The 55,515-nt window shown below is 68.8% G+C and carries 55 protein-coding genes (2 of these 55 running past the window's edge); 30 read left to right on the forward strand and 25 right to left on the reverse strand.

Annotation, left to right across the window (positions count from 1 at the left end; all coding sequences use genetic code 11):
- The 11 genes from HHL11_RS25380 to HHL11_RS25430 all read right to left on the reverse strand — a co-directional run.
- Nucleotides 1-1,043, reverse strand: partial view of an ATP-binding protein gene (locus tag HHL11_RS25380; protein WP_169421402.1) — the start only. Its footprint begins 1,111 nt before the window's first position; only the first 1,043 of its 2,154 coding nucleotides appear in the window; the start codon lies at nt 1,041-1,043; the stop codon falls past the left edge of the window.
- A gap of 99 nt (nt 1,044-1,142) precedes the next feature.
- The gene (locus tag HHL11_RS25385) at nt 1,143-2,096 is read right to left on the reverse strand and encodes a tripartite tricarboxylate transporter substrate binding protein (RefSeq protein ID WP_169421403.1); all 954 of its coding nucleotides are present in this window, start codon (nt 2,094-2,096) and stop codon (nt 1,143-1,145) included.
- Nucleotides 2,097-2,121: 25 nt separating this feature from the next.
- Nucleotides 2,122-3,597 (reverse strand): NAD-dependent succinate-semialdehyde dehydrogenase, encoded by a 1,476-nt coding sequence (locus HHL11_RS25390; protein ID WP_169421404.1) that lies wholly within the window; start codon nt 3,595-3,597, stop codon nt 2,122-2,124.
- Nucleotides 3,591-4,610: a dihydrodipicolinate synthase family protein gene (locus tag HHL11_RS25395; protein ID WP_169421405.1), complete on the reverse strand. Its 1,020-nt coding sequence runs from the start codon at nt 4,608-4,610 to the stop codon at nt 3,591-3,593. Before HHL11_RS25395 ends, HHL11_RS25390 begins: the two co-directional genes overlap by 7 nt.
- Nucleotides 4,611-4,627: 17 nt before the next feature.
- Nucleotides 4,628-5,635, reverse strand: a complete 1,008-nt coding sequence (locus tag HHL11_RS25400; RefSeq protein WP_205964647.1) for an ornithine cyclodeaminase family protein — start codon at nt 5,633-5,635, stop codon at nt 4,628-4,630.
- Nucleotides 5,636-5,849: 214 nt separating this feature from the next.
- A complete protein-coding gene (locus tag HHL11_RS25405; RefSeq protein ID WP_169421406.1) occupies nt 5,850-6,749 on the reverse strand; it encodes a LysR substrate-binding domain-containing protein in 900 nt (299 codons plus the stop codon).
- Between the two features lie 22 nt (nt 6,750-6,771).
- Entirely contained in the window at nt 6,772-7,545 is a 774-nt protein-coding gene (locus HHL11_RS25410) for an SDR family NAD(P)-dependent oxidoreductase (protein WP_169421407.1), read from the reverse strand.
- Between the two features lie 2 nt (nt 7,546-7,547).
- The gene (locus HHL11_RS25415) at nt 7,548-8,111 is read right to left on the reverse strand and encodes a cupin domain-containing protein (protein ID WP_169421408.1); all 564 of its coding nucleotides are present in this window, start codon (nt 8,109-8,111) and stop codon (nt 7,548-7,550) included.
- On the reverse strand, nt 8,108-9,034 hold the full coding sequence (locus HHL11_RS25420; RefSeq protein WP_169421409.1) for a LysR family transcriptional regulator: 927 nt from the start codon (nt 9,032-9,034) through the stop codon (nt 8,108-8,110). Before HHL11_RS25420 ends, HHL11_RS25415 begins: the two co-directional genes overlap by 4 nt.
- A gap of 2 nt (nt 9,035-9,036) precedes the next feature.
- Nucleotides 9,037-10,194 carry an alpha/beta hydrolase family protein gene (locus tag HHL11_RS25425; protein ID WP_169421410.1) on the reverse strand — a complete coding sequence of 386 codons (1,158 nt, stop codon included), beginning with the start codon at nt 10,192-10,194 and terminating at the stop codon, nt 9,037-9,039.
- A 7-nt stretch (nt 10,195-10,201) separates the two neighbouring features.
- The gene (locus tag HHL11_RS25430; RefSeq protein WP_169421411.1) at nt 10,202-11,161 is read right to left on the reverse strand and encodes an NAD-dependent epimerase/dehydratase family protein; all 960 of its coding nucleotides are present in this window, start codon (nt 11,159-11,161) and stop codon (nt 10,202-10,204) included.
- 168 nt (nt 11,162-11,329) lie between these two features.
- Here HHL11_RS25430 and HHL11_RS25435 point away from each other — a divergent pair, with 168 nt between their 5' ends.
- Genes HHL11_RS25435 through HHL11_RS25460 form a run of 6 tightly spaced genes read left to right on the forward strand, consistent with a single transcriptional unit; the run spans nt 11,330 to nt 17,739 of the window.
- Nucleotides 11,330-12,355, forward strand: coding sequence for an SMP-30/gluconolactonase/LRE family protein (locus HHL11_RS25435; RefSeq protein ID WP_169421412.1), 1,026 nt, complete (start codon nt 11,330-11,332; stop codon nt 12,353-12,355).
- Between the two features lie 35 nt (nt 12,356-12,390).
- The gene (gene hisD, locus HHL11_RS25440) at nt 12,391-13,671 is read left to right on the forward strand and encodes a histidinol dehydrogenase (protein ID WP_169421413.1); all 1,281 of its coding nucleotides are present in this window, start codon (nt 12,391-12,393) and stop codon (nt 13,669-13,671) included.
- The gene (locus HHL11_RS25445) at nt 13,668-14,426 is read left to right on the forward strand and encodes an SDR family NAD(P)-dependent oxidoreductase (protein ID WP_342593277.1); all 759 of its coding nucleotides are present in this window, start codon (nt 13,668-13,670) and stop codon (nt 14,424-14,426) included. Before hisD ends, HHL11_RS25445 begins: the two co-directional genes overlap by 4 nt.
- Before the next feature lie 20 nt (nt 14,427-14,446).
- Complete coding sequence (locus tag HHL11_RS25450; RefSeq protein ID WP_169421414.1) at nt 14,447-15,442, forward strand: fumarylacetoacetate hydrolase family protein; 996 nt, start codon at nt 14,447-14,449, stop codon at nt 15,440-15,442.
- A gap of 14 nt (nt 15,443-15,456) precedes the next feature.
- A complete protein-coding gene (locus HHL11_RS25455) occupies nt 15,457-16,425 on the forward strand; it encodes a tripartite tricarboxylate transporter substrate-binding protein (RefSeq protein ID WP_169421415.1) in 969 nt (322 codons plus the stop codon).
- A 15-nt stretch (nt 16,426-16,440) separates the two neighbouring features.
- Nucleotides 16,441-17,739: a M16 family metallopeptidase gene (locus HHL11_RS25460; RefSeq protein ID WP_169421416.1), complete on the forward strand. Its 1,299-nt coding sequence runs from the start codon at nt 16,441-16,443 to the stop codon at nt 17,737-17,739.
- Here HHL11_RS25460 and HHL11_RS25465 read toward each other — a convergent pair.
- Nucleotides 17,736-18,749, reverse strand: a complete 1,014-nt coding sequence (locus HHL11_RS25465) for a LysR family transcriptional regulator (protein WP_169421417.1) — start codon at nt 18,747-18,749, stop codon at nt 17,736-17,738. The genes HHL11_RS25460 and HHL11_RS25465 overlap by 4 nt on opposite strands.
- 74 nt (nt 18,750-18,823) lie before the next feature.
- Between HHL11_RS25465 and HHL11_RS25470 the strand changes: the two genes are divergently transcribed.
- The 4 genes from HHL11_RS25470 to HHL11_RS25485 are packed head-to-tail and all read left to right on the forward strand — an operon-like array spanning nt 18,824 to nt 24,227.
- A complete protein-coding gene (locus tag HHL11_RS25470) occupies nt 18,824-20,338 on the forward strand; it encodes a sulfatase (protein ID WP_169421418.1) in 1,515 nt (504 codons plus the stop codon).
- A 25-nt stretch (nt 20,339-20,363) separates the two neighbouring features.
- Nucleotides 20,364-21,332, forward strand: a complete 969-nt coding sequence (locus HHL11_RS25475; protein ID WP_169421419.1) for a Bug family tripartite tricarboxylate transporter substrate binding protein — start codon at nt 20,364-20,366, stop codon at nt 21,330-21,332.
- A 4-nt stretch (nt 21,333-21,336) separates the two neighbouring features.
- A complete protein-coding gene (locus HHL11_RS25480; RefSeq protein ID WP_169421420.1) occupies nt 21,337-22,194 on the forward strand; it encodes an aldose epimerase family protein in 858 nt (285 codons plus the stop codon).
- Nucleotides 22,191-24,227, forward strand: a complete 2,037-nt coding sequence (locus HHL11_RS25485) for a family 43 glycosylhydrolase (protein WP_169421421.1) — start codon at nt 22,191-22,193, stop codon at nt 24,225-24,227. Before HHL11_RS25480 ends, HHL11_RS25485 begins: the two co-directional genes overlap by 4 nt.
- 21 nt (nt 24,228-24,248) lie before the next feature.
- Here HHL11_RS25485 and HHL11_RS25490 read toward each other — a convergent pair whose 3' ends face one another.
- A complete protein-coding gene (locus tag HHL11_RS25490) occupies nt 24,249-25,163 on the reverse strand; it encodes a LysR family transcriptional regulator (protein WP_169421422.1) in 915 nt (304 codons plus the stop codon).
- Between the two features lie 80 nt (nt 25,164-25,243).
- Here HHL11_RS25490 and HHL11_RS25495 point away from each other — a divergent pair, with 80 nt between their 5' ends.
- The 12 genes from HHL11_RS25495 (at nt 25,244) to fghA (ending at nt 36,676) form a co-directional block, all read left to right on the forward strand.
- Nucleotides 25,244-26,455, forward strand: coding sequence for an NAD(P)/FAD-dependent oxidoreductase (locus HHL11_RS25495; RefSeq protein WP_169421423.1), 1,212 nt, complete (start codon nt 25,244-25,246; stop codon nt 26,453-26,455).
- Between the two features lie 94 nt (nt 26,456-26,549).
- Entirely contained in the window at nt 26,550-27,578 is a 1,029-nt protein-coding gene (locus tag HHL11_RS25500) for an SMP-30/gluconolactonase/LRE family protein (RefSeq protein ID WP_169421424.1), read from the forward strand.
- Nucleotides 27,575-28,558, forward strand: coding sequence for a fumarylacetoacetate hydrolase family protein (locus HHL11_RS25505; RefSeq protein WP_169421425.1), 984 nt, complete (start codon nt 27,575-27,577; stop codon nt 28,556-28,558). Before HHL11_RS25500 ends, HHL11_RS25505 begins: the two co-directional genes overlap by 4 nt.
- A 3-nt stretch (nt 28,559-28,561) precedes the next feature.
- Nucleotides 28,562-29,347, forward strand: a complete 786-nt coding sequence (locus HHL11_RS25510; RefSeq protein WP_169421426.1) for a cyclase family protein — start codon at nt 28,562-28,564, stop codon at nt 29,345-29,347.
- A gap of 105 nt (nt 29,348-29,452) precedes the next feature.
- A complete protein-coding gene (locus HHL11_RS25515; RefSeq protein WP_169421427.1) occupies nt 29,453-30,394 on the forward strand; it encodes an ABC transporter substrate-binding protein in 942 nt (313 codons plus the stop codon).
- Nucleotides 30,391-31,170: an ABC transporter ATP-binding protein gene (locus tag HHL11_RS25520; protein WP_342593278.1), complete on the forward strand. Its 780-nt coding sequence runs from the start codon at nt 30,391-30,393 to the stop codon at nt 31,168-31,170. Before HHL11_RS25515 ends, HHL11_RS25520 begins: the two co-directional genes overlap by 4 nt.
- Nucleotides 31,170-31,934: an ABC transporter permease gene (locus HHL11_RS25525; RefSeq protein ID WP_169421428.1), complete on the forward strand. Its 765-nt coding sequence runs from the start codon at nt 31,170-31,172 to the stop codon at nt 31,932-31,934. Before HHL11_RS25520 ends, HHL11_RS25525 begins: the two co-directional genes overlap by 1 nt.
- The gene (locus tag HHL11_RS25530; protein ID WP_169421429.1) at nt 31,931-32,686 is read left to right on the forward strand and encodes an ABC transporter permease; all 756 of its coding nucleotides are present in this window, start codon (nt 31,931-31,933) and stop codon (nt 32,684-32,686) included. Before HHL11_RS25525 ends, HHL11_RS25530 begins: the two co-directional genes overlap by 4 nt.
- A 229-nt stretch (nt 32,687-32,915) precedes the next feature.
- Complete coding sequence (locus tag HHL11_RS25535; protein WP_169421430.1) at nt 32,916-33,884, forward strand: Bug family tripartite tricarboxylate transporter substrate binding protein; 969 nt, start codon at nt 32,916-32,918, stop codon at nt 33,882-33,884.
- Between the two features lie 67 nt (nt 33,885-33,951).
- Nucleotides 33,952-34,668 carry an META domain-containing protein gene (locus HHL11_RS25540; protein WP_169421431.1) on the forward strand — a complete coding sequence of 239 codons (717 nt, stop codon included), beginning with the start codon at nt 33,952-33,954 and terminating at the stop codon, nt 34,666-34,668.
- Nucleotides 34,669-34,724: 56 nt separating this feature from the next.
- Complete coding sequence (locus HHL11_RS25545) at nt 34,725-35,831, forward strand: S-(hydroxymethyl)glutathione dehydrogenase/class III alcohol dehydrogenase (RefSeq protein ID WP_169421432.1); 1,107 nt, start codon at nt 34,725-34,727, stop codon at nt 35,829-35,831.
- Nucleotides 35,831-36,676, forward strand: a complete 846-nt coding sequence (gene fghA, locus HHL11_RS25550; RefSeq protein ID WP_169421433.1) for an S-formylglutathione hydrolase — start codon at nt 35,831-35,833, stop codon at nt 36,674-36,676. The genes HHL11_RS25545 and fghA overlap by 1 nt, the downstream gene beginning before the upstream one ends.
- Before the next feature lie 3 nt (nt 36,677-36,679).
- On the opposite strand, the gene HHL11_RS25555 is transcribed toward fghA, so the two are convergent.
- Complete coding sequence (locus tag HHL11_RS25555; RefSeq protein ID WP_169421434.1) at nt 36,680-37,039, reverse strand: hypothetical protein; 360 nt, start codon at nt 37,037-37,039, stop codon at nt 36,680-36,682.
- A gap of 141 nt (nt 37,040-37,180) precedes the next feature.
- Between HHL11_RS25555 and HHL11_RS25560 the strand changes: the two genes are divergently transcribed.
- A complete protein-coding gene (locus HHL11_RS25560) occupies nt 37,181-38,581 on the forward strand; it encodes an MFS transporter (RefSeq protein WP_205964648.1) in 1,401 nt (466 codons plus the stop codon).
- Here the strand turns inward: HHL11_RS25560 and HHL11_RS25565 are convergent.
- Both HHL11_RS25565 and HHL11_RS25570 read right to left on the reverse strand, forming a co-directional pair.
- A complete protein-coding gene (locus tag HHL11_RS25565; RefSeq protein ID WP_169421435.1) occupies nt 38,578-39,417 on the reverse strand; it encodes an SDR family NAD(P)-dependent oxidoreductase in 840 nt (279 codons plus the stop codon). The two genes, HHL11_RS25560 and HHL11_RS25565, sit on opposite strands and share 4 nt — an antisense overlap.
- A gap of 71 nt (nt 39,418-39,488) precedes the next feature.
- On the reverse strand, nt 39,489-40,331 hold the full coding sequence (locus HHL11_RS25570; RefSeq protein WP_169421436.1) for a hypothetical protein: 843 nt from the start codon (nt 40,329-40,331) through the stop codon (nt 39,489-39,491).
- 202 nt (nt 40,332-40,533) lie between these two features.
- Here HHL11_RS25570 and ltnD point away from each other — a divergent pair, with 202 nt between their 5' ends.
- Complete coding sequence (gene ltnD / locus HHL11_RS25575) at nt 40,534-41,430, forward strand: L-threonate dehydrogenase (protein WP_425355225.1); 897 nt, start codon at nt 40,534-40,536, stop codon at nt 41,428-41,430.
- A gap of 44 nt (nt 41,431-41,474) precedes the next feature.
- On the opposite strand, the gene HHL11_RS25580 is transcribed toward ltnD, so the two are convergent.
- The 4 genes from HHL11_RS25580 to HHL11_RS25595 all read right to left on the reverse strand — a co-directional run bounded on the left by HHL11_RS25580 (nt 41,475) and on the right by HHL11_RS25595 (nt 44,585).
- On the reverse strand, nt 41,475-42,263 hold the full coding sequence (locus tag HHL11_RS25580; RefSeq protein ID WP_169421437.1) for a hypothetical protein: 789 nt from the start codon (nt 42,261-42,263) through the stop codon (nt 41,475-41,477).
- Nucleotides 42,264-42,396: 133 nt separating this feature from the next.
- Nucleotides 42,397-43,242: a restriction endonuclease gene (locus tag HHL11_RS25585; RefSeq protein ID WP_169421438.1), complete on the reverse strand. Its 846-nt coding sequence runs from the start codon at nt 43,240-43,242 to the stop codon at nt 42,397-42,399.
- Nucleotides 43,243-43,582: 340 nt separating this feature from the next.
- Complete coding sequence (locus HHL11_RS25590) at nt 43,583-44,134, reverse strand: hypothetical protein (RefSeq protein ID WP_169421439.1); 552 nt, start codon at nt 44,132-44,134, stop codon at nt 43,583-43,585.
- Between the two features lie 55 nt (nt 44,135-44,189).
- Complete coding sequence (locus HHL11_RS25595) at nt 44,190-44,585, reverse strand: tautomerase family protein (protein ID WP_169421440.1); 396 nt, start codon at nt 44,583-44,585, stop codon at nt 44,190-44,192.
- Nucleotides 44,586-44,729: 144 nt separating this feature from the next.
- Between HHL11_RS25595 and HHL11_RS25600 the strand changes: the two genes are divergently transcribed.
- A complete protein-coding gene (locus tag HHL11_RS25600; protein WP_169421441.1) occupies nt 44,730-45,479 on the forward strand; it encodes a hypothetical protein in 750 nt (249 codons plus the stop codon).
- A 16-nt stretch (nt 45,480-45,495) separates the two neighbouring features.
- On the opposite strand, the gene HHL11_RS25605 is transcribed toward HHL11_RS25600, so the two are convergent.
- The gene (locus HHL11_RS25605; protein ID WP_169421442.1) at nt 45,496-47,514 is read right to left on the reverse strand and encodes a hypothetical protein; all 2,019 of its coding nucleotides are present in this window, start codon (nt 47,512-47,514) and stop codon (nt 45,496-45,498) included.
- Between the two features lie 90 nt (nt 47,515-47,604).
- On the reverse strand, nt 47,605-48,282 hold the full coding sequence (locus tag HHL11_RS25610; protein ID WP_169421443.1) for a GntR family transcriptional regulator: 678 nt from the start codon (nt 48,280-48,282) through the stop codon (nt 47,605-47,607).
- 139 nt (nt 48,283-48,421) lie between these two features.
- Between HHL11_RS25610 and HHL11_RS25615 the strand changes: the two genes are divergently transcribed.
- The 3 genes from HHL11_RS25615 to HHL11_RS25625 are packed head-to-tail and all read left to right on the forward strand — an operon-like array spanning nt 48,422 to nt 51,165.
- Entirely contained in the window at nt 48,422-49,099 is a 678-nt protein-coding gene (locus tag HHL11_RS25615) for an RraA family protein (protein ID WP_169421444.1), read from the forward strand.
- 8 nt (nt 49,100-49,107) lie between these two features.
- A complete protein-coding gene (locus HHL11_RS25620; RefSeq protein WP_169422276.1) occupies nt 49,108-50,133 on the forward strand; it encodes a hydroxyacid dehydrogenase in 1,026 nt (341 codons plus the stop codon).
- Nucleotides 50,134-50,178: 45 nt separating this feature from the next.
- On the forward strand, nt 50,179-51,165 hold the full coding sequence (locus HHL11_RS25625; protein ID WP_205964649.1) for a tripartite tricarboxylate transporter substrate binding protein: 987 nt from the start codon (nt 50,179-50,181) through the stop codon (nt 51,163-51,165).
- A gap of 102 nt (nt 51,166-51,267) precedes the next feature.
- Here HHL11_RS25625 and HHL11_RS25630 read toward each other — a convergent pair whose 3' ends face one another.
- Nucleotides 51,268-51,507 (reverse strand): hypothetical protein, encoded by a 240-nt coding sequence (locus HHL11_RS25630; RefSeq protein ID WP_169421445.1) that lies wholly within the window; start codon nt 51,505-51,507, stop codon nt 51,268-51,270.
- Between the two features lie 80 nt (nt 51,508-51,587).
- Here HHL11_RS25630 and HHL11_RS25635 point away from each other — a divergent pair, with 80 nt between their 5' ends.
- Nucleotides 51,588-52,019 (forward strand): LysR substrate-binding domain-containing protein, encoded by a 432-nt coding sequence (locus HHL11_RS25635; protein ID WP_169421446.1) that lies wholly within the window; start codon nt 51,588-51,590, stop codon nt 52,017-52,019.
- Entirely contained in the window at nt 51,992-53,482 is a 1,491-nt protein-coding gene (locus tag HHL11_RS25640) for an amidohydrolase family protein (RefSeq protein ID WP_205964651.1), read from the forward strand. Before HHL11_RS25635 ends, HHL11_RS25640 begins: the two co-directional genes overlap by 28 nt.
- A gap of 42 nt (nt 53,483-53,524) precedes the next feature.
- Here the strand turns inward: HHL11_RS25640 and HHL11_RS25645 are convergent, their stop codons facing one another.
- Nucleotides 53,525-54,505: a tripartite tricarboxylate transporter substrate binding protein gene (locus HHL11_RS25645; protein WP_169421448.1), complete on the reverse strand. Its 981-nt coding sequence runs from the start codon at nt 54,503-54,505 to the stop codon at nt 53,525-53,527.
- A 46-nt stretch (nt 54,506-54,551) separates the two neighbouring features.
- Nucleotides 54,552-55,515, reverse strand: the 3' portion of a protein-coding gene (locus HHL11_RS25650) for a serine hydroxymethyltransferase (protein WP_169421449.1). Its footprint extends 278 nt past the window's final position; only the last 964 of its 1,242 coding nucleotides appear in the window; its start codon lies beyond the right edge, outside the window; it ends in the stop codon at nt 54,552-54,554.

Below are 55,515 nucleotides of genomic sequence, written 5' to 3' on the forward strand. Positions count from 1 at the left end.
ACCAGGCCTTCGGCGCGCAGGATGGCCATCAGCGGCTGCTGGTGGCGGGCGAGCACGTCGAGGGGGTCGCCGCCGGCCACCAGCAGGTCGCCCGCCAGTTCGCCGATGGCCCGCGTGCCTTCGGTGATCCTGGCCGCGGTCTCCTGGCCCTCGATGGCCTGGACCCCGGATGCGACCAGCTGGGCCAGGACGTCGCAGGCCTGCCGCACCTCGTAGGGGACGCGCAGCGGCTGGCCGTGGTGGCAGGCGAGCAGGCCCCACAGCTTGCCCGCGACGACGATGGAAACGCTCATCGACGCGCGGATGCCCATGTTGCGCAGGTATTCCACGTGGATCGGCGATACGCTGCGCAGCACCGAGAACGACAGGTCCACCGGCTGCGCATCGCGCTGGACGAGCGCAACCGGGGTGTATTCGACGTCCGGGATGAGGCGCAGCGTGTTCAGCGTGTACAGGCGGCGCGCCTGCGCGGGGATGTCCGATGCCGGATAGCGCATGCCGAGGAAGGACTCGATGTGCGGCGCGCGATCCTCCGCCACCACGTCCCCGCTGTCGTCGTGCCGGAACACGTAGGCCATGACGCGGTCGAAGCCCGTCCAGCGCCGCACCTCCTGCACGGCCAGCCCCAGCAGCTGCTCGCGCGTGCGCGCGCGCTTGACGCGCTCGTAGGCGCGGCTATGCAGCGCGATGGACGATCCGGCCGCCACGCGCGGCTCGAACTCCACGAACTCGCGCCCGCCGTGGCTGTGGGCCACCATTTCCAGCACCGTGCCGTTCCAGGGCAGTTGCAGCGAGACCGGGATGTCCGGCGACAGCCGCAGGTCGGCCAGGAGTTCGAGGCAGCCGGCCAGCACGGGCGGCGCGAGGCCACAGGCTTCCAGCGGCAAGCCCGCGCCGGGCGTGGCGGCGAGGAGCAGGCCCAGGTTCGCGCTCCAGCAGTCGAGCCGCCCTTCGCGCAGCGCGAGCAGGCAGCCATGGGGCTGCACCGCGCCGGGGATGTGGATCGGTTCGTTCGCGCAGTTGTCGAGGGTGACTTCGTTCAACAAGGTCGGTCCCGGGCCTGGTGGCCGCAAGCCTCCATTCTGGAGGATCGGCCGGCCAGCCGGACCGGAACGCGCCGCGCCGGCGGCACCAGGCGTGAATTAGTCGAACTGCAGCTTCGCCTGTTTCGCGATGTTGCGGTAAAGAAGCAGCTCGTTGCGGATCTCCGCGCCCATCGTGGCGGGCGTGCCGCTGGTTTGCGGCGTCATGCCCATGTCCAGCAGCTTCCTCTGCACCGCGGGGTCATTGGCCGCTGCAACCAGTGCCTTGTTCAGCTTGTCCAGCACCGGCACGGGCAGGCCGGCGGGCGCGAGGTAGCCGGCCCAGGACTGCTGCACGAAGCCCTTCAGGCCGGCTTCGACCGCCGTCGGCGTGTTGGGGAAACGCAGGTCGCGCTTCTCGCCGGTGGTTGCCAGCAGCTTGACGCGGCCCGCATCGATCAGCGGCTTGGCCGCGCCGTCGAAGGCCAGGTCCACCATGCCGCCGGCCACGTCGTTCAGCGCCGCGCTGGTCGACTTGTAGGGGATGTGCACGAGGTAGGTGCCGCTGAGCGCCTTGAAATATTCGCCGGCGAAGTTGGCGCCGCTGCCGATGCCCGCGCTGCCGTAGCTCAGCTTGCCCGGGTTCTTCTTCGCGTAGGCAATGAACTCGGGCAGCGTGTTGGCCGGGATGCCGGGGCGGGTGACGATCTGCAGGCTGTAATGCGCGGCGATCCCCACCGGCACCAGCGCCTTCAGGACGTCGAAGGGCAGCTTGGGCTCGATGACCGGCAGGATGGCGTAGCTGGAGTTCGTGAACAGCAGCGTCGTGCCGTCGGCCGGCGACTTCATCACCGCGTCGATGCCGATGCGGCCGCCCGCGCCGGGGCGGTTGTCGATGATGAAGGTCTGGCCCAGCAACTGCGACATCTTGTCGCTGAAGATGCGCGCGGCCTGGTCGGTGGCGCCGCCCGCGGGGAAGGGGACGACGACCTTGATCACGGCGGGTTGCGCCAGGGCCAGACCGCCGGCGGCGGCCAGGGCCAGCGCCAGGAAGGCGCGACAGTATTGCTTCATGCTTGTCTCCGTGTTCGATTGTTGCCTAGGCGAAAGCCGGCGCCAGGCCGTCCCAGCACAGGTACTTGGTTTCCAGGAATTCATCGATGCCGTAGTGCGAGCCTTCGCGGCCCAGGCCGCTTTGCTTGACCCCGCCGAAAGGCGCGACTTCGTTCGAGATCAGCCCGCAGTTGACGCCGACCATGCCCGACTCGATGTGCTCCGCGGTGCGCCAGATGCGCGCCGCGTCGCGGCTGAACAGGTAGGCGGCCAAGCCGAACTCGGTGTCGTTGGCCATCGCGATGACTTCGTCGTCGGTCTGGAAGCGCACCAGCGGCAGCACGGGGCCGAAGGTTTCCTCGCGCGCGATCGCCATGTCGCCGCGCACGCCGGCCAGCACGGTGGGCTCGAAGAACGAGCCGCCCAGCGCATGGCGCTTGCCACCGGCCAGCACCTTGGCGCCACCGGCAATCGCATCACGCAGGTGTTCTTCCACCTTGGCGACCGCGCCACTGTCGATCAGCGGGCCGATCTGCACGCCGGCTTCCAGGCCGTTGCCCACCTTCATCTGCGCGGTGCGCCGGGCCAGGCGTTCGGCCAGCGCGTCGTGGATGCCGTCCTGCACCAGCACGCGGTTGGCGGCGATGCAGGACTGGCCGGTGTTGCGGAACTTGGCGTTCAGCACGCCTTCGACGGCCAGCTCCAGGTCGGCGTCGTCGAACACGATGCAGGGCGCGTTGCCCCCGAGTTCCATCGAGCACTTCTTGATGGTCGCGGCCGACTGCTGCAGCAGCACGCGGCCGACTTCGGTGGAGCCCGTGAAGGTGACCTTGCGCACCAGGCGATGGCCGGTGAGCGTGCCGCCGATCGCGCGCGTGTCGTTGCCGGTGACCACGTTGAACACGCCGGCCGGCACGCCGGCGCGCTGCGCGAGTTCGGCCAGCGCCAGCGCCGTCAGCGGCGTCTGGCTTGCCGGTTTCACCACCATGCTGCAGCCGGCGGCCAACGCCGGGCCGGCCTTGCGGGTGATCATCGCCGCCGGGAAGTTCCACGGCGTGATGGCGGCGCAGACGCCAATGGGCTGCTTCAGCACGACGATGCGTGCGGTGTCGCGCGGCGCCGGAATGACGTCGCCGCGCACGCGCTTGGCTTCTTCCGAGAACCACTGCAGGAAGGAAGCGGCGTAGTCGATCTCGCCCTTGGCTTCAGCCAGCGGCTTGCCTTCTTCCAGCGTGATGAGCGTGGCGAGGTCGTCCTTGTGCTGCACCATCATCTCGTACCAGCGGCGCAGGATTTCGGAGCGGTACCTGGCCGTGGTCTTGCGCCAGCCGAGAAAGGCTTGGTGCGCCACTTCGACGGCGTGCGCCGTCTCGGCTTCGCGCAAGCGCGGCAGCTCCGCCAGCACGCTGTCGTCGGCGGGGTTGCGCAGCGCGTACGTGCCGTGCGAGGTGGCGTGGATCCACTCGCCGCCGACGAAGGCGGCGGGGCGCAGCAGCGTGGGGTCCTTGAGCTGCTTCAGCATGGGTGGCGTCCCACCATGAAGGCGCTGTCCGGGTCGGAGGTGACCGGCAGGCCGGAGGCCACCAGGCCCTGGCGCAGCGACTTCATGAAGCGATCGGGCACGCGCATCGCGGGCGCGCGCAGCGGGCCGCCGTTGAAGCCGGCCAGCCAGTCCTGGTACTTCCACATGGAGCGGTTCAGCACGCCGGTGCCGGGCGCATAGCTGCCGGCCGCGGCGCCGTTGGCGTTGCGCGCGGGGTTGACCTTCCAGTACAGCTCCATCGCGGCTTCCCACTCGCCCCTGCGCGCCAGGTCGAAGGCGCGCGGGTAGTAGTCGGACATCCACTGCGTGTTGCTGGTGCCGGAGAACTGCAGCTTCATCAGGCTCATGAGCGGGATGGCGTCGCCTTCGATCGGGCTGCTGATCACCACCTCGTCCCGGAAGTGGTGGTACATCTCGCACAGGCCTGCGGGCAGCGGGAAGCCCTGCTCGGACTTGATGGCCACGATGTTGGGGCAGTCCTGCAGCAGCTTGCGCACCAGTTGCACGGAGATGCCGGCCGGGTGCACGCGCTCGAAGCCCCACAGCGGGATCGGGAACAGCATCACGGCCAGGTTGGTCGCGTCGCAGAAGGACTTGGTGTAGTCGTAGATCTCCTGCTCGGTCGTGGGCCAGAACTGGGGCGGGTACGACAGCAGCACGATGTCGGCGCCGGCCTTCTCGGCCAGCTGTGCGGCTTCGATGTTCTCGGCCAGCGTGCCGAAGGCGGCGTGGAAGAACAGGCCGAACTGGCCGCCGGCGGTGTCGCGCGCCCAGGCGGTGAACTGCGCGTTCTCCTCGGGCGTGATCGCCACTTCCGAGCACAGAAGCGTGTAGGAGTAGCCGAGCTTCCGGGCCAGCGCGACGTCATGGCGGATTCCCTTCTCGTTCAGCCGCTTCTGGTCGGCGGAGTAGCTGGGGATGGTGACGGCGGAGCACCCGACAAGGTGTTCACGCGCCCAGGCGCGGGCGTCTTTCTTCTGGTAAGCGGGCATGGTGTTTCCTTGGAGAATTACTTGACGATCGGCTGGATCGAACAGGCCATTTCGGAGCCGAGGCCCTGGGCCCGCGCGCGGGCCAGCAGCATTTCGGCGGTGATCACGTCCTGCAGCGCGGAGCCGACGGACTTGTAGACGACGATCGCCTCGGGGTCGCGGCGAGCCTGGCCCGAGACCAGCGCGGGCAGGTCGACCAGCTTCTTGCTGAAGTCGACGCCGGCGCGCGTGGCGGCCAGCATGTCGCCGGTGTCGTGCGCCACTTCTTCCGGCATGTCGGTGACGACCAGCGCGGCGCGGGCGATGACGCCGGTGTCCACCTCGCGCTGCTCGGGCAGCGTGGAGCCGATGGAGGCCACGGTCATGCCGGGCTCCAGCCATTCACCCAGCAGCACCGGGCTTTCGTCGCGGCTGCGCGCAGCGCACAGCACCACGTCGCTGCCAGCCAAGGCCTGTTGCGCGCTGGCGGCGGCTTCGACCTGCATGCCTTGCTCGGCGAACGAGGCGGCAAACTTCTCGCGGCTGGCCAGCGTGGGGCTGAAGACCTTCACCGAGGCGATGGTGCGCACCGCGGCCAGCGCGGTGAGCAGGCCGTGCGCTTCGAAGCCGGAGCCGATGACGGCGACCTTCAGGGCGCGGCGCGGCGCGGCCGCATCGACAGCGACCGCGGCGGTTGCGGCGGTGCGGATGCCGGTGATGCGGTTGCCGTCGATCAGGGCGGCGAGGCCCATGGTGGCCAGGTCGAACAGCGAGACCAGGTAGCTGGCGCGCTTGCCCTTGATCGAGGCGGCGATCAGCTTGCAGCCCATGTGCTTGCCGCTCGGCGACACGGCGGTCATGCCGCGCAGCCAGAGGCCGTCGCCGCGGGCCATCGAGCGGGGCGGCACCATGGCGGGCGCGATCGGGGCGGAATAGGCCGTGCGCAGGGCGTCGATGGCGGCGCGCCAGTCGGCAAGCGCGGCGACGTCGGCGTCGGTGAGGAAAAGGGTGGGCGGCACCTGCAGCGCCGCGTCGGAATGGCCCAAGGCTGTCTCCTGTACTTTGCCAATGCATCGTAGGGAGAGGGGGCGGGTGGGACGACTGGGCTTGCTGGAAAGCAGCTTTGCTGCGGGAGGGAACCTCGCCCTCGTTGTCGATAGCCTTGTAGGGTGCGCAGCTTGCTGCGCACCGCACGAGGAAGACCGCGCGCGGTGCGCAGCAGAGCTGCGCACCCTACATCGACACCGCGAGCGGGGAAGATTACGACTTCAGCAAGGGCGTCGCGAGCGTCCGGATCAACTCCGCCACCGAACGTGTCGCCAGCGTGTGCGGCCGATGCGTGGTGGTGGCGAGCACGATCGTGCGATCGAGCGCCGGCTTGACGATGGGAATCGTCGCCAGCCGGCGGGTGTCGTGCGGCGCCAGCGAGCTGGCCGTGATGGCGAAGCCGCCGCGGCAGGCCACCATCTCGTGCTGCAGGCGGATTGAGTTGGCTTCGAGCGCCGCGACCAGCGACAGGCCGCGCTCGCGCGCCAATGCGGACAGGCGGGCGCGCAAGGGATGCGGTTCACTGGGCAGCACCAGTGACAGCGTCGCCACCTCGTCGAAGGGAATCGACTTGCGCTTCGCGAAGGCATGCGACGCCGGCACCACCAGGTACAGCGCGATGCGTTCCAGCACCACCTCACCGGGCTGCTCCGCGCCTTCGCGCAGCAGGATGGCCAGGTCCAGCCGCCCCTGCACCAGCCAGTCTTCCAGCTGCACGCTGGAGCCCTCCGTCAGGTGCAGCCGCACCTGCGGCCATTGCTTGCGCACTTCGGTGAACAGGCGGCCGGCGAGCACCGGCACCATCGAAGGCAGCATGCCGAAGCGCACGTCGCCCATGGGCAGGCCCTTGCGCGTGCGCATTTCGTCGGCCAGTTGCTCGGCGTCGCGCAGCAGAATGACGATACGCGGATAGACCTCCTGGCCGAACTCGGTCAGGACGACGCCGCGGCCGGTGCGGCGGAACAGGCGGGCGCCGGCTTCGCGTTCCAACTGCGCGATGTGGCGGCTGACGACCGACAGCGGCAGCTCCAGCGCCAGCGCCGCGGCGGAGACGCTGCCCAGGTCTGCCGCCTTGACGAAGACCTGCCACTTGGGGTCGAGGATGCTTTGCACGGCCCCATTGTGGCCCGGTGCTTCAGCTGCCGTCGCTGATGACGGTCCCGCCGTCCACCACCAGGGCCTGCCCCGTCAGGAAGCCGCCGGCGCGCCCGGCCAGCATCACGGCGACGCCGGCGATCTCCTCCGGCAGGCCGGGCCGGCGCAGCGGCGTGGCGGCCATGCGCTTTTCCATGAACTTCGCGTCGGCGATCAACTGCTCGGCGAAAGGCGTCTTCACCAGGCCGGGGCAGATCGCGTTCACGCGCACGCGGTCCGGGCCCCATTCGACCGCCAGGCTGCGCGCCAGCTGCACCAGGCCGGCCTTGCTGACGCCATAAGGCCCCAGCGCCTTGGTGCCGCGGAGGGCAGCGATGCTGGCGACCAGGATCACGCTGCCGCCGCCGGCCTTGGCCATCGCGGGAATCGCGCGCGAGGTCAGCCACACGGCGGCCAGCAGGTTGATGCCCAGCACGCGGTTCCAGTCGCGCGCGCTGCCGGTGCGCATCGGCCCGACCGGGCCCTCGATGCCGGCGTTGGACACCAGCGTGTCGAGGCGCCCGAAGCGCGCCAGCACCTGGTCCACCGCGGCTTCGCATTGCGCCTGGTCGGAAACGTCGAAGGGCAGGGCGCTGGCCTGCAGGCCGCGCGCCTGCAGCTCCTGCGCCGCGCCTTCGCACTTGGCGGCATCGATGTCCGCCAGAACGACCTGCGCGCCGTGCTGCGCCAACGCATCGGCAATGGCCAGGCCCAGCCCGCTGGCGGCGCCGGTGACGAGGGCCACCTGGCCTTTCAGGTCGAAGAGGGAAGTCATGCTCAACGTGCCGGCGTGACGCCGTCGTCGTACTGACCGTCGATCAGCACGAACATCATCCGGCACGTCTCGCCGCTGCGGTTCGCCCAGGCGTGGTTGGTGCCGCGCTGCACGACGACGTCGCCCTGCTGCAGTTCCACCACGCCGTCGTCCAGCACCAGCGTCATCGCGCCGGACAGCACCACGCCGTAATCGACTGATTCGGTGCGGTGCATCAGCGGATGCGGCGAGTCGGCACGGACGGTCGATGCAGATGAGTCGCCAATGCCAGCGAAGGCATCGTGCATGCGCTGAGCGCCATTGCGCAGGAAGTCCTCGGTGTCCGGCGGGATGTCGACGATGCGCACTCGCGTACCGCCCTTGGGCGGCGGCAGCAACAGTGGGCCTTCGGTCGGGTCCGGGCCGTTGCCTACCGTTGCAGGCGTGGACGCCGTCGACCAGATCTCGTGGAACACGGTTCCGGGAATCTGCGGCAGCGCGACGCTCTTGGCGGGCGGGCCGTTGTGCGTGACGATGGACAGGCCCGCCGGGCTGTGCCCGGTGACCACGCGGCGCATGGGTTTCATGGAAGATCCAGGGAAGAAAGGGAAGGCAATTGCGCCGCGGCATCGACGATCAGCTGCCGCAGCCATTGCGCGCCCGGGTCGAGGTCGCGCGCCTGGTGCCACTGCAGCACCTCGGTCAGCCGCGGCACGGCGAAGTCCAGCCGCACGCGGCGCAAAGGCAGGCTGGGGTCCAGCCGCGCGGCCGCCCGCGCGTGCAGCGTGGCGACGAGGCGCGTGCCCGCCACCAGCTGCGGCAGCAAGCTGTAAGTGGGCGTTACCACCTGCACCTGGCGGATCTCGCCGTGCGCGCGGTCGAACCAGGATTCGAAGAAGGGCTTGCCGAGGCTCTCGTAACACACGTGCCCCAGCTGGAGATATTGCGCCAGCCCGATGCTGTCGCCCACCTCGGGATGGTCGCGGTCCACCACCGCGCAATAGCCATCGTCGAACAGGTTGACGGCGGAGTGGCTGCCGGAAGCGAAGACCTCCGGCGTGACCAGCAGGTCGATCTCGCCCGCCTCCAGCTGCACGGCGCTTTCGCGGGCGGGCTGGCGCAGTTCGATGGTGATGCCGGGCGCCGCCTGGTGCACGCGCCGGAGCACGTCCACCAGCAGCACGTTGACCACGTAGTCGGAAGCGACCATGGTGAAGCGCCGCCGCGTGCTGGCCGGCTCGAACTCCGGCTTGATGCCCAAGGTGGCGTCGATGCGCACCAGCAGGTCGTTGATCGGGCCGACCAGGCTGCGCGCCAGCGGCGTCAGCTCCATCTTGCGGCCCACCTGGGTGATCAGCGGATCGCCGAAGTACTCGCGCAGTCGCGCCAGGATGCCGCTCATGGCCGGCTGCGTGATGTGCATGGCTTGCGCCGCGCGCGTCACGTTCTGCTCCGCCAGCAGCGCGCGCAGCGCGGTCAGCAGGTTCAGGTCCAGCCGCTGGTAGCGCATGGCTAGGCGGTGCGTCCGCCGAGTGTCTCCGCGACCCAGTCGGCGATGTAGTGGCCGGCGTTGATGCTGTTGTCGAAGCTGGAGTGCTGCTTGCCGCCTTCGCGGTCGGTGAAGACCTTCAGCTCGCGTTTGGGCGAGTTCACCAGCTGCTCGTACGTGCGGTGCGCCCACTGCAGCGGGATCTGCGAATCCTTCTCGCCGTGCGTGACAAGGAAGGGGACCTTGATGCGGTCCAGGATGCCGTCCAGGTGCACCTTCTCGGCGATCTGCATGAACTCCTCGTTGTCCTTGCCGCCCCACACCCAGCGCACGTGTTCCCAGTAGTGCGGCACCGGGAGGCTGCCTTCGCGCGCCAGGCGCTTCTTCTGCACGTCGCGCCAGTCGTGGTTGGCGCCCCAGACCACGCCCATGGCGAAGCGCGGCTCGAAGGCCACGGCACGCGGGCAGTAGTAGCCGCCCAGCGACACGCCTTCCAGGCCGATGCGCTTGGGGTCCACGTCGCCGCGCTGCTCCAGCCAGTCGACGATGCGGCTGGCCCAGTGCTCGCTGTCGTAGCGGGCCTGCAGGCCGTGCAGGCGCAGCGCCTCGCCAGTACCGGGCTGGTCCACCACCAGCGAAGCGACACCGCGCTTCGCCAGCCAGGCCGGCAGGCCGACGCGGTACTTCATTTCCTTGGTCGAGTCCAGGCCGTTGACCTGCACCAGGATGGGCGCACGGCCTTCCACGCCCTCGGCGCGCACGTACAGCGCCGACAGCACCTTGCCTTCGTAGGGGATCTCGACGCGCTCGCAGTTCTCGCGCGACAGCCTCAGGCTGCGCGCGAACACTTCCAGGAAGCGCTGGTACAGCGCCAGGCGGCCCGGCGCGCCGTGCGCCTGCAGGCGCTCCGCGGTGATCAGGTAGGTGGAGGCGCGGTTGTATTTCTCGCCGGCCGAGAGCAGGCGGCCGCGCGCCTCGTCTTCCTCGGCCAGCTCGCACAGCTTGTCGGCCATCTTCTGCCAGGTCTCGCGGAAGGCCTGCGTGCCGGCGGCGTCGGGCTGCTTCGCGGCGTCCTGCAGCGGCGCGCACATCTCCTCGATCTCGCCGATGCGCGCACCCATCTCGATGGCGAGGTCGACGGAGAGGTTCCAGACGTAGTTGGTGGGGAAGTAGCGGAACATGGAGTCCTTAACCGAATTGCGTGGCGCGGCGCACGAGGTTCTCGAGCGAGCCGTCGTTGCGGAAGCCGGCCGCGTCGGCGGCCGGTGTGACGATGGGCGGGAAGCTGCCGAACAGCGCCTCGATGCGCGCCTCGGGCTGCCAGGTGGCGAGCGCCGACACGTCTTCGCCGCGCACGGCGCCGATGGCGGCCACGAGTTGGGCGAAGCTGAAGTGCAGCGTCGGCAGGGTGAAGCTGCGGCGCGTGCCCAGGCGCTCGGCCGGCACGCTGGCCGCATGCAGCAGGTTGTCGACGATGCTGGGGAGCGACGAAGCCCAGGTGCTCGCCTCGGGCCGCACCGGCAGCGTGATCGGGCGGCCGGCGCCCAGCTCGCGAATCATGTCGCTCATGAAGGCCGACATCTGGCCGGTGCGCGCCGGCGGCCGGGCCAGCACGCCGGGCAGGCGCACCGAGCGGCCGTCCACCCAGCCGCGGCGGCTGAAGTCGCTGACCAGGATCTCGCCCACCAGCTTCTGCGCGCCGTAGCTCATGCCCGGGCCGGCCGGCGTGTCGTCGTCCACCTGCGCCGGCAGCGGCGAGGCGAAGATGCCGATGGTGCTGGCGAACACGAACACCGGCGCGCGGCCGCCGCGCAGCGCTTGCGCGCGGGCGGCTTCCAGCAGCAGCGTGGTTCCGCCCAGGTTGACGTCGCGGGCCAGCTCGTAGTTGTGTTCCGCCGTGCCGCCGGGAATGCTGGCCAGGTGGAAGACGACGTCCACCGGCGGCTCGAAGGCCGTGGCCACGCTGGCGGGGTTGGCGATGCTGCCGGCCAGCTGGCGCTCGAACTCCGCCGGCGCGGCGCCGGCAAAGGCGGTGTCCAGCGCAGTCAGCCGCGTGATGGGTTGGCCGGCGAGGCTGCGCGCCTCGCGCAGGCTGGCGACGAGGGCCTGGCCCACGAAGCCGTTGGCGCCGGTGACGACGATGTGCATGTGCTTTCCCGGTTTGGAGCGGGCGATCGTAGCGGCGGCCCGGGGGAAGCAGAAATCGTTTGCGGCGATGCTTTCCATCAGCCTGGGTGATGCCATAGGGCGGCGGCATGGGCTGCATCGCGAGATTCGATTTCCGCTCCTGGACAGCGCTGCCTAGCATCCGCCGCCATGAGTTCCCCACCCAATCCCCTGGCCGGCTGGCGCCTGGACCGGGCCGACATCCGCTACGTCGGCCACGACCTGCAGCGGCCGGAATGCATCCTGGCCGAGCCGGACGGCACGCTGTGGACGGCCGACGCGCGCGGCGGCGTCATGCGCATCGCGCCGGACGGCGGCCAGACCTTGATCGCGCAGCAAACGCCGGAAGCCCGCGACGACGCGCCCAAGTCGCCCGAGCGCCTGATCCTGGGCGGCACGCTGCCGAACGGCCTGGCCTTCGACCGCGACGGCAACATCCTGATCGCCAACTTCGGCACCGACGCCATCGAGCTGATGACGCGCGACGGCCGCTCGCGCACGCTGTACGACGCGATAGCCGGCGAGCCGCTGGGCAAGACCAACTTCGTGCTGAGCGACTCGCAGGGCCGCATCTGGTTCACGGTGACGACGAAGCTGTCGCCCTGGACCCGCTCCATCAACGAAAAGGCACCGGACGGCTACGTGGGCGTCATCGACGAACACGGCATCCGCGTCGTCGCCGACGGCTTCATCGGCACCAACGAGATCCGCTTCGACGCCAGGGAGGAGTGGCTCTACGTCGTGGAGTCCAATGCCCGCCGCATCTCGCGCGTGCGCATCGGCCCCGGCGCGACCGAGCTGGCGCGCGAGGTGTTCGGCCCGGCCGACCTGGGCGGCATCCCGGACGGCTTCGCCTTCGACGCTCACGGCAACCTGTGGATCACGCTGATCATGCACGAGCGCCTGGTGGCGCTGACGCCCGAGGGCGAGCTGCTGACGCTGTTCGACGACGGAGACCCGCAGCAGGTGGCGGCCTTCGACCAGCATTTCTTCGCCGGCACGATGACGCCGGAGGTAATGGCTAGCTGCAAGGGCACCGTCGCGCCCTGGATGGCCAGCGTGACCTTCGGCGGCCCGGACCTGCGCACCGTGTTCCTGGGCAGCCTGATGGGGAATCGGCTGCCTTGCTTCCGTTCTCCCGTTGCCGGTTTGCCGCTCCCGCATTGGCGCGCCTGAACGCCGTTTCCCCTTCCTTCTTCCACCCAACAACCATGACCGTCCAATACCTCAAGAAGGGCAAGGCGATCGAAGCGAAAGCCGAGATCAACACCCAGATCCGCGCCACCGTCGAAGGCATCCTGGCCGACATCGAGCAGCGCGGCGACGCCGCCGTGCGCGAGTACTCGCAGAAGTTCGACAAGTGGGCGCCGGCCTCCTTCCGCCTGACGCAGGAGCAGATAGCCGCCGCCATCGCCGCCCTGACGCCGCAGGCGCTGGAAGACATCCAGTTCGCGCAGGCGCAGATCCGCCGCTTCGCGCAGATCCAGAAGAGCTCCATGCACGACGTGGAGATCGAGACGCTGCCGGGCGTGGTGCTGGGCCACAGGAACATCCCGGTCAACTCGGTCGGCTGCTACATCCCGGGCGGCAAGTACCCGTTGATCGCCTCCGCGCACATGAGCGTGCTGACCGCCAAGGTGGCCGGCGTGAAGCGCGTCATCGCCTGCGCGCCGCCTTTCGACGGCCAGCCCAGCAACGAGATCGTCGCCGCCATGCACCTGGCCGGCGCCGACGAGATCTACTGCCTGGGCGGCGTGCAGGCCGTCGCTGCCATGGCGCTGGGCACCGAGTCCATCGCCGGCGTCGACATGCTGGTGGGGCCCGGCAACGCCTATGTGGCCGAGGCCAAGCGGCAGCTGTTCGGCCGCGTCGGCATCGACCTGTTCGCCGGCCCCACCGAGACGCTGGTGATCTGCGACGACACCGTCGACGCCGAACTGGTGGCCGTGGACCTGCTGGGCCAGGCCGAACACGGCCCGACCTCGCCCGCCTACTGCATCACCACCAGCAGGAAGATCGCCGCCGGACTGCCGGCCGCCATCGACAAGGTGCTGTCCCGCCTCGACACAGCGGCCATCGCCAGCGTCTCCTGGCGCGACTACGGCGAGATCATCCTGTGCGACAGCGACGAGGAAGCGCTGGTGGAAGCCGAGCGCCTGTGCTCCGAGCACGTGCAGGTGATGACGAAGGACCCGGACTGGTACCTGCAGCGCATGACCAGCTACGGCGCGCTGTTCCTGGGCGCGCGCACCAATGTTTCCTACGGCGACAAGGTGATCGGCACCAACCACACGCTGCCGACCATGGGCGCGGGCCGCTACACCGGCGGCCTGTGGGTGGGCAAGTTCATCAAGACGCACACCTACCAGCGCGTGCTGACGGACGAGGCTTCGGTTGCCATCGGCGAGGTCTGCTCGCGCCTGTGCGCGCTGGAGCACCTGGCCGGCCACAAGGAGCAGGCCGACATCCGCGTGCGGCGCCTGTCCAAGTGAGCTCGCTGCAAGGCAAGGTGGCCCTGGTCACCGGCGGCGCCGGCGGCCTGGGCCAGGCGATCTGCGCAGCGCTGGCCGGCGCCGGCGCTTCGGTGGTGGCGGGCTACAACCGCTCCGCCGCGGCGGCCGAGGCGCTGGCCTTGCGCCTGCCGCGGCCGGTCCCGGAGGCTATACATGCCGCGCTCGCCGCGCCGGTGACCGACAGCCAGGCGCTCGCCACGCTGGCGGAGGATATCGCGCGCCTGTACGCCCGCTGCGACATCCTGGTCAACTGCGCGGGCATCACGCGCTACGTGCCGCACGCGGACCTGGACGCGCTGGACGACGCGCTGGTCGACGACATCCTGGCCACCAACGTGCGCGGCGTGATCGCGACCGTGCGCGCGATGCGCGGCCTGCTGGAACGCAGCGGCAACGCGCTGGTGGTCAACATCTCGTCGATCGCCGGCCGCACCGCCATGGGCAGCAACATCGCCTATTGCGCGTCGAAGGCGGCGGTCGACAACCTGACCTTCTCGCTGGCCCGCGCGCTGGCGCCGGCGATCCGCGTCGTCTCCGTCTCGCCCGGCCTGGCCGATACGGACTTCGTGCAGCAGATGGACCGCGCCTGGCGCGACGAACAAGCCGGCCGCACGCCGCTGAAGCGCCTGGCCGCGCCCGAAGAAGTGGGCCTGGCTGTGCTCGCGGCCGCCACGCACCTCAGCTTCAGCACCGGCGTCGTCATCCCCGTGGATGGCGGCCGGCCCCTGCAATAAACCCCAAGGAGACAAGAAAGATGAAACTCGCCACCCTGAAGGACGGCACGCGCGACGGCCGCCTGGCCGTCGTCTCGCGCGACCTCGCGCGCGCCGTGGACGCCGGCGCCATCGCGCCCACGCTGCAACTGGCGCTGGAGAACTGGGACACCGCCGAACCGAAACTGCAGGCTCTGTATCGCCAGCTGAACGCCGGCGAAGCTGCGGGCGCTTTCGCTTTCGCTTTCGCTTTCGACCCGGCCCAGGCCATGGCGCCGCTGCCCCGCTGCCACCAGTTCGTCGATGCTTCCGCCTTCCTGAACCACGGCGACATCATGGAGCAGGCTTTCAAGCTCACCGTGAAGAAGACGCCGGGCATCCCCATCCTCGTGCAGCGGCAAAGCGATGCCTTCGTCGGCGGGCGCGACGACTATCCCTTCCCGACCGAAGCGGACAACGGCGACTTCGAAGGCGAGTACGCCGTGGTCCTGGACGACGTCCCGATGGGCGTGAACGCCGCCGAGGCGCACAAGCACATCCGCCTCGTCACCATCCTGAACGACGTGAGCATGCGGGCCCACCTGTTCCGCGAACTCGCCATGGGCTTCGGCTTCATCCAGGCCAAGCCGGCCACCGCCTTCGCGCCGGTGGCCGTGACGCCCGACGAACTGGGCGAGGCCTGGAAGGACGGCCGCGTGCACCTGGACCTGCGCGTCGCGCGCAATGGCGACTGGTTCGGCAACCCGAACGGCCGCGAGATGGACTGGAGCTTCGGCGAGCTGATCGCCCACCTGGCCTACAACCGCCGCCTCGGCGCCGGCACCATCCTCGGCTCCGGAACTGTGTCCAACAAGGGCTACCGCCAGGTCGGTTCCGCCTGCCTGGCCGAGCGCCGCGCCGTGGAAACCATGGACCACGGCGAGGCGTGCACGCCCTTCCTGAAGTTCGGCGACGTGCTGCGCTTCGAGGTGCTGGATGCGCAGGGCGCATCGGTGTTCGGTGCAATCGAGCACCGCATGGTGAAGGCAAGTCGGTAATGCGCTCGCCATCCATGCTCTCCCGCCGCAGCTTCGTCGCCGCCGGCGCGACCCTGCTGCCCTTCGCCTCCGCACGCGCGCAATCGCCTGCGATGGCGAAGATCCTCGTCGGCTTCCCGCCCGGCGGCGGCTCCGACGTGATCGCCCGCGCCGTGGCCGACCAGATCCGCGGCAACTACGCTGGCACCGTCCTCGTCGACAACAAGCCGGGCGCCGCCGCGCGCATCGCAGCGGAGGCCGTCAAGGCCGCCGCTCCGGACGGCCAGACCATGCTGCTCACGCCGGCCGCGGTGCTGACGTTGTACCCGCACGTCTACAAGGAGCTGCGCTACGACCCGTTCAAGGACTTCACGCCCGTGACGGCGGTCTCGAGCACGCAACTCGCCATGTTCGCGGGCCCCGCCGTGCCGCAGAAGGTCACCACCGTGCCGGAACTGGTGCAGTGGTTGAAGGCCAACCCGAAGCTGGGCACCTTCGGCTCGCCCGCCCTGGGTTCGGCGCCGCACCTCACCGGCCTGATGTTCGGCAAGCTCGCCGGCGTCGAGCTGCTGCCCGTGGCCTACCAGGGCGCCGCGCCGGCGACCCTGGCCTTGCTGGCGGGCGAGGTGGCCCTGAGCTTCGGCTCCATCTCCGATGGCATCGAGTACGTGCGCTCCGGCAAGCTGCGCCTGCTGGCGACGACGGGCGAGAAGCGCTCGCTGCACGTTCCGACGGCGCCCACCTTTGCCGAGACCGGCTTCCCCGACCTGGTGATCGAGGACTGGCATTCCATCCTGCTGCCGGCGAAGGCGCCCGCAGCCGTAGTGGCGCGCCTGCACGAGGCCGTGCGCAAGGCGGTGGCGACCCCGCCCGTGCAGTCCACCTTGAACCGCTTCGCCTTCGAGCCGCTGGCCAATTCGCCCGAAGACTTCGCGCGCATCCTGCGCACGGAGCACGAGCGCTGGGCGCGGATCGTCCGCACCCTGAAATTCAGCATGGAGTGACGTAGCATCGCGGGGATGTCCAGCCCACTCCCCGCTCCGGTCCTCCACACGCTTGCCAACGGCGTCCGCCTGCTGGCGGTTCCTTTCCCGCAGGGGCAGAGCGCCAGCGTGGGCGTGTTCCTGCGGGCCGGTTCGCGCGACGAGACGGCGGCCAGCAACGGCATCGGCCACGTCCTGGAGCACATGGCCTTCAAGGGCACGCAGACGCGCTCGGTGCAGGCGATCAACCTCGACGCCGAGCGCCTGGGCGCCGACGTCAACGCCTTCACCAGCAAGGACAGCACCGGTTATTTCATGACCGGGCTGGGCCGGCATGCGCCGCAGCTGCTGGAGATGACGGCGGACATCGTCCTGAACAGCACCTTCCCGGAACAGGAGCTCACGCGCGAGCTGGAGGTGATCCGGCAGGAAGCGATCGAGTACGAGGAAGACCCGGAAGACAAGTCGGGCGAACTGCTGGACAAGGCCATCTGGGGCGGCCATCCCCTGGGCATGCCGGTGATCGGCACGCTGGAGAACCTGGACGTCTTCACGCGGCAGCACGTCGTCGACCACGTGCAGGCGCACTACCTCGGCGGCAATGCCGTGGTCGCGGCGGCCGGCCACTTCGATGTGGACGCCTTCTTCGCGCTGGGCGAACGCCTGTTCACCGGCATGCCGGACGCGGCTTCGGCAGCGCGCGGGCCGGCGCGCTACGTGGGCGGCGCGCTGGGCCAGCGCTTCACCGGCGTGTCGCAGGTGTTCCTCAACATGGCCTGGCCGGTCACGCCGCCGGCCGGCCAGCAGGCGCAGGACCAGCGCTGGCGCGTGGCCGGTTCGCTGGCGGCGCTGCTGTTCGGCGGCGGCATGTCCGCGCCGTTTACGGATACGGTCCGCGAACGCCTCGGCCTGGCCTACACGGCGCATTCCTATGTGGAGAACGGCGACGGCTGGTTCAACTTCATCGTCCAGGCCGTGACGACGCCCGACAAGCTCGATGACCTGGTGGACGCCACCGGTCGGCTGCTGCGCGAGCAGGCCGCGCAGCTGGACCCGGTGCACGTCGAACGGGCCAGGAACCAGCTGGCCGTCTCGCGCGTGCGCGCCGCGGAGCGCAGCTACGCCGCGATGGAGCGCGCCGTCGACGACCTGTTCTTCCTCGGCGAGGCGACTGCGCTGCCGCAGACGCTGCAGCTGATCGAGGAGATCACGGCCGACGAAGTGCGGGCCGTGTTCGAGCGCATGCTGGCGCACCCGGTGGCGTTGGCGATCACCGGCAAGGCGGCGACGGCGAAGCGGGCGAAGGAGTTGGCGGGGCGGGTGGCTGCCCGCTAACGCGCGCGCCGGCTGCGCACCGCCTGCGCGCTGGGCGCGGCGGGCCGCGCCGCTAGGAATTTCTTCACCCGCTGCGCGCTGGCGGGCAGCAGCTCGCAGCCTTCGGGCAGTTGGTCGACATGGGCTTCCAGGTACTGCAGGGCGCCGTGCACGAAGGCCTGTACGGCGGGCATCGGCTCGCGGTCCGCAGGGAGCTCGAAGGCGATCAGGCGGAAGACTTCAGGCCGCGTGAGTGGCCGGCTGGTGACCGAACGCAGGGCCGGCGTCGGGCAGGACAGAGCCGGTAGCAGCGTGACGCCCAGGCCGCCTTCCACCATGCCGTTCAGGGTGCTCGCCTGGTCCACCTCGATGGGCGGATGGACCAGGGGCAGCCCGCTGATCGCCGCGTCCATGTAGGACCGGAACAGCGCGCCGCGCCGCAACAGGATCAGGCGCTCGTCGATCAGCTGCGCGGCGTCGATGCTTTCCTGCCGCGCGAGCGGGTGGTTGCTGGGCAGCACCACCCGGAAGCGATCGCGCAGGAAGGGCAGCAGCGCCTGCGGCGCCGCGCTGCTGCTCTGGGTGAGCATGGCCAGGTCGCCTTCGCCGCGGTCCAGGCGCTGGCGCAGCACCGGGTCTGCGTGGTCGTGCACTTCGACGCTCACCTCCGGGTGCTCCGCCGTGAACTCGCGCACCAGCGCCGGCAGCAGCCGGTGCGCAATGGACGGGACGGTGAAGAGGTCCACGCGACCGCGCCGCAACTGTGCCCATTCCGAGCCGCGCAGCATCATGCGTTCGTAGGCGTCCAGCACCCGCCTGGCCTCGACCAGGAACTCCTCGCCGGCCGGCGTGAGCCGCACCGAGCGCGTGGTGCGCTCGATGAGCCGCACGCCTACCACGTCTTCCAGCTTGGCGATGGCCTGGCTCAGCGCCGGCTGGCCCAGGTGCACGGCTTCGGCCGCAGCACCGAAGGAGCCGCTGTCCGCCAGGGCGGCGAAGGCGCGCAGGTGGCGCGGGTTGGGATAAATCATTTTTCGTGATGGCTAGTCAAGCAGAATCGATTTGTTGCAGGAATCGACGCGGCCTAGTATCGCCCCGTCCTGCCATGAAGACCATCTTTCTCCTCTTCGATTCGCTCAACCGGCGCAGCCTGCAGCCCTACGGCGGCACCGCGATCAAGACGCCGAACTTCCAGCGGCTGGCCGAGCGCTGCGTCACCTTCGACAACCACTACGTCGGCAGCCTGCCGTGCATGCCCGCGCGGCGCGACATGCACACCGGCCGCCTGAACTTCCTGCATCGGGGCTGGGGTCCGCTGGAGCCTTTCGACAATTCCTTCGCCGCGCTGATGCACAGAGCGGGCGTGTATTCGCACCTGGTGTCCGACCACTACCACTACTGGGGCGACGGCGGCGCGACCTACCACAACCGCTACGACACCTACGAGTTCATCCGCGGCCAGGAGCGCGACCCGTGGAAGGCGATGGTGCAGCCGCCGTGGGAGCGCTTCCGCGAGATGTACCACCCGAAGCAGTTCACGCAGGAGCGGCGGCACAAGCACTCCGCCCACATGATCAACCGCGAGGCTATCCGCGAGTACGGCGACTTCCCGTCGGTGCGCTGCTTCGACGCGGGCCTCGAGTTCCTGCAGGGCAACCGCGAGGCGCAGGACTGGCTTCTGCACCTGGAGACCTTCGATCCGCACGAACCCTTCCACGCGCCGGCGGAGTTCCGCAAGGACTACCCCACCAGCTACCAAGGCCCGATCTTCGACTTCCCGCCTTACAAGCGCGTCACCGAGACCATAGCGGAGTGCGACGAGCTGCGCGCCAACTACGCCGCGATCGTCGCCCTGTGCGACCACGAGCTGGGCCGGCTGCTCGACTACATGGATGAACACGCCATGTGGGACGACACCGCGCTGGTGGTGACCACCGACCACGGCTTCCTCCTTGGCGAGCACTCGTGGTGGTCCAAGAATGTGATGCCCTGCTACGACGAGGTGGCGCACATCCCGCTGTTCATCCATCACCCGGCCTTCCGCAAGCAGGCCGGCACGCGGCGCCAGGGCCTGACGCAGACCGGCGACCTGATGCCGACGCTGCTGCAGATGCATGGCATGGAGATCCCGGCGGAAGTCACCGGCGTGTCGCTGCTGCCTTTGCTGGAGAAGGAAACCACCGTGCGCGAGGCCGCGATCTACGGCGTGTTCGGCAGCGCGGTGAACGTCACCGACGGCCGCTACACGTTGTTCCTGTATCCGCCCGAGATGCACCGCGCGGGCCTGAACCAGTACACGCTGATGCCGATGCACATGAAGGAAATGTTCGCGGTGGAGGAACTGGCCGAGGCGCGGCTGGCGCCGCCGCTGCCCTTCACCAAGGGCGCGCCCGTGTTGCGCGTGCCGGCCACGCCGAAATCGCCGCAATACAAGCTGCACGGGCCGGGCGCGCAGAACGACACGGTCACCGTCATGTTCGACCTGGCCAGCGACCCCGGCCAGGAACACCCTATCAACGATGCGGCCGTGCACGCGCGCCTTTGCGGCGAGATCGCGCGGCTGATGAAGCAGAACGACGCGCCACCCGAGTATTTCGAGCGGCTCGGCCTGGCGGCCTGAACCTTCAAGAACAGCAGGAGACAAGATGCAGACCCGAAGATTCCTTGCCGCCGCCGCGGCCGCCCTGGCGCTGGCCGCCAGCTTCCAGGCCGCTGCCGCCTGGCCGGAGAAGCCGATCCGCTTCGTCGTGCCGTGGCCCGCAGGCGGCTCCTCGGACGCCGCCGCGCGGCTGGTGGCCAAGCACCTGGGCGACCGCCTGAAGCAGCCGGTCCTGATCGACAACAAAGCCGGCGCCTCCGGCAACATCGGCACCGGCGACGTGGCGCGCGCCGCCCCCGACGGCTACACGCTGCTGCTGTCTTCCGGCCCGTTCTCCATCAATCCCAGCCTGTACCGCACGCTGCCCTTCGACACGCTGAAGGATTTCGTGCCCGTTGCGCAGATCGCGAATACGCCCAGCGTGCTGGTCGTCTACCCGGGCACGCCGGCGCGCAGCATGCAAGAGTTTGTCGCTCTCGCGCATGACCCGTCCAAGCCTCTGGCGGTGGCGACTCCCGGCAACGGTTCGGCGCAGCACCTCGCGCTGGAACTGCTGCGCAAGAAGGCAGGCCTGAGCATCAACCACATCCCGTACAAGGGCGGGGCGCCCGCAGTGACCGATGTCCTGGGCGGGCAGGTGTCCGCGATGATGTCCGGCTTCCCCGAGGTGGCGCCCCACATCAAGGCCGGCAAGCTGCGCGCGCTGGCGGTGACGACGGAAGGCCGCTCGTCGTTCCTGCCCGATGTGCCGGCGCTCACCGAGCTGAAGCTGGCCGATGCCGGCTCCGCCGGCTGGAACGGCATCCACGTGCCGGCGAAGACGCCGCCGGAGATCGTCGCCCGCCTGCACGACGAAGTGAACGCGGTGCTCGAGATGCCGGAGGTGAAGGAGCAACTGGCCGCGCTGGGCTTCGAGGTGCGCCGCACCAGCCAGAAGGACTTTGCCACTTTCGTGACGCAGCAGATCGTTCGCTGGAAGCAGGCCGTCGAACTCTCCGGCGCCCGCATCGACTGAAGGCATGGCGCTCCTGTCCGGAGACGGCGCGATCGAACTGCGATCGGGCCGCTACACCGCGCGCGTCGTTCCGGGCGCAGGGGGACGCATCGCGGCCCTGGCCTGCGAGGGCGTCCCCCTGCTGGTGGAGTGGGACGGCGCCCGCTTCGACGAGCACCACTGGCCGAAAGCGGGAGCCTTTCCGATGCTGCCCTTCGCGAACCGGCTGCCGCCCGAAGGTTTCACCTTTGGCGGGCGGCAGGTCCGGCCCACGCCGGGACCTGCGGGATTTGCCGTGCACGGCTTCGGGCATCGCAAGCCCTGGCAGGTGCTGGAGGCCTCGCAGCAGCACGTGCAGATGGAGTGCGTGCATGCCGGGGGCGAGGAGGACTGGCCGTGGGCATTTCGTGCGGCCCAGGAAGTGCGGCTCGCGGACGACGGGCTGCACGTGCACTTGTCGGTGCGAAACGATTCGACGGAGGCCATGCCGCTGGCGATGGGCCTGCATCCCTATCACCCGGTTCCGGTGGATGCGATGCCCGCAGACCTGCACTTCGAAGCGGCCGGCCGGCACGAACTCTGTGCGCTGGGTCGTGCGGCCGAAGCGCCAGTCGCGCCCGGATTCGGCATGTGCCGCGGGGAAACCGCTGCATTCAGCGGCTGGACCGGCAGTGCGCGCTTCGGCCACGCGACCGACGTGCGCTGCGCCGGCGTGGAGGCCCTCGTGCTGCACCGGCCGGCGCGGGGTGATTACCTGTGCATCGAGCCCGTCACGCTGTTGCCCGGCCGGCTCGGCGCCCTCGCGCTGGCCCCTGGCGAAACAAGAAGCCTGTCCTGGAGCTGCAGCCGGCAGGCCACCAAGGATTTTCTGGAGACAACATGAAGCAACTTCTCTTGCGACAGACCACGGCCCGCCTGCTTGCAGGCTTGTGCGCTGCCCTCGTGCTGGCCAGCTGCGGCGGCGGTGGCGACGGCAGCAGCGCGTCCTCCGCGACGGCGGCCTCGCGGACCACGGCGCTGCTGCAGAACTTCATCACGGACGATCCGCTCGCCGGCGACAACGGCCTGCCCGCCTCGCCGGCGGCGCCCCTTTCCTACGGGCCCATCAACATGGGCGTGGACGTGGACGGCAATGCCATCCAGGCGGTCGACGAGCAGGACGTGCGCTACTTCGACGGGCACTACTACCTGTATGGTCCGTCCTTCACCTGCGGCGCCTTCAACTATTCGCCGGGCGTGAACACGGGCCCGCTGGTGCCGACCAGCCCGAACACGATCTATCGCTACTGCGGCCTGACGATCTACCGGTCCGACGACCTGATGAACTGGAAACTGGTCGGCACCCAGTACCTGCAGGACGCCGCGACGGGCGAGCACTTCGTCGTCAAGAAGCCGCGGGTCGTCTACTCGCCCAAGACCGGCCTGTACAACCTTTGGTTTCTCGACGGCCAGGCGGGGCTGACCACCACCAGCAGGACCGGCAAGTACTTCATCGTGCAGTCCACTTCGCCGACCGGGCCGTGGAGCACGCCTTTCGAGCCGACCGTCGCCGCAGGCGCTCTGGGTCCGGTGGACTTCTCCATCAACACCGGGCCGGACGGCACCTCCTACATCGCCTCGGGGCATTCGGGTGTCGCGGTGATGCAGCTCAATGACGAGAAGACCGGCACCATCGACAACGTGCAGGTGAACATCGCGCTGCAGGCCTCCGCCACTCCCAGCGTCATCACACTGGGCGGCCTGGGCATCAGCTACCACGCCGGCTGGTGGTACCTGACCGGCTCGGCCGGGTGCGGCAACTGCGTCGCAGCCAGCTTCTACTACTTGCGCGCCAAGGATCCGCACGGCCCCTGGATGAGCCCCATCGACGATTCGACAACGCAGCCGGTCATCCCCGCCGTGCTGTCGGTGGACTCCGGAAAGGCGCAGATGCACAGCGCGGTGATGCTGCCGGATGGCAGCGGCGGCACGCAGGTGCTCGTTCCCGGCACGCACTATCGCTCCAACCCGCTCGGCGCGCCCGGTACGTCCGTGGCGCAATCGGGCGACAACAACCTGGCGCTCTCCGGCCTGTACCTCACGCCGCTGTCCTTCGACGCGCAGGGACACATCCAGCCGCTGGCGATCACGCCCAGCTACGAGTTCCCGCTGGCGCGGCCGGTCGAAGCGGTGACGCCGCCGGCCTGGCAGGCCGCCCTGGTGGTCACCAAGGACCGCTCGGTCGTCCAGTCATGGACGGTGACTTCGCAGCTTGCGACCATCTACCCGGCCGTGTTCCAACGCACGCCGGATACATCCCCGAACCCGGCCGCAACCGCGACCATCCAGCAACCCATGGTCGATGCACCGCTGCTCGCCCGGCTGAACCTGCCCAACGGCCGCTCGTTCGCCTGGACCATCGATCCGCGGACCGTGGCCTGGGCGCCGACGAAGATCGCGCTGAACCTGCCCGAAGCCTTCGTGGGCCAGGGACGCGTGACGCTGACCCTCAGCACCGCGGCCACCAATGGCGGCTACGGCGTCGCCGTCGGCAAGAAGGGCAGCGCCCTGGCGGGCGGTGAATACCGCGTCGTCCAGGGCGGCACGCAGACCGTGCTGCCGAACGCGGAGATGCTCGTGCAGGCCGGCGCGCTTTCCGCCCAGGCGCCGACCATCACGGCGCAGCCGCGAAGCCTGAAGGTGGCCGCCGGCAGCAACGTGGGCTTCCTGGTGCAGGCGGATGGTGTGGGCCTGGGCTACCAGTGGCTGCGCAATGGCCAGCCCGTGCTGGCGCCCGATGGCTACAACGAGTGGACCACCGCGGCCTTGCGCCTCGCCAGCGTGACGGCGGCCGACAGCGGCACGTACACGGTGCAGGTGTTCAACCAGGTGGGCAGCGTCACCTCGGTGCCGGTGACGCTGGAGGTCACGCCCTAACGCGCCTTGCCGGCGGTCGCGTCAGATCGCCGGCATCCTCTCCGCCACCGCCACGATCTGCTCGCGCACCCACTGCACGCCGGGATCGTCCTCGCGGTAGCGGTGCCACTGCAGCACCTCGGTGAGCCGCGGCGTGTCCAGCGGCGGCTCGAACAGCTTCACCGGCATGGCCTGCGCGAACTGCATGGCCAGCCGCGTCTGCACGGTGGCGATGCGGCGGGTGCCGACGACGAAGCGCGGCATCAAGGTGAAGCCGTGCGTCACCACGTCGATGCGGCGCGTGTGCCCATGCTGGTTGGCGTACCAGGACTCGAACCAGGGGTTGTTGCCCTGCTCGTTCTGGTACACGACGTGGCCCAGCGACTGGTACTGCTCCAGGCTCAGGCTGTCGCCCAGCTCCGGGTGCTGGGCGCAGGCGATCACCTGGTAGGTGTCCTCGAACAGCACGGCCTGCGGGTGGTCGGCCAAGGTCAGGTGGGCCGGCGTCACCAGGAAGTCGGCGCGGCCCTGGTCCAGGTCCTGCGCCATCGTGTTGCTGGAAGGCCGGATGTCGAAGGCGAGGCCAGGCGCCACCTGCGCGATGCGCCGCAGCACCTCCGCCATCAACACGTTGGAAACGTAGTCGGAGGCGATGACTACGAAGTGGCGCTGCGCGGTGGCGGGGTCGAAGTCCGGCCGCACGCCCAGCGTGGAGTCGACCTTCAGGATGATGTCGCGCACCGGCTGGATCAGGCTTTCGGCGCGCGGCGTCAGCTTCATCGTGCGGCCCACGGGCACCAGCAACTGGTCGTCGAAGTATTCGCGCAGCCGCGCCAGCACGCCGCTCATGGCGGACTGCGTCATGTGCATGCGCTCGGCGGCGCGCGTGACGTTGCGCTCGGCGAGCAGGGTGTCGAGCGCGATCAGCAGGTTGAGGTCGATGCGCTGGTACCGCATGGCGGGGATCATAGCCGGGCAGTGCGGCGGGAACGCCGGGAGCCCGGCCGGCATCCATGGACGACAATCCACGGCGAACCATGAGCAATTCCATCGTCATCATCGGCGGCGGCCACGCCGCCGCGCAGCTGTGCGCCGCCCTGGCCGAAGCGGGGCAGGGCGCCCGCGTGCACGTCGTCTGCGAAGAGCCGGCCCACCCTTACCAGCGGCCGCCGCTGTCCAAGAGCTACCTGAAGAATGCCGGCGAAGCGCTGCAGCTGCATCGCGACGACGCCTGGTACGCCGGCAAGGGCATCACGGTGCACCTGGATGACGCGGCGGTCGCCATCGATCGCACGGCGCGCAAGGTGCGCCTGGCCTCGGGCCAGGAGCTGGCTTATGGACAGCTGGTGCTGGCCACCGGCTCGCGGGCGCGCGTGCTGCCCGCGCTGGCGCAGCCGCTCGCCAACGTGCTGAGCCTGCGCAGCGCGGCCGACGCCGAGGCCATCCGCTCGCGCCTGCAGGAAAAGACCGGCCAGCTGGTCGTGCTGGGCGGCGGCTTCATCGGCCTCGAAGTGGCGGCCACGGCGCGCCACCTGGGCTGGGAAGTGCGCGTGCTGGAGGCCATGCCGCGCCTGCTTTCGCGTTCTGCCTCGCCGGAGTTGTCGGCGCAGATCCTGGAGCACCATCGCAGCCAGGGCACGCAGGTGGAGCTGGAGGCCAAGGTCTCGGACTTCCGCGCGGAGAGCGGGCGCCTGGCGGCGCTGCGCGTGAATAGCGAGGAAGTGGCCGTGGACCAGCTGCTGCTCGGCATCGGCGCAATGCCGGAAACGCGGCTGGCGCAGGAGGCCGGCCTGGCAGTGGAAAACGGCATCGTCGTCGATGCCGCCCTGCGCACCTCGGATCCGGACATCCTGGCCATCGGCGATTGCAGTTCCTTCCCCTATCGCGGCCAGCACGTGCGGCTGGAATCGGTGCAGAACGCCAACGACCAGGGCAAGGCTGCCGCGGCGACCCTGCAGGGCCAGCCCGCGAACTACGCGCCCGTGCCCTGGTTCTGGTCGGACCAGGGCGGGCTGCGGCTGCAGATGGTCGGCCTGTGGCGGCCCGGGCTGCAGGCGGTGCGCCGGCCCGGCGCCACGCCGGCCAGCTTCAGCCTGTTCCACTATGACGGCGCGGACCTGGTCGCCGTGGAATCGGCGAATGCGCCGATGGACCACATGATGGCGCGGAAGATCCTGGAAGCGGGCAAGTCGCCGGCTGCAGCGCAGGTGGCGGACCCGGCGATCCAGCTGAAGACGCTGCTTACCTGATCGCTGGATCGGCAGGTATTGCGCCTGCCGATGCCTCCCATCGCCAATATCCGTTGGTGCGGCGCGCGGCCTTTCCCTAAGCTGCGCGCCGACGATGACCCGTAACAACCCCCTCAAGGGCTGGCAGGTGGACCGCGCCGCGATCCGGCATGTCGGCCACGACCTGCAGCGCCCCGAATGCGTGCTGGCCGAGCGTGACGGCACGGTCTGGGTGGCCGACGCCCGGGGCGGCGCCATGCGCATCGCGCCGGACGGCAGCCAGCACCTGGTGGTGCCGCGGCAGCCCGCCGACACCGGAGAAATCGACTTCCAGGCTCGCTACGTGCAAAGCCAGGGCTCGCTGCCCAATGGCATGACCTTCCTGGCCAACGGCGACTTCCTCATCGCCAACTGGGGCACGGATTCGGTGGAAGTGATGACGCGCGAAGGCCAGGTCCGCCGCCTGTTCGACCGGATCGATGGCCAGCCGCTCGGCAAGTCCAACTTCCCGCTGCGAGACCGCAAGGGCCGCCTCTACCTCACCGTCACTACGCGCATGCAGCCGTGGACCGGCTCGATCAACGCGCGCGCCGCCGACGGCTACATCGCGCTGTTCGACCAGCAAGGCAACGCTCGCATCGTCGCCGACGGCTTCGAAGGCACCAACGAGATCCGCATGGACGCCAACGAGGAGTGGCTCTATGTCGTGGAGAGCAACGCCCGCCGCATCTCGCGCCTGCGCGTGCAGCCGGATGGCTCGCTGACGCACCGCGAGATCTATGGGCCCAGCAAGCTCGAAGGCTTCCCGGATGGCATGGCCTTCGACGCCTTCGGCAACCTGTGGATCACGCTCGTCATGACGGACAAGCTGATCGCGATCACGCCCGACGGCGAGGTGCTGACCTTGCTGGACGACAGTAACCCGGAAGCGACCAAGCGCCTCAACGAACACTTCGAGGCCCGCACGCTTACGCCCGAGATCATGGGCGCCACCGCCGGCACGCTGGCGCCGTGGATGGCGAGCCTTACCTTCGGCGGCACCGACCTGCAGACCGTCTACATCGGCAGCCTGCGCGGCCTCACGCTTCCCAGCTTCCGCGCGCCGGTCGCCGGCCTTCCCCTCATCCACTGGAGCGAACGATGAAACTCGCCACCCTCAAGAGCGACAGCAAGGACGGCCGCCTGGTCGTCGTCTCGCGCGACCTCAAGCGCGCCGCCGATGCGACGCAGGTCGCGCCCAACCTGCTCGCCGCCCTGGAAAACTGGGCGACGGCGGAGCCCAGGCTGCAGGCGCTGTACGAGCAGCTGAATGCCGGCAAGGCACAAGGCGCATTCGACTTCGACGCGCAGCAGGCCGCCGCGCCGATCCCGCGCGCGCCGCAGTGGTGCGACGGCTCGGCCTTCCTGAACCACGGCAACCTGATGCAGACGGCCTTCAACATGCCGCCGATCCCGGACGCCGAGACCATGCCGCTGATGTACCAGGGCGGTTCCGACGACCTGCTGGGCGCGTGCGACGACCTGCCGCTGCCCGACGAAGCGCACGGCATCGACTTCGAAGGCGAGTTCGGCGTCATCGTCGACAGCGTGCCCATGGCCTGCTCGCCGGCCAAGGCCGCCAGCCGCATCCGCCTGCTGGTGCAGATCAACGACGTCAGCCTGCGCGCCTTCGGCCCGCGCGAGATGAAGACCGGCTTCGGCTTCTTCCAGGCCAAGCCTTCGTCCAGCTTTGCGCCGGTCGCGGTGACGCCGGACGAAATCGGCGAAGCGTGGAAGAACGCCCGCGTCTGCCTGGACCTGGCCATCGAGTTCAACGGCCAGTGGTTCGGCGACCCGAACGGCCGGGAAATGAACTTCGGCTTCGACCAGCTCATCGCCCACGCCGCCACCACGCGCAAGCTGAGCGCCGGCACCATCATCGGCTCGGGCACCGTGTCCAACGCCGGCGGCAAGAAGGGCTCGGCCTGCATCGCCGAGCGCCGCGCCATCGAGCAGATCGCCAACGGCGCGCCCAAGACCGCTTTCATGAAGTTCGGCGACCGCGTGCGCATGGAAGCGCGCTGGCAGGACCAGCCGGTGTTCGGCACCATCGAGCAGCGCGTCGTGCAAGCGCCCAAGGAGTAAGCCATGCCCCGTTTCGTCGACCTGTCGATCTACCTCGAGAACGACGTCCTGTCCGACCCGCCGCCGCTGGCGCCGAAGATCACCTACCAGAAGCACGCCGACACGCTGCCGGAATTCATCCAGATGATCCCCGGCACGAAGGCCGAGGACTATCCCGATGGCGAGGCCGCGGCGGCCGAGTGGGTGACGCTGACGACGCACAGCGGCACCCACCTGGACGCGCCCTGGCACTTCCACTCCACGCAGGACGCGAAGCTAGACCAAAAGAAACCGTCGCTGACCATCGACCAGATTCCGCTGGACTGGTGCTTCCGCCCTGGCGTGAAGCTGGATTTCCGCCACTTCCCGGACGGCTACGTGGCGACGGCGCAGGACGTCGAGAACGAGCTGAAGCGCATCGGCCACGAGCTGCAGCCCTTTGACATCGTCGTGGTCAACACCCGCGCCGGCTCGCGCTACGGCAACAACGACTACGTGCAGGCCGGTTGCGGCATGGGCTACGAAGCCACCATGTACCTGCTGGAACGCGGCGTGCGCCTGACCGGCACCGATGCCTGGAGCTGGGACGCACCCTTCTCGTACACGGCGAAGAAGATCGCCGAGACCGGCGACAAGTCGCTGATCTGGGAAGGCCACAAGGCGGGCCGCGACATCGGCTACTGCCACCTGGAGAAGCTGCACAACCTGGAAGCGCTGCCCGGAGACGGCTTTACCATCAGCTGCTTCCCGCACAAGATCCGCGGGGCCTCCGCCGGCTGGACGCGCGCGGTCGCGATCTTCGAGAATTGAACGAGAGCCCGTAGGGTGCGCAGCTTGCTGCGCACCTGGGACACGGATCGCGCGGTGCGCAGCAAGCTGCGCACCCTACAGACAACCAACAAAGGAGACCTCACGATGATCAATCGCCGCACCCTGCTCGCCACGGGCGCCAGCTTGGCCGCCACCTCCCTGCCCCTGCGCGCGCAGGCGCCCGTGAAGGCCACCTTCGGCTACACCGCGGTCACCGACTACGCCACCGTGTTCATCGCCCGCGAAGAAGGCTACTTCGTCAAGCACGGCATCGACGTCACGCCGCAGATGGTGCCGCTGAACCCGTCGATCCCGCCGGCGATCCAGTCGGACTCGCTGCAGCTGGGCGGCCCCACGCCCTCGGTGTTCCTGCAGGCCGTCGAAGGCGGGCTGGACCACGTGGTGCTCACCGGCGGTGGCGCCACCTCCAAGAAGATGACAGGCCTGGGCCTGGTCGCGCGTTCCGGCTCCGGCATCAAGACGGCGCAGGACTGCGTCGGCAAGAAGATCGGCGTGCCCGGCCTCGGCGCCTTCCTGCACGTGGGCTTCCGCGCCTGGCTGAAGTCGCAGGGCGTGGACTACACCAAGGTCAACTTCATCGAAGCCGCCTTCCCGCAGCACGGCGACCTGCTGCGCGGCGGCTCGCTCGACGCGGTGGTGACGGCCGACCCGTTCATGCAGCGCATCCTGTCCAGCGGCGCCGGCTACGTGGCGTCCTACTACTCCACCTTCCTGCCGGACGGCCTGCCTTCGCTGGTGTTCGTGGCGCGGCGCGACTGGGTGCAGAAGAACATGGCGGCCGCCAAGGGCTTCCAGGCCGGCATCGCCGAAGCGGCGAAGTTCCTGGTCGACCCGAAGAACAGCGTGAAGGTACGCGAGCACATCGGCAAGTACATCAAGCTGCCGCCCGAAGTGCTGGCCACGGCGCAGATCAGCCCGCCATTGCCGGTGGTCACCGAGCCGGTTCTGGGCTGGTGGGCCGACCAGATGGTGGAACAGAAGCTTCTGAAGACGAAGCCCAACCTCGCCAACCTGATCGTCAAGTGAAGGCGGACCCGAGCCCCGTCCTCAGCTTCGACGGCGTCGCCATCCACCTCGGTGGCCGCGAGATCCTGTCGCCCACCAGCGTGCAGGTGGGGCAGGGCGAATTCGTCTGCATCATCGGGCCTTCGGGCTGCGGCAAGACCACGCTGCTGCGCGCGGCGGCCGGCTTCGTGCAGCCTTCGGGTGGCGAGGTGCGGCGCCTGGGCCAGGTGGTGAACGGGCCCTCGCGCGAGGCGGCTTTCGTGTTCCAGGACTACGGCCGCGCGCTGCTGCCCTGGCGCACGGTGGCGGGCAACGTCGCCCTGGCGCTGGAGGCGGCCGGCGTGCCGGCGGCGCAGCGGCCGGAGCGCATCGCGCGCGCCCTGAAGACGGTGAATCTGTCGGCGCACGCGGACAAGTTCCCGCTGCAGCTGTCCGGCGGCATGCAGCAGCGCGCGCAGATCGCCCGCTGCCTGGCGCAGGAGCCGCGGCTGCTGATGATGGACGAGCCCTTCGGCGCGCTCGACGCGATGACGCGCGAGTCGCTGCAGGACGAAGTGGCGCGGCTGGTGCGCGAAAGCGGCCTGACGGTGCTGTTCGTCACGCACGATCTCGATGAAGCCATCTACCTCGGCGACCGCGTCATCGCGCTGCGCGCCAATCCGACGCCTGAGAAGCCCAGCGTGGCGGCCGTGGTCGACGTACCCATCGCGCATCCGCGCAACCAGCTGGAGACGAAGGAACATCCGGAGTACCTGCGGCTGCGGCGCGAGCTGTATCACTACCTGGGGCACCACTGATGCGGCGCTGGTTGCAGGGAGCCGCCCGCGGGCTGGCCGTGCCGCTGGTGCTGGTGGCGGCGCTGGAGGCCTACATGCATGGGCCGGGCAAGAACAGCGATGCGCTGGCCGCGCCCACCGCCGCCGCGCAGGCGTTTGGCCGGGCGCTGGTCGACGGCTCGCTGCTGCAAGGCACGCTGTTCACGCTGGGCAGCGCGGCGCTGGGCCTCCTGATCGCGCTGGTGCTGGGGACCTTGCTGGGCATCTGGCTGGGCCTGTCGCGCCAGGCCGGCGCCTGGAGCTTCCTGACGGTGGAAGTGCTGCGGCCGGTGCCCTCGGTGGCCTTGATTCCGCTGTCCATGCTGGTGTTCGGCTTCGGCGTGCGGATGGAAAGCGCGGTGGTGGCCTTTGCCGTGTTCTGGCCGATGCTGGTGCTGGCGCAGTCGGCGGCGCGCCAGGTCGATGCACGCCTGCTCGAAGTGGGCTTCGCGCTGGGGTTGTCGCCGTGGGCGCGCCTGAGCAAGATCGTGCTGCCGGCGATGGTGGCGCGCCTGTTCGTGGCGATCCGGCTCGGCGTGGCCATCGCGCTGGTGGTGGCCGTGACGGTGGAGATCGCCGCCAACCCGCACGGCATGGGCTACGCGATGATGGTGGCGCAGCAAAGCCTGGACCCGGCGCTGATGCTGGCCTGGCTGTTCTGGATCGCGGTGGTGGGCTACCTGGTGAACCTGCTGGCGCTGGTGCTGGAACGCCGCATCGCGCGGGCAATGGGAGCCGTGGCATGAAGCGCCTGTCTTCGTGGATCGGCTCGCTCGCCGTGCTGGCGCTGACGCTGGGCCTGTGGTGGCTCGCAAGCCACGAGCAATGGGTCAGCAAGGTGTTCCTGCCCACGCCGGAAGCGGCGTGGGCCAGCCTGCAGGAAGGCCTGCGGGAAGGCAGCCTGGGCGAACAGTCCTGGGCCACGGTAGGCCGCATGGTCGAAGGCTGGCTGCTGGCCTGCCTGGCGGGTGTGCTGCTCGGGGCACTGGTCGGCACGTCGGCCGCGGCGCGTGCGTGGCTGCAGCCGCTGCTGGAGTTCATCCGGCCCTTGCCGGCTTCAGCGGTGCTGCCGCTGGCGATCTCGCTGTTCGGCCTGAGTGGCGGCATGGTGTTGTTCGTCGTCGCTTTCGGCGCGATGTGGCCGGTGCTGCTGGCCACCTTGCACGGCTTCGCCAACGTGGAGCCCCGGCTGCGCGAAGTGGCGGCGGCCTTGCAGTTGCCGCGGCGCGACTTCATCTGGAAGATGGGCCTGCCGAATGCGATGCCCGACATCCTGGCCGGCATGCGGCTGGCGATGACGGTGTCGCTGATCGTCGCGGTGGTGGGCGAGATGATCGCGTCGCAATCGGGGCTGGGGCAGGCCATTCTGCTGGCCGCGCGCTCTTTCCGTGCGAGCGACCTGTTCGCGGGCATTGTGCTGCTGGGGGTGATCGGTTTCGTGGCGAATGCTTTGCTGGCAGCCGCTGAGAGGCGTTTGCTGCGTTGGCAGCTTGCCTGAGGATCCCGGGAACATGTCGCCATGTAGGCTGCGCAGCAAGCTGCGCACCCTACGGGCGCGAGACATTGGCCAGGACGCCGAATTCGGCAACCTGGTCCGCAGCGAGAGTAAGGACCTCGGCAGGCATCGGGCCTCCTGATGCCTGCAATTGCCAAAGTCGATTGGTGCCCGCGGCGCCCGCGCCCTAGCATGCCGCGCAGTGCCGACAGGCAGGAGACAACAAGCCACCATGATCCAACGCCGTACCTTGCTGGCCACCGCTGCCGGCCTCGCCGCCACCGGTTTCGCCCGTGCCCAAGGCAGCTACCCCGACCGCCCCATCCGGCTGGTGGTGCCCAACCCGCCCGGCGGGCCGTCCGACATCGTCGGCCGCTTCCTCGCCGAGAGCATGCACAAGGACCTGGGCCAGCCGCTGGTGATCGACAACCGCCCCGGCGCCGCCGGCCTCATCGGCACCGGCGCTGTCATCAGCGCGCCGGCCGATGGCTACACGGTGCTGGTCACTTCGCGCTCCAACCACGTGATGGCGCCGCTGGTGCAGAAGACGCAGGTCGACCCCGCCCGCGACCTCGCGCCGGTCGGCCTGGCGCTGCGCGCGGTCGGCATGTTCGTGACCCACGCGAAGGCGCCGTTCCGCACGCTGAAGGACCTGATCGCGTACGCCAAGGCCAACCCGGGCAAGCTGTTCTACGGCAGCGCGGGCATCGGCGCGACCAACCACATCGCGATCGAGCAGTTCAAGAAGCTGGCCGGCATCGACATCACGCACGTCCCCTACAAGGGCACCGGCACCCTGCTGACCGGCCTGATGGGCGGCGAGGTGTCGCTGGCGCTGCTGGACTTCGCCTCCGCGCAACCCGGCGTCAAGGGCGGCGCGCTGCTGCCGCTGGTGCAGACGGCCTCGCGCCGCCTGAGCTCGCTGCCGGACGTGCCGACCCTGGTGGAATCCGGCTTCCGCAACTACGACCCCTCGTTCTGGATCGGCCTGGCGGTGCCGAAGGCGACGCCGGCGCCGGTGATCGCCCGGCTGAACAAGTCGCTCGACCTGGCGCTGGCCGACACGCAGATGAAGGCCCGCGCGCAGGTCAACGGCTGGGAACTGGTGGGCGGCTCACCCAAAGTGCTGGCCGACACGATCGCGCAGGACCTGGCAGATTTCCCGGCGCTGGTGAAGCAGCTGGATATCAAGGCGAGCTGATCGCGCACCGTATGGGACTTAGGTCCCATACAGCAGCGGGCGCCGCGGCGGGAACATGCGGCGCCTCATGCCCAAGCATTCAACCCTCCATTCCGTCGCGCTGCTGCTGGCGCTGGCCGGGTGCGCCGGCACGCCTTCCGCGCCGTCCACCGTGGCAGCGGCCGACAACAGCTGGCCGCTGGCCGGCACCTTCTGGCAACTGGCGGAAGTGGGGGGCACGCGCGTCGAGACGCCGCCTTCGCGGATCGCGCCTTTCCTGGTCCTGCAATCCGCCGACCAGCAAGCGAAGGGCTTCGGTGGCTGCAACCGCTTCGACGGCGGCTATGCGCTGGACGGCGCCGCGCTGCGCTTCCAGCCCCCGGGCGGGACGCGGCACGACTGCGCGGGCGGCACGGCGCAGGAGCAGGCCTTCCTGCAGGCGCTGGCCGCCACGGCCAGCTGGCGACAGGACGGCGACCGGCTGCAATTGCTGGCCGCGGACGGCAAGCCGGTGGCGGCCTTCAACGCGTCGGCACAGCGTTACGTCTGCGACGGCAGCAAGATGATGTTCGTGCACGCCGAGCCGCGCGAGGCCGTGCTTGCCATGGACGGCCGGGTCTATTCGATGGAAGACGCGCCGGTAGCCTCCGGCGTGCGCTACCTGGCCGCCGAGGGCCGCAGCCCTGGCTATTCGCTGGAATGGCTCACCAAGGACGGCAGCGAAGGCCTGCTGGTCGAAGCGCCCCAGAGCGACGCCCGCAGCATGGCCGACCAGCGCACCGTCGCGCGCTGCAAGCGCAGCTGAGCGCACGAGCCGTGCCGCGATGAGGGATGATGCGTCCCTCGCAAGAAGGACATCGCATGAAGACGAAAGCCGCCGTCGCCTGGAAAGCAGGCGCTCCCCTGACCATCGAAACGCTGGACCTGGACGGTCCGCGCCCCGGCGAAGTGCTGGTGGAAGTGATGGCCACCGGCATCTGCCACACCGATTACTACACGCTCTCGGGCGCCGACCCCGAAGGCCTGTTCCCGGCCGTGCTGGGCCATGAAGGCGCCGGCATCGTGCGCGAGGTCGGCGCCGGCGTCACCTCGCTGAAGCCCGGCGACCACGTCATCCCGCTGTACACGCCCGAATGCCGGCAGTGCAAGTTCTGCCTGTCGCGCAAGACCAACCTGTGCCAGGCGATCCGCACGACGCAGGGCCGCGGCCTGATGCCGGACGGCACCGCGCGCTTCTCGCTGGACGGCAAGCCCGTGCTGCACTACATGGGCACTTCCACGTTCAGCAACTTCATCGTGGCGCCCGAGATCGCCATGGCCAAGATCCGCGAGGACGCGCCCTTCGACGTCGTCTGCTACATCGGCTGCGGCGTCACCACCGGCATCGGCGCGGTGATCTTCACGGCCAAGGTGGAGGCGGGCGCCAACGTCGCCGTGTTCGGCCTGGGCGGCATCGGCCTCAACGTGATCCAGGGCGCCAGGATGGTGGGCGCCGACAAGATCATCGGCATCGACCTCAACCCCGAGCGCGAGGCGATGGCCCGCAAGTTCGGGATGACGCACTTCCTGAACCCGAAGGACCACCCCAACATCGTCGACGCGATCCAGCAGCTGACCGATGGCGGCGTCGACTACAGCTTCGAGTGCATCGGCAACACGACGACGATGCGCCAGGCGCTGGAGTGCTGCCACAAGGGCTGGGGCCAGAGCATCATCATCGGCGTGGCCGAGGCCGGCAAGGAAATCAGCACGCGGCCGTTCCAGCTGGTGACCGGGCGCGAGTGGAAGGGCTCGGCCTTCGGCGGCGCGCGCGGCCGCACCGACGTGCCGAAGATCGTCGACTGGTACATGGACCGCAAGATCAACATCGACGACCTGATCACGCACCGCCTCAAGCTGGAAGACATCAACAAGGGCTTCGACCTGATGAAGGCCGGCGAATCGATCCGCTCCGTGGTGGTCTACTGATGGCGGATGTGACCACGCTGGAGCAGCACCGCTGCTTCGACGGTGTTCAGGGCTTCTACGAGCATGCGTCGAGCGAGATCGGCCTGCCCATGCGCTTTGGCGTCTACCTGCCGCCGCAGGCCCAGCAAGGGCCTTGCCCCGTGCTGCTGTGCCTGGCGGGCCTCACCTGCAACGAGCAGACCTTTGCCATCAAGGCCGGCGCGCAGCAGCATGCGGCGAAGCACGGGCTGGTGCTGGTGACGCCGGACACCAGCCCGCGCGGCACCGGCGCGCCGGATGCGGATGCCGACTGGGACTTCGGCCACGGCGCCGGCTTCTACCTGGACGCGACGCGCGAGCCCTATGCGCGCCACTTCCGCATGGAAAGCTGGCTGATGCAGGAGCTGCCGCAGGTGCTGCAGGAGCATTTCCCGGTGCAGATGGATCGCGCGGGCGTGCTGGGCCACTCGATGGGCGGCCATGGCGCGCTGACGCTGGCGCTGCGCCACCCCGGGCGCTTCCGCAGCGTGTCGGCCTTCGCGCCGATCTGCGCGCCGACGGAAGTGCCGTGGGGCCAGAAGGCTTTCGGCGGCTACCTGGAGGGCGACCCATCGACCTGGGCCGCGCATGACGCGGTGAAGCTGTTGGGGCGGGGCGCACGGGTGCCTGCGCTACTGGTCGACCAGGGCCTGGAAGACCAGTTCCTGGCGACGCAGCTGCGGCCCGAGCGGCTGGAGCAGGCCTGCGCGGCCGCCGGCCAGCCGCTGACCTTGCGGCGGCATGCCGGCTACGACCACGGCTACTTCTTCATCCAGAGCTTCATCGCGGAGCACGTGGCGCACCACGCGAAAGCGCTGGCCGGTTGAGGGCTACATGCCTTCCATGCAATCGTGCGCCTTCGCCTTGGCGATCTCGCTGGACATCGGCACGCCGTCATCGACGGTGTTGTCGATGCCGCCGCTGATGGTGAGGTGCTCGATCACCTTCTGCGTCGCGACCGGGATCGGTTGAGCGACCGGGGTGGCAACCGGCGCGGTGGCCGCGTGCTTCGGCACCGGCTGCTCCGGCAGCGTGGAAGGCGTCACCAGCGCGGCGAGCGCCAGGCCGCCGACTACGGCCATTGCGCCGGCTGCTATCCAGCGCGGCCGCGGCAACTGCATGCTGGGCGGCGTCGCGCCCGCGCCCTTGGGTTCCGGTTCCATCGCGTCTTCACGGATCAGGTGGCACATCGCGGGCTCCTCAGGGAATGCTGCGGCAAGTATGGTGCGACGCGGGAAGGATGCCAAGGCGCGTTGCTGTTGGTGACGTGGTTTCATGATCGAAAGCCCGACTCCCAGCGCCCGGTACACCGACCTCCCTAGAATCCCCCCGTGCGTCGCGTGACTCTTACCGTGGCGGCAGCGTTGTTCATGCTGCTGCTGGACGGCTCCATCCTGAACACTTCCCTGCCTGCAATGGCCCGCGCCCTCGGCGTGCGCCCGCTGGCGCTGAGCGCGGCAGTCACCGTGTACCTGCTGGCCGCGGCCGCCGTGCTGCCGCTGGCCAGCTGGCTGGGCGAGCGCTTCGGCCTGCGCCGCCTGTTCGCGCTGGCCATCGCCCTGTTCACTGTGTCGTCGCTGCTGTGCGGACTGGCGCAGGACGCGCAACAGCTGGTGATCGCCCGCGCGCTGCAGGGCTTCGGCGGCGGCCTGATGATGCCGGTGGGCCGCACCCTGGCGATGCAGCGCGCGCGCAAGGAAGACCTGATCGGCATCCAGGCGCTGCTGACCTGGCCCGCGCTGTTCGCGCCGGTGCTGGGCCCGCCGCTCGGCGGCTTCATCACCACCTATGCGTCGTGGCGCTGGAACTTCCTGCTGAACATCCCGCTGGGTGCGGTTGCCATCTTCCTCATCCTGCGCTGGGTGCCGCGTGAAGAGTTGCGGCCGCCGCGGCCGCTGGACGTGCGGGGCGCTGTCGGCGCCGCGCTGGGCCTGACCTTGCTGCTGGGCGGACTGGAAGCCACGGCCCACGCCGTCGGCGAGCATGTGGCGGTGGCGCCGGCCCTCGTCACCATCGCGGCCGGCTTCGTCGCGCTGTATGCAACGGTCTGGCACCTGGGACGCGCGGAGCATCCGGTCGTCAGCCTCGCGCCGCTGGCGCACCACACCTTCCGCGTCGCCACGGTCACCGGCGGCACCTTCGCTTCGATGACCCTGCAGGCCACGCCTTTCCTGCTGCCTCTGCTGTTCCAGCTGGCGCTGGGGCGCAGCGCCGTCGATGCCGGCGCGATGCTGCTGCCTTACTTCCTGGGCAACCTGGGCATGAAGTCGGTGTCCACGCCGATCCTTCTGCGCCTGGGCTTCCGGCGCGTGCTGGTGCTCATGGGCTTCGCCAACGCGGTGGCCATAGCGGCCTTCGCGTTCACCGGGCCGCAGACGCCCTGGCTGGTGCTGGTGCTGCTGCTGGTCGCGGCCGGCTGCGTGCGCTCCATGCTGCTGACCGCGGTGAACACGCTGATGTTCGCCGACGTGACGCTGCCCGAACGCGGCGCGGCCTCGGCCTTGTCCACGATTTCCATGCAGGTGGCGGCCGCGATGGGCGTGGCGGTCGGCGCCATCCTGCTGGCGCTGGCGCAAGCAGCCAACGGCCACCCGCACCTGGAACTGCCGGACTTCCGCGTGGCCTTCCTGGTGATGGGCGCGATCTGCGCGCTGGCGACCGTGAGCTTCTGGCGGCTGCCGCACGATGCCGGCGCGGAGATGACCCGCGCTACCGCGGGACGCGCGGGCTAAGCCTCGCGCGTGGCGACGGCGGCGCGCGTATTGCGCTCCGCCTGCACGGCGGCCTGCAGCAACTTCTCCGGCAACTTCGGGAACAAGCGTCCCAGCAGCCACCCGATACGGCCGCGCGCCGGCATCACGATGACGCGTTCGTTGCGTTCGACCGCGGCGAGGGTGTCCTCGGCGCAGCGGTCGACGGGGTAGGGCGTGCCGGCCACGCGCGTCAGGAAACGGCGGGCGTCCGGGACCCAGGGGATGCCCGTGCCCTGCAGGTTGCGCTTCTCCAGGATCGGCGTCTCGATGACGGAAGGGCACAGCGCGCTCACGCGCACGCCATGCGCCGCCGCTTCTATGCGCAGGCTGGTGCTAAGGCCGACCACCGCGTGCTTGGCCAGCGCATAAGGCGCCAGCAGCGGCGCCGGCCCGAGGCCGGCCATCGAGGCGGTGTTGACGATGTGCCCCGAGCGCTGCTTCACCATGATCGGGTAGGCCGCCAGCACGCCGTGCAGGACGCCGTACAGGTCGATGTCGATCACGTGCCGCCAGACCGGCAGCGGAATCTCGTGCGCTTCGCCGCCGGCGCCGATGCCGGCGTTGTTGAAGATGTAATCCAGGTGGCCGTGCTCGCGGGCGAAGGCTTCCACCGCATTGCGCACTGCATCGGCATCGCGCACGTCGAGTTGCACCGCGGTGCCGCCGCACTCGTCGGCCACGCGCTGCGCCCCGGCGCCGTCGATGTCGGCGACGCGCACCACTGCGCCGCGCGCGCCGAGCGCCTTCGCCAACGCCCGCCCGATGCCGGAAGCGCCGCCGGTGATGAACGCCGTCTTGCCCTGGAAAGCCTGCATGCGCGCCTCCTCGCCCCGGTGGGGATGTGGAGGAATTCTAGGGCGTGCCACCGCGGCCCGCCCGGACCGGATCAGCGAACGTCCAGCGGCACGGTGAGGGTCACCGAGGCCTTGTGCTTGTCCTGCGTGTCCCACTCCAGGCCGGTCGACAGGGTCGATCGCCAGGGCAGGTCGAAGCGCGTCCCGAGCATGGCGGTCGACACGGCAGCTTCCGTGTCCCAGCGCACCTGGCGGGTGTAGCGCGCTTCCACCCGCGTGGACGGGAGGAGCCGCCATTGCGTGCCGAGGCGCGCACCGGCGCGCGCTTCCTGCGCGCCCGCGGCCGAAACGTAACTGCGTTCGGCCGCGTCGACACCGGCACTCCAGCGCGCCGACCCGATGTCCTGGGTGAATTCGAGGTCCCAGCGCGAGCCTTCGGCGGCGGCATTGTCCGAGCTGGAGCGCAGGGCCTGGGCAGCGACATGACCTTGGCCGAACTGCTGCTGCAACTTCAATTCCTGCCCGCTACGTGCGGGCGCCCACTCGTACTGGCTTTCCGCGCTGAGGCCCGCAGCGATCCGCGCGCGCCAGGCCGCGGCCGTGCCGCCGGCTTCACGTTCCCGCAATTGCAGCTTGCCGCCAAGGACGGGGTTCGCCAGCTCGAAGCTGGTGTCGCCGCGCTGGAACTGCTCCTCGCCGCCCGGCGCGGCATGGACCGTGGTGCGCAGCGTCCCCGCCGGCGTGGACAGCGAGCCGTCGAAGCGGCCGGGCGGGCTCGCGCTGTCCTCGGCGCCCAGGCGCTCGTAGCTGACCTCGACGCCCGAGAGCGGCTCCATCGTCGCGCGGTTGGCGGTCTCCGCGCCCGCGGGTGCGACAAGCAGGCCGAGGAGCAGCGCTGCTGGAATGCGGTAGCGGATGGGGAACGGAGGGAGCATGACGTCTTTGGCGTCCATCGTAAGGGGCGGATGCGCGTGGAGGCAAGAACGGTGCGCGGAGACTGTGTTCCAGGTCCGGAAGAAACATTCCGTGCCCTTGATCCATCGAGCAGGACTGGGCTTCCGGCCCCGAACCGGATCTTGTTGCTCTGTCCCCCGGGGCATGTATAGGATCGCATCCCGTATCAAGGAGTCGGACGCGATGTCTATGAGCACAGTCGGCCTGGTCGGCCTCGGCGCGATGGGACGCGGCATGGCGGGCAGCCTGCGCCGCAAGGGTTACCCGCTGCGCGTCTGCGATGCCCGCGCAGGCGTTGCGCAGGACTTCGCCCGCGAAGGCGGCGTGGCATGCGCGACCCCGGCGGAAGCCGCCGCGGGTTGCGCTGTGCTGGTCTCGGTCGTCGTCAACTCCGCGCAGACCGAGGAGGTCCTGTTCGGGGAGCATGGCGCCGCGGCGAGCATGGCCCCGGGCAGCGTGTTCGTGATGTGTTCGACGGTCGATCCCGCGTGGTCCGCGTGCATGGAGGGCCGCTTGGCCGACCTGGGGCTGCTGTACCTCGATGCGCCGATCTCCGGCGGCGCGGCGCGCGCCGCGAGCGGCGAGATCACGGTCATGGCTGCGGGCGCGGCAGCGGCCTTCGATCGGGCCGGCCCGATACTCGATGCCATGGCCGCCAAGGTGTACCGCCTGGGCGACCAGGCCGGCGCGGGCAGCAAGGTCAAGGTCATCAATCAATTGCTGGCGGGCGTGCACATCGCGGCGGCCGCCGAGGCGATGGCGCTCGGCCTGCGCGAGGGCGTGGATGCAGCGGCCCTTTACGAGGTGATCACGCACAGCGCGGGCAACAGCTGGATGTTCGAGAACCGCATGCCGCACGTGCTGGCCGCGGACTACACGCCCCTGTCCGCCGTGGACATCTTCGTGAAGGACCTCGGGCTCGTGCTGGACCTCGCCCGTGCAAGCAAGTTTCCGCTGCCGCTTTCGTCCACCGCCCACCAGATGTTCATGCAGGCGTCCAGCGCGGGGCACGGGAAGGAGGACGACAGTGCGGTGATCAAGATCTTTCCGGGGATCGAGCTGCCGCGGCGCGGTGGGTAGGTGATGACTGGTTCTGGCCGGAAGCGGAGATCGCGGTCCTTGGATCACCTGTTGTTGGACTTTTTCTTAGAGGATCGAGTACCGTCTTGATGTGTCCAAAATGGAGCCACGACGTCGTAGAGGTGCGGTGCAAGAACCTTGCCCAGAACCTTCGGCTCGTATTTGGGGACTAGCCGCGGGATCATGAATTGCCCGAGGCAGTGGCCGACAAAGTCGTTCAATGTCACGACCAGAGCAACCATGTCTTCGATGAGCTCCTCCATTGGCGGCGCTCCGTTCGCAGCATTCACCGTTTCGAACATCTGCGCTCTAGAAATCGCATCAGCCCCTGCAAAGAACATGTTCCCGCCCCCGTCGGCCAAGTAGATCAGGTCGTCACCCCATTGGTCGTTGGGCGTGATCGCTGGCAGCAACTGCTTCATTGAGGGGTAGTGGAAGCCAATGCTGTCCCGAAAGGCCCGTAGCCATTTCGCGTCATGCAGGGTGCGGTTTAGCTCTTTGAACTCGGCTTCTCCATCACGCCAAGTTGGAAAGACATCCTGCCGCAGCACCTGAGAGATGGGTGACGAGTGCAGCGCAACTCGTGCTTCATGGACTTTGCTGCACGCCATCCTGAACAGAAAGAACACCTGAGAGAACTCCGCCTCCCGACGGAACACTCGCCGATCTGCTCTGGCCGACGGGGTTGTGAACGAGATCAACTTGCGCGTGCAAAGCGTTTCGTTATATATCTGCCCCAAGAGGTACCAGAAATACCTTTGCGTGTCCGTGAGCCCCCTCAGTGCTTCGAGAGGAACACGCAACTCGGACACATGAAGAGATTTGTGTGTCAAGGCAACTCCTCTCCTGCTCCCGCAGTGGGTCCGATGCTATGGCTAACTGCGTCGGGTCGCCGATATGTCGGCTTCCGACCCAAAGCGAACATTCGAGGTGACCCGCTCTCGTCTTGCTGTTTGCGGGCGACGATCAGCGCGAGAACAGGTCGCGAATCCGTTCGAACGGAAGGCCGGTCTCCGCGGCGCGCCGGACCTTGCGCTCCAGTGCGATATTGAGAGGCAGTTCGCGGTCGAGAGTGTCGAAGAGATCCAAACCGTCCATGCACACCACCCGCTTGCCGCGCCCGAATGCGGCCAAACCTTCATTGGTAAAGCCGCTATTGCTAACGAACAGTCCACGTGCCCATGCTGCCTTCTGCTCCAATTTGCCCTGGAACGCGTGCAGGTCGGCCGCCGCGGTCTTTGCCGATTCCCACTTGGCTTCGAGCAAGTAAATCTCGCCTTGCAGGACGAAGCTGCCGTCGATCTGCTCCCCTTTGTTGCGAAATGGCTCGCGCGCCTGCAACCCGTATAAATTGAAGGCGTCGCGCAGCCAGGCTTCAAAGGCGTAGCCACGCGGTTGAGGCTCGATCGACGAGAGCTCGATCAACCGCTGTTTCAGGGCCATGATTTTCGGGCGGTCAAACGCCGCCTTTGGCGGCTCGCTGAATGGCGCCGCCTCCGGCTTGCCTTCCATGCGATTCAGGAGAGAGAGGAAGCGCCCTTCCGCATTTGGCACCCGCTCCGCCCGCGAACGATGCTTGCGCACTCCTTCCCGATAATCCCACAATGCCCGCAGCGTCTTGACCGACGTTGCGAGATCCACCGTGTTCAAGTAGCAGCGCAGCCGCTTGGCCTTGGAAGTCCCGTGTTCGCGATAGGCGTCGTCGTCTATGTCCACATTGAGCTCTTCGGCGAAGAATGTGGACATCGTTCGATCGGAGAAATCCAGGACATAGCCACCGTTCATCTCGAACAGGTCGTCGAGAAGTTTCATGTCGAGAGATCGGATGTTCGGCACTTGGGCCCCCGCTTTTAGAGCGGTCTCGCCCGGATCGCTCGTTCTGGCTAGTCTAAGCTTTTCTCAGTCGGTACTTACATGCGCACTGACGCGCGTGTTCCTGCGCTGCGAATGTAGGAAGCCCTCCGCCTTAAAGGGAGAGATACGCGGGTGCTAGGGCCTAGGCCACGTCCCTGGCGACCTTGCGTGGCGTATGTTTCTGGCCGGATGCGGACCTGAATGAAGATTCGGCCGAACGCGCCTTAGCCTCAAGCCGCGGCTGTCACTGCTCAGAATCGACGCCGGTAGGCAAACGCTCTACGCGCATGCCGGCCGTTTAGGCGGAGCCACGCTTGCCGAAAAGCGGTGTCAGTCTCACCGAAAGCGCGTCCTCAAGGTCGCACAGCGCTTCCTTGGAGATCGAATCAGGATAGCGCGCCGCCTGGAGCCGCAATTCGATGTCTGGCATGTTCTGCCAGTAGGCCATGTTGAGCGACGACGGGCCGACAGCGTAACCAAGGTGATTTCGAATTCGCGTGCGCAAAGACTCACTGCTGCCGACGTACAGGATGCTGCTCTTGCCCGATTCGTCGTTCAATCGAGCGTACCGGAATTTGGCCGTCTTCACGTCGCGGGCCTTTGAGAACGATGCAACTAGCGCCTTCCTCTCGGCCTCGCTTGCCGTCGTGTCGAAAACGTAAATCCAGCGCGTTCCCAGCTTGGACCACCGCTGAAGGCTATCGGCAACCGACGCCTGTTCGGCACCCAGATGAATTTCACTGGTGCGGAACCTTATCGTGTGAACCTCATTTGGCTTGGTGTCTTTCAGTGCGGCCGCGCGCCGTGTCAGCAAGTCGTGAGTCTGCTGCGCAAGGTCTGTGAAAGGCATCCAGGTTCCAGTTGGGGGCTCAGCCCATTGTCGCAGACGACCCGTTCGCCCCCGTTCAACCCTCGCCCGGCTTCCAATCCGGGCTGTAGCCGCCAAGCGTCGGGTGGTACATCTCGTCCCCGTCATGCTGGGTGAATTCGACGTTGAGCCGGTCTTCCGGAATCCCGAGGATGTCCTTGCAGTGCCCGCAAAGTGCCTTGGCCAGTTCCATCCTCAGTTCCGCCGGCCGGCCCCTTCGGATGTCCAGCATCATCAGGGACACCGGGGTGGGCTCGCCGCCGATCTCCGGGATTCTCCAGACGCCACCCTCGCCCAGCTCGCGGATGGCCACGCTGATGCGCCGGATGTCCACGGACATCATCCGCGCGTAGGTCTCGCTCATCGCCGCGGCAAGCCGTTTCTTGTCGGCGACAGGGTAGTTGCGGGAGACGTCCAGTTGCAGGTAGGGCATTGATTCCTCCGATCCGACGAGCGTCCCAGGCGTAACGCTCCGCTATCCTAGTCAGTTCCTTACGCGCCGGCACGCCATCGCCGCCTGTCCCCCGCGCAGCGGCGGCGATCGGATATCCGTGCGACGCGCCAGAAATGCCGTGGCATGTCCGAGACAGCCTGCGTCGCGATCCGCATGCGCCCCGGGACAATCACGGCACTCCCTATGCGTGCCGCAGTCTTGATGGCTCTTGCCATGTCTTCCGGGTTCGCCGCCCATGCTTCCGACTCCTTCCAGCTTCAATGCGAGCACCGGTTGCCCGCCGGGGAACTGGTCTTCGACTACAAGCCCGGCGAGGTGAGCTACGACAACAGCGCCGGCATGCTGGAGTTGACCGGGAAATCCGGATCGATGAAGCGGAACAGGGTGACCCTCGGAACGACGGATTTCGAGCTGGCGTACACGGCGCACGTGTCGACGAGGCCGCTGAAAGAAGGCCGGACCGGAAAGGCTTGCGGCCGCATGCTCGGGTGGGTCGAGCTGCAGCTGGCGCCGCATCGCATCTCGGTCGCCAAGGAACTACCGGCGGGCAGTTGCGCCTACGCGCATGTCGCCGAGCACGAGATGAAGCACGTTGCCATCAACGAACGTCACCTGCAGGCGGTGGCCGCGGAAATGACGGCTCGCGCAGCCAGGCAGGTCGCGCGACGCACGTTCATCGGCAGCGAGGCGGAGTTGCGCAGCCAGATGGCCAAGTACGTCACGAACTCCTGGATTCCCGAAGTCAAAGCGGCCATGAACAAGGTAGCGGCGCAGCATGACAAGCTGGACACGCCGGAGGAATACGCGAGGAACGAGACGGTCTGCGGTGGCGCGATAGTCCCCATCGCCAGGGAGGCGCTGGCGCGGGATTGAGCGGACGGACCTTCGGTCACTGCCCCGCCGGCCTCGTCAGCAGGCGCAGTGCGAACGGCAGCGCCCATTCACCATCCACGCCAGCTCCCGCCTCACTGCGCAAACCGAGCTGCGGCCACTCGCGGGGACCGGCCCAGAGCTTGTTGTTCCCAGCGCGCACGCATTGCGCCGGATAGCTGTCGACGCCACCGAGATCCAGGAAGAGGCCGAGGCTGGGCAAGGTCTCGCGCGCGTTGCCCCACTCGGGCACGTACGCGGCGCCAAGCGCGCGGCAGGTTGGCGACGCGACGGCGTAGCGATCGTTGCCCGCGGCGTCGACGAAGATGCCGGTGCTGTTCGCGTTGGCGACTCCCAGGCTCAGTTGGCCGACGCTGTAGTCGTCGTCGCCGCCCTCGTCCACGAACACGCCAACCGACAAGTCCTGCGCGGAGCCCAGCGCAATCTCGTGGCTGGAGCGGTAGACGTCATTTCCGACGCCCCGCTTGAGGAGGATCCCCGCGGCGGAGTGGACCGCCGCGCCCATGGCGTACCAGGCCGCCTCGAAATGGTCGTTGCCGCCGTCGTCCAGCAGCATGCCCAGCCCCTCGTAGTAGCCGAAGCCCTGCGCCATCAGCTGCGCTTCATAGCGATCGTTTCCCGCCAGGTCCAGCAGCAGGCCGATGCCTCCCGCGGTGGAGCGGCCGTCGAAGAACACCCCGCGCATCCCGTAGCCGGCGCCCTGGCCCATCGACGTGTTGCGGTCTGGCAGCTGCGGGGAAGGCCGCACCAGCGGCGTGTTGCTTAGCGTGTAGCGATCGTTGCCGCCGGTGTCCACCAGCACCGCGACGCCGCCTGGCCCGCCTGAAGCTTGCGAGTACGTTTGCGCGGTGTACTCATCGTCGCCGCTGCCGCTGGCCAGGACGGCGATGCCGCCGATCGCGTGCGCCTGCGAATGGCTGCTTGCGACGAAGCGGTTGCGGCCACCGCCATCGAACAGCAATGCAGCGCCGAAGAGCGCGGAAGCCTGCGCCTGTTCGGTGCCTTCGTAGCGGTCGTCGCCTTCGGTGTCCCAGAGAATGCCGTAGCCGAGAGTCGCGGCCGACGGGTCGGCGCCGGGCGCGGCCGTCACATACCTGTCGTTGCCGCCGACGTCCAGCAGCACGCTGATCTCGTGCGTGTCGCTAGTCGCCAGGAACTCGTACTCGTCGTCGCCGCCGACATCCAGCACCAGCAAGGGATCCTTCAGCTGGTGCCGGTTGTTGCGGCCGGTCGTGTCGACGACGATCCAGCCGAAAGGCGTCTGCAGCGACCACGCAACCGCGGGCAGCGCCGCTTCGTTCTTCACGAAGCGTTGCAGGTGGTCGACGGCGCCGACCAGGTCGAGCATGCCGGCGAGCAGGGCTTCGCGCTCCACCAGCGGCAGCAACTGCCGGTAGTCCGGTGTCTCGAACTGGGTGAGCTGGCCTTGCAGCGCCTGCCGGCGCAGCAGCTGCGGCGTCACGCCCGGGGGAAAGCGCTCGAAAGCGCGCTGCAGGAACTGGTGCGACTGCGACATGGCGGCGAGAACGCGCGCGAGCTCGTAACGCAAGGGCTTGGGCAGTTGCTGCTCGTCGGGCAGCACCGGCACCCAACCGGCGCCGGCTTTCGTCGCAGCCATCCAGGCCAGGCCCGCCGCCAGCGGGTCGGGCGCGGCGAGCAGCTTCGCTTCGATGGAACCCATGCCGAAATCGAGCGGACGCTGGAGCCGCGCGCCCGAGAGCACTCCGGCCCAGCCGATCAGGTCACGCGGCGACCCGGCTGCGCCGCGGAACGAATCTGCCAGCACGCCGGCGCGGTAGGGCGCTTCGAACGGCGCGGCCATGATCCCGCGGAAGAACGGCATCTGCTGGTCGCGTGTCGGCGAGGCGTCGAGCTGCCGCAGGTCGGGCGCACCGTTGCTGCCCGTGGCGCCTGCCTGCTGCAAGAGCTCCGGCAAGGGCGGGCGGTCCTGAGTCTGCGCATCGGCAGGCCCGGCCAGCGCCAGCGCGGCGAGGAGGGTGGGCAGGAGTCGATGCATGGTGCTGACTGTAGCCGCCGGCATTTTGCCGCTGACGTCACCGGTCCGTCGCAGGCGGGCGGCGGGGAGGGCTCGTCTGCAGGGCCGGGATCATCGGCGGGCCGTGCCGGTGGCGGCAGGCTTGAAGTCCTGGCGCTGGCGCTTGAAGCGGTGCGCCGCCACGCGCAGGTGCAGTTGCATCACCTGCTTCGCCAGTTCGCCGTCCTCCGCGCGCACCGCGGCGGCCAGGTCACGATGGTGGCTGAGGCTCTGCAGCTTGTCCTGCAGCGTACTGATGAAGTGCGAACGCAGCACGATGGGCATGTCGATCAGTGCGGTCAGGATCGAGCGCAGGCGTGGCGACCCGCTGCCATCCAGGATCGCCCGGTGGAAGCGGGCATTGATGTCCTGCAGGCGCTCCGGCAACTCGCTGCCGCCCTTGCGGATCGCGCGATCCATCTGGTCGTTGAGGTCGTCCAGGACGGCGGCCAATGCGGGGCCGCCCCGGCGCGCTGCCAGTTCGGCGGCGTGCGACTCCAGCAGCCCGCGCAGGTCGAAGGTTTCCTCGATGTCGAACTCGGTCCACTCGGCCACCCGGACGCCCCGGTTCGGATCGGCCGTGGCGAGGCCGTCGTCCACGAGGCGCTTGAGGGCGGCGCGCACCGGCGTGCGGCTGATGCCCAGCTCGCGCGCGAGGTGCTCCTCCTTCAGCTGTTCGCCCGGCGCGTACGTGCCACCAACCACCCTCTGCTTCAGCGCTTCGTAGGCCTTGTCGGCTGCGGCTGCCATCGTTTGTTCCCAGTTTGTTCAACGAACGAGCTTCGGAGTCTGCTTCTCAATCTGTAGATGCCAACCCTTGGTGTCAAGATCTCGCCGTTTTGTTTATTTATTGTACATTTCAGGCCGTCCTCACGAAACAAGACCTTCCATGCCCGGACTCCAGATCCTCCAGCGCCGCCGCCAGGTCCCCGCGCACCTCGTCGACGCCTTCCGCGGCCTGCCCGTCGCCAACATCAGCGACTGCATGGCGCGCATGACGGCGGGAGGCCCGCGCCTTCGCCCCATGCACAAGGGTGGCCCCCTGGCCGGTCCCGCACTCACGGTGAAATGCCGCCCCGGCGACAACCTCATGATCCACAAGGCGCTCACGCTGGCCCGGCCCGGCGACGTGATCGTGGTGGACGCGGGCGGCGACCTGACCAACGCCCTCTTTGGCGAAATCATGGTGGCCACCGCCGTGAAGATCGGGGTGGCCGGCGTCGTGCTCAATGGCGCCGTCCGGGACTCCGAGGAGATCGGTCGAGGCGACTTCCCCCTCTACGCCGCAGGCGTGACCCACCGTGGCCCGTACAAGGACGGCCCCGGCGAGATCAACGTGCCGATTGCGATCGACGGCATGGTGATCCAGCCCGGCGACCTGATCGTCGGCGACGCCGACGGCCTGCTCTGCGTTCCTTTCGACGATGCGGAGCAACTGCTCGCCGCCACGCACAAGAAGATGGAGGCCGAAAAGAAGATGCTGGCCGACATCGCGGCGGGGCGCCTCGACACGAGCTGGATCGACGCGACGCTCAAGCGCATCGGCTGCGATCCGGAGCCCGTTTGATGGCCGGCATGCAGAAGCGGGTCGTCCGCTCCGATCTGTGGATCGCGCCCGCGTTCGACGAGCGCCTGGCCGGCGAGCCCGACATCGCGCCTGGCATTTTTTCGGTGCGCGGCAACAGCGCAGCGGCATGGGAGAAGCTGTCGGCGGCACACGTCTATCACGTCTCCGCCGCGAAGGACGAACTGCCGAAGGAGTTCTTCGCAAGCGCCGGCCTGCTGGCGCGCTGCCCGGACCTGCTGTGCGTGTCCTCCGGCGGGGCGGGTTATGACACGGTGGACGTCGCCGCTTGCACCGCGGCCGGCGTGCTGGTGGTCAACCAGGCCGGCGGCAACGCAGTCTCCGTCGCGGAGCACACCCTCGCGATGATTCTCGGCCTCTCCCGCCGGATGATCGAGGGCGACCGCCGCATGCGGCGCGAGATCGGCTACGCCCGTGAGGACGTCATGGGCCGCGAGATCCGCGGCAAGACGGTCGGACTGGTGGGCATCGGCCACATCGGCACGCGGGTCGCGGCCCTCGCGCGCGCTTTCGGGCTGGAGGTCATCGCAACTGACCCGCTCCTGCCCGCGGAAGAGATCGCACGCCGTGGCGCCGAGTCCGTGTCCTTCGACCAGCTTCTTGCCCGGTCCGACTTCGTGTCGCTGCACTGCCCCCGCGATGCGGGCAGCCTGAAGATGATGAACGCCGCCGCTTTTGCACGCATGAAGAAGGGATCGATCTTCATCACCACGGCGCGCGGAGGCATCCACGACGAAGCAGCCCTGGTGCAGGCGCTGCAGTCGGGCCACCTGGCCGGTGCCGGCGTCGACGTGTGGGACCAGGAGCCGCCACCCCTGGACCATCCGTTGCTGGCCATGGACAACGTCTTTGCCACCTTCCATGTGGCGGGCGTGACGCACGAGGCGCGCCGCAACATGGCCGCGATCAGCGCGGAGCAGATCGTCGGCCTGCTGGCCGGGGAACGGCCCCCCCGCCTGATCAATCCGGAAGCCTGGCCGGCCTACGAGAAGCGTCGCGCGCAGATCCTGCGCTGAAGACGCCCCTTCCATTCCACCCTCGTCCCAGAAGGAGACAAACGAATGCAACGCATCACCACAGTCCTGCGCCGCTTCCTGCCGGCCCTGATGCTGTCCGCCGTGGCGGCAGCGCCCGGCATGGCGCTCGCGGCCTACCCGGAACAGCCGATCAAGATGATCGTGTCCTATGCCCCCGGCGGCGGCAGCGACATGATCGCCCGGCTGACCGCGCAATACATGGCCAAGTACCTGGGCAACAACGCCAATATTGTGGTCGTGAACCATGCGGGCGCGGGTGGCGGCATCGGCTTCGCCGAACTCGCGCGGGCGCCGGCGGACGGCTACACGATCGGCATGATCAACACGCCCAACGTTCTGACCATCCCGATCGAGCGCAAGTCCGCTTTCAAGTGGCAGGACTACGACCTGCTGGGCAACGTGGTGGACGATCCCGACAACATCTCGGTGCGAACCGACAGCCAGATCAAGACCCTCCAGGACCTCGTCACGTACGCCAAGGCGCACCCTGGGGAGGTGACCTACGGGACGACCGGCATCGGCTCGGATGACCATCTCGCAGCCCTCAAGCTCGAGAAGGCCACCGGGATCAAGATGACACACGTCCCCTTCAAGGGCGCCTCGGAGGTCCTCAATGCCGTCGTGAGCAAGCAGGTCACGCTCGCGATCATGAACATCGGCGAAGCCCTGGCCGCCGTGAAGGGCGGCAGCCAACTCCGCCAGCTGGGCCAGATGAGCGCGGTCCGGACCAACGTGGCGCCCAACGTGCCCACGTTCCGCGAGCAGGGCTTCGACATCATCATGGCGTCCCTGCGCGGGTTCGCCGCGCCGAAAGGCTTGCCCGCGCCTGTGCGTGAGCAGCTGGTGGAGGCCCTGAAGAAGACCGCGGCCGACCCGGAGTTCCAGGCCAGGGCCTCCGCCTACTTCGCTCCCATGCGCTATCTGGAGCCGCAAGCCTACGCGGAAGAACTGAAGGAGACCGAGGCGGGCTTCAGGCAGCTGTGGCAGGTGATGCCCTGGGGGGAGAAGTAGTCTCCGGCGCGCAGCTTCACGTTCCTGCTCCCAATGCGGCGCTGCAGGTGGGCTTCACCGCCGACAGCTGAAACGCGAGCATCGCGAGGGCGGGGGGAACGCTCACCTGGCTGCGGCCGCGCCGGCAAGCTCGGGCGAGTGTTCCGCCCTCAGGAGGATCCGGAACGCCAGGAAATGCGTGACCAGCAGCATCGGCACGATGAGCGTGGGAATGAAGAACGTCGCGCCGAGCTGGCCGGGCGAGAGGCCCGACGCGTTGGCCTGGTAGAACGCATCGAACAGGTCGAACGTTCCCCAGACGTTGAAGATCCATGCGAGGCCGATTCCGAGCGGGCGGCGCAAGGTGGCGAGCGTGAGCAGGGCCAGGATGCACGCGGCGAGATCGCCATAGGCGGCCGCACGGGCGAACGTCCGTTCCCACCATGGTCGCCGCAGCGCTCGGCGGCGTCGGCCTGGCCCAGGTCCCCGAGCCCACGGCGCGGGAGCACATCGCTTCACACCGCCTCGAAGAAGTGCTGGCCGGCCATGCCTCTTCGTCGTCCGGCTTGTTCCTCTACTTTCCGGCTCGCGCGCAGGTGATGCCGAAGCTGCGCGCGTTCATCGAGCACGTGAAGGCGTACGCGGCGGCCGTCCTGCTGGATCCGCCTCCCCCCCCGGCACCAGTCGTCCACTACCCATATCTCGATGTAATTCTTCTTTACACCAGCGATCCCTCCACCTATGACTGCGCCGAGGAGTCGCCATCCCGGGCGGCTCCCAATTGGAGGAGGCGTGCCAAATGTGCCAACTGTGCGATCAAGGAAGGCCGCAGTACCATTTCGATCCAATGCGCCATTCGCGGCGCAATTTCCTGAAGGCCGGGGCGGTGGGGACCGCTGCCGCGGCGGCCGGGCTGGGGCTGTTCACCGAGCGCGCTGCCGCGGGCGGTGGCGATGATCCGCCGGCGGACAGCGGCCGCTACGGGCGGCGCTACGTCATCCAGGGCGGCCACGTCATGTCCATGGACCCGAACGTGGGCGATTTCGTCCAGGCCGACGTGCTGGTCGATGGCAAGAAGATCCTCGCCGTCGGTCCGCACCTGCCCGCGTACGGCACTCCGATCGATGCCACCGGCAAGATCGTGATGCCCGGCTTCATCGACACGCACCACCACCAGTTCGAGACCGCGCTGCGCAGCTTCCTGGCCGACGGCCTGCTGTTCAACGACGGCAAGCCGCACGGCGCCATCAACTACTTCGACTACATCCTCGGCAAGTTCGCCCCGGTGTACCGGCCGCAGGACGTCTACGTCAACGAGCTGTTCGGCGCGCTCAGCCAGATCGACGCCGGTGTCACGACGGTGCACGACATCTCGCAGATCCACCACTCGCCGCAGCACTCCGACGCCGCCATCAAGGGCCTGGCCGATTCGGGGCGGCGCAGCGTGCTCGGCTACTTCGAGAGCGCGGGCAACGTCCCCGGCAACCAGTATCCGGCGGATGCCGCGCGCATCAAGGCGCAGTACTTCGCCTCCGACGACCAGCTCCTGTCCATGACCATGGGCGCCGAGATCTACCTGCCTGGCTACGCGGCGGCCTGGGCCGTCGGCCGCCAGCTCGGGCTGCAGGTGGTGGCGCACATCGTCGGCAGCTTCGGCATGGGGCCGACCTTCGATGCGCTCGCCGCGGCCAACCAGTTCGGCCCCGACAACCTGTTCATCCACATGACCGGCATGTCCGACATGAGCTGGCAGAAGGTGAAGGATGCCGGCGCCAACGTCTCACTGGCCGTCCCGATCGAGATGAACATGCGCCATGGCATGCCGCCCATCCTGAAGACGCTGTCGCTGGGCATCCAGCCTTCGCTGAGCGTGGACGTGGAATGCACCCTGACGGCGGACATGTTCAGCCAGATGCGCGGCGCCATGGCCTTGCAGAAGGCCTTCGTCAACCAGCTGGCGCTGGACCAGAACAACCCGCCCGGGCTGCCGGAGTTGCTGACGACGCGCGACGTGCTGCGCTTTGCCACGATGGAGGGCGCGCGCGACCTGCGGCTCGATCGCAAGACCGGCTCGCTGACGCCGGGCAAGGAGGCCGACATCATCATCCTCGACGCCGAGGCGATCAACGTGGCGCCGCTCAACGTGGTGCCGGGTGCGGTGGTCTCGCTGATGGATCGCTCCGACGTCGAGACGGTGATCGTCGCCGGCAAGGTGCGCAAGTGGAAGGGCAGGCTGCTCGACGTCGACCTGCGCCGGCTGCGCCAGCAGCTGCAAGCCTCGCGCGACTACGTCTTCAACGCGGCGGGGATTCCGCAGAACCTGTTCCGCACCAATTGACGCTGTCGCCGGCCGGCTGCCGTACGCCTGGATCGGAAACGCTCACACCGGCTGCAGGTTCGCCTTGCGGATGGCCTGCGTGTAGTGGTCGATCTCCGCCGCGTAAAAGGCGGCCAGCTGGGACGGCGGCAAAGGCGCCGGCAGGGGCACGCCGGATTGCGCCTGCAGCTGGCGCTGGACCTCGGCGTCCCCCATCGCAACCTGCACGGCGCGCCCGATCGCCTGGGTCAGGGGCGCCGGCGCGGCCGCCGGAATGAACAGGCCCACCCAGGAATCGGCGGTGGTGAAGCGCGCCAGGCTGTGCGATTCGGCGAAGGTTGGCACGTTGGGGAACACCGGCGAGCGGGTACTGCCCGCCACGGCCAGAACCTTTGGCTTGCCAGTGGCCACGCGGCCCGCCATGTCGCCGTTCGCGGGTAGCAGCACGAGGTCGATGTGGCCGCCCGCCAGGTCCTGCAGCAGCGGCGCACCGCCCTTGTAGGGGACGTGGTTCATGGGCACGCCGACGGCGTCGGCGAAGGCTTGCCCCGCCAGGTGATAGATGCTGCCGATGCCGACGGAGCCGTAGCTCAGGGGCTTGTCGGGGTTGGCCTTGGCCCAGGCAACCAGTTCGTCCACGTTGTTTGCCGGCAGGTCGGCGCGCGCATACAGCGCCAGCGAGGAGCGGGACAACAGGCCCAGCGGCCGGAAGTCCGCCGGCTTGTAGCGCGCCGACTGCAGCATTGCCGGGGCCAGGATCATCTCCGTGGGCGAGCCCACCACCAGCATGTCGCTGCCGGTGCGCGCCAGCGCCTTCGACACGGCGATGCTGCCGCTGGCGCCTGCCAGGTTCTCCACGATGACAGTGCAGCCCAGTTCCTTCGCCATCCGCGGGGCGACCGCGCGGGCATAGAGGTCCGACACCCCGCCGGCCGGGAACGGGACCATGAGCGTCAGCACCGAGGGAATCGCGGGGTTCTGGGCGCGAGCCACGGTAGCCGCGCCCAGGGCGGCAGCGGCGGCGAGGAGGGTGCGGCGTTTCATCGTGGGTGACTCCAGGAAATGAACGATGGGTGGATGGGTTCGGTGTTCAAGGCGCGAGCGGGAAGCGCCGGCATAGCGCGCGCACGGTTTCGGCCGCGCCAGCCGGGGGCGGCCGGCTCGCGGCGAGCGCTTGCGCGGTATCGGCCACGATGCCGGCGATGAGCTCGCATTCGGCGTCGGCCATGCCGCGGGTGGTCATGGCGGACACCCCAAGACGCAACCCGTGGGCGTGTTCGAAATCCGTGTCGGCGGGCACCGGCACGGCATTGCAGCCGACCTGAAGCGTGTCCAGCGCGCGCACCAGCGGCGCCGCCTGCAGGCCCAGTGCGCGCAGGTCGCCCACCACGAAGGGCACATCGGTGCCGCCGGTGAGTTGCGGCAGGCCGCGCGCGGACAGGCCGGCGCCGAGCGCACGCGCGTTGCGCAGCACCTGCGCGCTGTACGCTTGGAAAGCCGGCTGCAGCGCCTCGCCGAAGGCCACCGCCTTGGCGGCGATCAACTGCATCAGCGGCGTGCCCTGGAGTCCCGGGCACAGCGCGGCATCCAGCCGCGCGGCCAGCTCCGGGTCGTTGCACAGGACCAGGCCGCCGCGCGGGCCGCGGATGTTCTTGTAGGTGGTCGTGGTGACCACATCGGCATGCGGCAGCGGATTCGGGAAGTGGCCGGTGGCGACCAGGCCGGCGACGTGGGCCATGTCCACCATCAGCTTCGCGCCGACCTCGCGCGCGATCGCGGCGAAGCGCGCGAAGTCGATGGCGCGCGGATACGCGGAGGCGCCGGCGATGATCAGCCGCGGCCGGTGCCGGCGCGCCAGCGCCAGCACCTCGTCGGCGTCGATCAGGCCAGTCTGCGGATCGACGCCGTAGTGGTGGGCGGTGAACCAGTCACCCGACAGCGTGCCGCCCGCCCCGTGGCTGAAGTGGCCGCCGGCGCGCAGGTCCATCGAAAGCAGCGTGTCGCCGGGTTTCAGCAGCGCCAGCAGCACCGCCTGGTTGGCCTGGGTGCCGGAG

The organism is Ramlibacter agri (assembly GCF_012927085.1).
Lineage (GTDB): Bacteria > Pseudomonadota > Gammaproteobacteria > Burkholderiales > Burkholderiaceae_C > Ramlibacter > Ramlibacter agri.

Bases quoted from the DNA above. Each gene is read 5' to 3' on its own strand.
- HHL11_RS25485 (WP_169421421.1), top strand. From the start codon at position 22,191: ATGAAGCAACTTCTCTTGCGACAGACCACGGCCCGCCTGCTTGCAGGC.
- HHL11_RS25565 (WP_169421435.1), bottom strand. From the start codon at position 39,417: ATGCAGGCTTTCCAGGGCAAGACGGCGTTCATCACCGGCGGCGCTTCC.
- HHL11_RS25460 (WP_169421416.1), top strand. From the start codon at position 16,441: ATGTCCAGCCCACTCCCCGCTCCGGTCCTCCACACGCTTGCCAACGGC.
- HHL11_RS25645 (WP_169421448.1), bottom strand. From the start codon at position 54,505: ATGAAACGCCGCACCCTCCTCGCCGCCGCTGCCGCCCTGGGCGCGGCT.
- HHL11_RS25545 (WP_169421432.1), top strand. From the start codon at position 34,725: ATGAAGACGAAAGCCGCCGTCGCCTGGAAAGCAGGCGCTCCCCTGACC.
- HHL11_RS25600 (WP_169421441.1), top strand. From the start codon at position 44,730: ATGTCCGAGACAGCCTGCGTCGCGATCCGCATGCGCCCCGGGACAATC.
- HHL11_RS25465 (WP_169421417.1), bottom strand. From the start codon at position 18,749: ATGATTTATCCCAACCCGCGCCACCTGCGCGCCTTCGCCGCCCTGGCG.
- HHL11_RS25500 (WP_169421424.1), top strand. From the start codon at position 26,550: ATGACCCGTAACAACCCCCTCAAGGGCTGGCAGGTGGACCGCGCCGCG.
- HHL11_RS25525 (WP_169421428.1), top strand. From the start codon at position 31,170: ATGCGGCGCTGGTTGCAGGGAGCCGCCCGCGGGCTGGCCGTGCCGCTG.
- HHL11_RS25625 (WP_205964649.1), top strand. From the start codon at position 50,179: ATGCAACGCATCACCACAGTCCTGCGCCGCTTCCTGCCGGCCCTGATG.
- fghA (WP_169421433.1), top strand. From the start codon at position 35,831: ATGGCGGATGTGACCACGCTGGAGCAGCACCGCTGCTTCGACGGTGTT.
- HHL11_RS25480 (WP_169421420.1), top strand. From the start codon at position 21,337: ATGGCGCTCCTGTCCGGAGACGGCGCGATCGAACTGCGATCGGGCCGC.
- HHL11_RS25510 (WP_169421426.1), top strand. From the start codon at position 28,562: ATGCCCCGTTTCGTCGACCTGTCGATCTACCTCGAGAACGACGTCCTG.
- HHL11_RS25385 (WP_169421403.1), bottom strand. From the start codon at position 2,096: ATGAAGCAATACTGTCGCGCCTTCCTGGCGCTGGCCCTGGCCGCCGCC.
- HHL11_RS25595 (WP_169421440.1), bottom strand. From the start codon at position 44,585: ATGCCCTACCTGCAACTGGACGTCTCCCGCAACTACCCTGTCGCCGAC.
- HHL11_RS25585 (WP_169421438.1), bottom strand. From the start codon at position 43,242: ATGAAACTTCTCGACGACCTGTTCGAGATGAACGGTGGCTATGTCCTG.
- HHL11_RS25415 (WP_169421408.1), bottom strand. From the start codon at position 8,111: ATGAAACCCATGCGCCGCGTGGTCACCGGGCACAGCCCGGCGGGCCTG.
- HHL11_RS25470 (WP_169421418.1), top strand. From the start codon at position 18,824: ATGAAGACCATCTTTCTCCTCTTCGATTCGCTCAACCGGCGCAGCCTG.
- HHL11_RS25420 (WP_169421409.1), bottom strand. From the start codon at position 9,034: ATGCGCTACCAGCGGCTGGACCTGAACCTGCTGACCGCGCTGCGCGCG.
- HHL11_RS25640 (WP_205964651.1), top strand. From the start codon at position 51,992: ATGCGCCATTCGCGGCGCAATTTCCTGAAGGCCGGGGCGGTGGGGACC.
- HHL11_RS25490 (WP_169421422.1), bottom strand. From the start codon at position 25,163: ATGCGGTACCAGCGCATCGACCTCAACCTGCTGATCGCGCTCGACACC.
- HHL11_RS25435 (WP_169421412.1), top strand. From the start codon at position 11,330: ATGAGTTCCCCACCCAATCCCCTGGCCGGCTGGCGCCTGGACCGGGCC.
- ltnD (WP_425355225.1), top strand. From the start codon at position 40,534: ATGTCTATGAGCACAGTCGGCCTGGTCGGCCTCGGCGCGATGGGACGC.
- HHL11_RS25495 (WP_169421423.1), top strand. From the start codon at position 25,244: ATGAGCAATTCCATCGTCATCATCGGCGGCGGCCACGCCGCCGCGCAG.
- HHL11_RS25535 (WP_169421430.1), top strand. From the start codon at position 32,916: ATGATCCAACGCCGTACCTTGCTGGCCACCGCTGCCGGCCTCGCCGCC.
- HHL11_RS25615 (WP_169421444.1), top strand. From the start codon at position 48,422: ATGCCCGGACTCCAGATCCTCCAGCGCCGCCGCCAGGTCCCCGCGCAC.
- HHL11_RS25620 (WP_169422276.1), top strand. From the start codon at position 49,108: ATGCAGAAGCGGGTCGTCCGCTCCGATCTGTGGATCGCGCCCGCGTTC.
- HHL11_RS25410 (WP_169421407.1), bottom strand. From the start codon at position 7,545: ATGACTTCCCTCTTCGACCTGAAAGGCCAGGTGGCCCTCGTCACCGGC.
- HHL11_RS25455 (WP_169421415.1), top strand. From the start codon at position 15,457: ATGCTCTCCCGCCGCAGCTTCGTCGCCGCCGGCGCGACCCTGCTGCCC.
- HHL11_RS25450 (WP_169421414.1), top strand. From the start codon at position 14,447: ATGAAACTCGCCACCCTGAAGGACGGCACGCGCGACGGCCGCCTGGCC.
- HHL11_RS25555 (WP_169421434.1), bottom strand. From the start codon at position 37,039: ATGTGCCACCTGATCCGTGAAGACGCGATGGAACCGGAACCCAAGGGC.
- HHL11_RS25390 (WP_169421404.1), bottom strand. From the start codon at position 3,597: ATGCTGAAGCAGCTCAAGGACCCCACGCTGCTGCGCCCCGCCGCCTTC.
- HHL11_RS25540 (WP_169421431.1), top strand. From the start codon at position 33,952: ATGCCCAAGCATTCAACCCTCCATTCCGTCGCGCTGCTGCTGGCGCTG.
- HHL11_RS25605 (WP_169421442.1), bottom strand. From the start codon at position 47,514: ATGCATCGACTCCTGCCCACCCTCCTCGCCGCGCTGGCGCTGGCCGGG.
- HHL11_RS25505 (WP_169421425.1), top strand. From the start codon at position 27,575: ATGAAACTCGCCACCCTCAAGAGCGACAGCAAGGACGGCCGCCTGGTC.
- HHL11_RS25425 (WP_169421410.1), bottom strand. From the start codon at position 10,194: ATGTTCCGCTACTTCCCCACCAACTACGTCTGGAACCTCTCCGTCGAC.
- HHL11_RS25430 (WP_169421411.1), bottom strand. From the start codon at position 11,161: ATGCACATCGTCGTCACCGGCGCCAACGGCTTCGTGGGCCAGGCCCTC.
- HHL11_RS25635 (WP_169421446.1), top strand. From the start codon at position 51,588: ATGGTCGCCGCAGCGCTCGGCGGCGTCGGCCTGGCCCAGGTCCCCGAG.
- HHL11_RS25610 (WP_169421443.1), bottom strand. From the start codon at position 48,282: ATGGCAGCCGCAGCCGACAAGGCCTACGAAGCGCTGAAGCAGAGGGTG.
- HHL11_RS25590 (WP_169421439.1), bottom strand. From the start codon at position 44,134: ATGCCTTTCACAGACCTTGCGCAGCAGACTCACGACTTGCTGACACGG.
- HHL11_RS25530 (WP_169421429.1), top strand. From the start codon at position 31,931: ATGAAGCGCCTGTCTTCGTGGATCGGCTCGCTCGCCGTGCTGGCGCTG.
- HHL11_RS25395 (WP_169421405.1), bottom strand. From the start codon at position 4,610: ATGCCCGCTTACCAGAAGAAAGACGCCCGCGCCTGGGCGCGTGAACAC.
- HHL11_RS25570 (WP_169421436.1), bottom strand. From the start codon at position 40,331: ATGCTCCCTCCGTTCCCCATCCGCTACCGCATTCCAGCAGCGCTGCTC.
- hisD (WP_169421413.1), top strand. From the start codon at position 12,391: ATGACCGTCCAATACCTCAAGAAGGGCAAGGCGATCGAAGCGAAAGCC.
- HHL11_RS25515 (WP_169421427.1), top strand. From the start codon at position 29,453: ATGATCAATCGCCGCACCCTGCTCGCCACGGGCGCCAGCTTGGCCGCC.
- HHL11_RS25475 (WP_169421419.1), top strand. From the start codon at position 20,364: ATGCAGACCCGAAGATTCCTTGCCGCCGCCGCGGCCGCCCTGGCGCTG.